This is a genomic window from Nocardia sp. NPDC019323, assembly GCF_044389845.1.
Taxonomy (GTDB): domain Bacteria; phylum Actinomycetota; class Actinomycetes; order Mycobacteriales; family Mycobacteriaceae; genus Nocardia; species Nocardia implantans.
The window spans coordinates 215,316-272,986 of record NZ_JBIRYN010000006.1 but is presented as its reverse complement, the minus strand read 5'-3'; the positions used below and the strand labels follow the sequence as shown (position 1 = coordinate 272,986).

Annotated in this window: 49 protein-coding genes (1 of these 49 only partly in view); 29 read left to right on the top strand and 20 right to left on the bottom strand. The window is 69.0% G+C overall.

What is annotated here, in order from left to right; genetic code table 11:
• Positions 1-318, bottom strand: the 5' portion of a protein-coding gene (locus ACH49X_RS23375) for a metal-sensitive transcriptional regulator (protein WP_195080419.1). It extends 6 nt beyond the left edge of the window; 318 of the gene's 324 nt are visible here — the first part of the coding sequence; it begins with the start codon at positions 316-318; its stop codon lies off the left edge, out of view.
• A gap of 189 nt (positions 319-507) precedes the next feature.
• Between ACH49X_RS23375 and ACH49X_RS23370 the strand changes: the two genes are divergently transcribed.
• Positions 508-1,317 (top strand): S-methyl-5'-thioadenosine phosphorylase, encoded by an 810-nt coding sequence (locus tag ACH49X_RS23370; RefSeq protein WP_195080420.1) that lies wholly within the window; start codon positions 508-510, stop codon positions 1,315-1,317.
• A gap of 169 nt (positions 1,318-1,486) precedes the next feature.
• On the opposite strand, the gene ACH49X_RS23365 is transcribed toward ACH49X_RS23370, so the two are convergent.
• Complete coding sequence (locus tag ACH49X_RS23365; RefSeq protein WP_195080421.1) at positions 1,487-2,329, bottom strand: NAD(P)H-binding protein; 843 nt, start codon at positions 2,327-2,329, stop codon at positions 1,487-1,489.
• A 571-nt stretch (positions 2,330-2,900) separates the two neighbouring features.
• Here ACH49X_RS23365 and ACH49X_RS23360 point away from each other — a divergent pair.
• Positions 2,901-3,461 (top strand): NAD(P)H-dependent oxidoreductase, encoded by a 561-nt coding sequence (locus tag ACH49X_RS23360; RefSeq protein WP_357208721.1) that lies wholly within the window; start codon positions 2,901-2,903, stop codon positions 3,459-3,461.
• 178 nt (positions 3,462-3,639) lie between these two features.
• Here the strand turns inward: ACH49X_RS23360 and eccE are convergent, their stop codons facing one another.
• The gene (eccE, locus tag ACH49X_RS23355; protein WP_357208722.1) at positions 3,640-5,283 is read right to left on the bottom strand and encodes a type VII secretion protein EccE; all 1,644 of its coding nucleotides are present in this window, start codon (positions 5,281-5,283) and stop codon (positions 3,640-3,642) included.
• Between the two features lie 112 nt (positions 5,284-5,395).
• Here eccE and eccB point away from each other — a divergent pair, with 112 nt between their 5' ends.
• A complete protein-coding gene (gene eccB, locus ACH49X_RS23350; RefSeq protein WP_195080424.1) occupies positions 5,396-6,889 on the top strand; it encodes a type VII secretion protein EccB in 1,494 nt (497 codons plus the stop codon).
• A 526-nt stretch (positions 6,890-7,415) separates the two neighbouring features.
• Here eccB and mycP read toward each other — a convergent pair.
• Together mycP and eccD are read right to left on the bottom strand one after the other, a co-directional pair.
• Positions 7,416-8,882, bottom strand: coding sequence for a type VII secretion-associated serine protease mycosin (gene mycP, locus ACH49X_RS23345; protein ID WP_195080425.1), 1,467 nt, complete (start codon positions 8,880-8,882; stop codon positions 7,416-7,418).
• Positions 8,883-8,892: 10 nt separating this feature from the next.
• Positions 8,893-10,359, bottom strand: coding sequence for a type VII secretion integral membrane protein EccD (gene eccD / locus ACH49X_RS23340; protein WP_357208723.1), 1,467 nt, complete (start codon positions 10,357-10,359; stop codon positions 8,893-8,895).
• 171 nt (positions 10,360-10,530) lie between these two features.
• Here eccD and eccCa point away from each other — a divergent pair, with 171 nt between their 5' ends.
• The gene (eccCa, locus tag ACH49X_RS23335) at positions 10,531-14,562 is read left to right on the top strand and encodes a type VII secretion protein EccCa (protein WP_195080427.1); all 4,032 of its coding nucleotides are present in this window, start codon (positions 10,531-10,533) and stop codon (positions 14,560-14,562) included.
• Positions 14,562-15,989: a type VII secretion-associated protein gene (locus ACH49X_RS23330; RefSeq protein ID WP_357106559.1), complete on the top strand. Its 1,428-nt coding sequence runs from the start codon at positions 14,562-14,564 to the stop codon at positions 15,987-15,989. The genes eccCa and ACH49X_RS23330 overlap by 1 nt, the downstream gene beginning before the upstream one ends.
• A 94-nt stretch (positions 15,990-16,083) precedes the next feature.
• On the opposite strand, the gene ACH49X_RS23325 is transcribed toward ACH49X_RS23330, so the two are convergent.
• The 6 genes from ACH49X_RS23325 to ACH49X_RS23300 form a co-directional block, all read right to left on the bottom strand.
• Entirely contained in the window at positions 16,084-16,386 is a 303-nt protein-coding gene (locus tag ACH49X_RS23325) for a WXG100 family type VII secretion target (RefSeq protein ID WP_039795677.1), read from the bottom strand.
• A 36-nt stretch (positions 16,387-16,422) separates the two neighbouring features.
• Positions 16,423-16,740 (bottom strand): WXG100 family type VII secretion target, encoded by a 318-nt coding sequence (locus tag ACH49X_RS23320; RefSeq protein ID WP_039795679.1) that lies wholly within the window; start codon positions 16,738-16,740, stop codon positions 16,423-16,425.
• A gap of 412 nt (positions 16,741-17,152) precedes the next feature.
• Entirely contained in the window at positions 17,153-18,688 is a 1,536-nt protein-coding gene (locus ACH49X_RS23315; RefSeq protein ID WP_195080429.1) for a serine/threonine-protein kinase, read from the bottom strand.
• Positions 18,689-18,771: 83 nt separating this feature from the next.
• On the bottom strand, positions 18,772-20,001 hold the full coding sequence (locus ACH49X_RS23310; RefSeq protein ID WP_195080430.1) for a hypothetical protein: 1,230 nt from the start codon (positions 19,999-20,001) through the stop codon (positions 18,772-18,774).
• The gene (locus ACH49X_RS23305) at positions 19,998-21,197 is read right to left on the bottom strand and encodes a hypothetical protein (protein ID WP_357106552.1); all 1,200 of its coding nucleotides are present in this window, start codon (positions 21,195-21,197) and stop codon (positions 19,998-20,000) included. Before ACH49X_RS23305 ends, ACH49X_RS23310 begins: the two co-directional genes overlap by 4 nt.
• Positions 21,198-21,310: 113 nt before the next feature.
• The gene (locus ACH49X_RS23300) at positions 21,311-22,516 is read right to left on the bottom strand and encodes a hypothetical protein (RefSeq protein WP_357106549.1); all 1,206 of its coding nucleotides are present in this window, start codon (positions 22,514-22,516) and stop codon (positions 21,311-21,313) included.
• Between the two features lie 142 nt (positions 22,517-22,658).
• On the opposite strand from ACH49X_RS23300, the gene ACH49X_RS23295 reads away from it, so the two are divergent.
• Positions 22,659-23,984, top strand: a complete 1,326-nt coding sequence (locus ACH49X_RS23295) for an FHA domain-containing protein (protein WP_357208725.1) — start codon at positions 22,659-22,661, stop codon at positions 23,982-23,984.
• Between the two features lie 7 nt (positions 23,985-23,991).
• Here the strand turns inward: ACH49X_RS23295 and ACH49X_RS23290 are convergent, their stop codons facing one another.
• Positions 23,992-25,437, bottom strand: a complete 1,446-nt coding sequence (locus ACH49X_RS23290) for a metallopeptidase (protein WP_195080434.1) — start codon at positions 25,435-25,437, stop codon at positions 23,992-23,994.
• Between the two features lie 107 nt (positions 25,438-25,544).
• On the opposite strand from ACH49X_RS23290, the gene ACH49X_RS23285 reads away from it, so the two are divergent.
• The 5 genes from ACH49X_RS23285 (at position 25,545) to glmM (ending at position 32,442) form a co-directional block, all read left to right on the top strand.
• Positions 25,545-28,037 carry an FHA domain-containing protein gene (locus tag ACH49X_RS23285; protein WP_195080435.1) on the top strand — a complete coding sequence of 831 codons (2,493 nt, stop codon included), beginning with the start codon at positions 25,545-25,547 and terminating at the stop codon, positions 28,035-28,037.
• A 100-nt stretch (positions 28,038-28,137) separates the two neighbouring features.
• The gene (locus ACH49X_RS23280; protein WP_195080436.1) at positions 28,138-29,757 is read left to right on the top strand and encodes a hypothetical protein; all 1,620 of its coding nucleotides are present in this window, start codon (positions 28,138-28,140) and stop codon (positions 29,755-29,757) included.
• 143 nt (positions 29,758-29,900) lie between these two features.
• Positions 29,901-30,344: a 50S ribosomal protein L13 gene (rplM, locus tag ACH49X_RS23275; RefSeq protein WP_067803768.1), complete on the top strand. Its 444-nt coding sequence runs from the start codon at positions 29,901-29,903 to the stop codon at positions 30,342-30,344.
• The gene (gene rpsI / locus ACH49X_RS23270; protein ID WP_195080437.1) at positions 30,341-30,850 is read left to right on the top strand and encodes a 30S ribosomal protein S9; all 510 of its coding nucleotides are present in this window, start codon (positions 30,341-30,343) and stop codon (positions 30,848-30,850) included. Before rplM ends, rpsI begins: the two co-directional genes overlap by 4 nt.
• A 215-nt stretch (positions 30,851-31,065) precedes the next feature.
• Positions 31,066-32,442: a phosphoglucosamine mutase gene (gene glmM, locus ACH49X_RS23265; RefSeq protein ID WP_195080438.1), complete on the top strand. Its 1,377-nt coding sequence runs from the start codon at positions 31,066-31,068 to the stop codon at positions 32,440-32,442.
• A gap of 35 nt (positions 32,443-32,477) precedes the next feature.
• On the opposite strand, the gene ACH49X_RS23260 is transcribed toward glmM, so the two are convergent.
• Positions 32,478-34,133, bottom strand: a complete 1,656-nt coding sequence (locus ACH49X_RS23260; protein ID WP_357208726.1) for an ABC-F family ATP-binding cassette domain-containing protein — start codon at positions 34,131-34,133, stop codon at positions 32,478-32,480.
• Between the two features lie 147 nt (positions 34,134-34,280).
• On the opposite strand from ACH49X_RS23260, the gene ACH49X_RS23255 reads away from it, so the two are divergent.
• The 5 genes from ACH49X_RS23255 (at position 34,281) to ACH49X_RS23235 (ending at position 37,523) form a co-directional block, all read left to right on the top strand.
• Positions 34,281-34,472 (top strand): PspC domain-containing protein, encoded by a 192-nt coding sequence (locus tag ACH49X_RS23255; protein ID WP_195080440.1) that lies wholly within the window; start codon positions 34,281-34,283, stop codon positions 34,470-34,472.
• 98 nt (positions 34,473-34,570) lie between these two features.
• Positions 34,571-34,879: a DUF6802 family protein gene (locus ACH49X_RS23250; protein WP_067803763.1), complete on the top strand. Its 309-nt coding sequence runs from the start codon at positions 34,571-34,573 to the stop codon at positions 34,877-34,879.
• 127 nt (positions 34,880-35,006) lie between these two features.
• Positions 35,007-35,318, top strand: a complete 312-nt coding sequence (locus ACH49X_RS23245; protein ID WP_357106534.1) for a hypothetical protein — start codon at positions 35,007-35,009, stop codon at positions 35,316-35,318.
• A 58-nt stretch (positions 35,319-35,376) separates the two neighbouring features.
• Positions 35,377-37,125, top strand: a complete 1,749-nt coding sequence (locus tag ACH49X_RS23240) for a hypothetical protein (RefSeq protein WP_357208727.1) — start codon at positions 35,377-35,379, stop codon at positions 37,123-37,125.
• Positions 37,126-37,172: 47 nt separating this feature from the next.
• A complete protein-coding gene (locus ACH49X_RS23235) occupies positions 37,173-37,523 on the top strand; it encodes a hypothetical protein (RefSeq protein WP_195080443.1) in 351 nt (116 codons plus the stop codon).
• 27 nt (positions 37,524-37,550) lie between these two features.
• Here ACH49X_RS23235 and ACH49X_RS23230 read toward each other — a convergent pair whose 3' ends face one another.
• Positions 37,551-38,408, bottom strand: coding sequence for a hypothetical protein (locus ACH49X_RS23230; RefSeq protein ID WP_195080444.1), 858 nt, complete (start codon positions 38,406-38,408; stop codon positions 37,551-37,553).
• A gap of 36 nt (positions 38,409-38,444) precedes the next feature.
• Here ACH49X_RS23230 and glmS point away from each other — a divergent pair, with 36 nt between their 5' ends.
• Positions 38,445-40,328, top strand: coding sequence for a glutamine--fructose-6-phosphate transaminase (isomerizing) (glmS, locus tag ACH49X_RS23225; protein WP_195080445.1), 1,884 nt, complete (start codon positions 38,445-38,447; stop codon positions 40,326-40,328).
• Between the two features lie 58 nt (positions 40,329-40,386).
• Here the strand turns inward: glmS and ACH49X_RS23220 are convergent, their stop codons facing one another.
• Positions 40,387-41,574 (bottom strand): MFS transporter, encoded by a 1,188-nt coding sequence (locus ACH49X_RS23220; protein WP_357208729.1) that lies wholly within the window; start codon positions 41,572-41,574, stop codon positions 40,387-40,389.
• A gap of 139 nt (positions 41,575-41,713) precedes the next feature.
• Here ACH49X_RS23220 and ACH49X_RS23215 point away from each other — a divergent pair, with 139 nt between their 5' ends.
• The gene (locus ACH49X_RS23215; protein WP_195080447.1) at positions 41,714-42,205 is read left to right on the top strand and encodes a MarR family winged helix-turn-helix transcriptional regulator; all 492 of its coding nucleotides are present in this window, start codon (positions 41,714-41,716) and stop codon (positions 42,203-42,205) included.
• A gap of 342 nt (positions 42,206-42,547) precedes the next feature.
• Here the strand turns inward: ACH49X_RS23215 and ACH49X_RS23210 are convergent, their stop codons facing one another.
• Complete coding sequence (locus tag ACH49X_RS23210; protein ID WP_357208730.1) at positions 42,548-42,973, bottom strand: cupredoxin family copper-binding protein; 426 nt, start codon at positions 42,971-42,973, stop codon at positions 42,548-42,550.
• A gap of 42 nt (positions 42,974-43,015) precedes the next feature.
• Here ACH49X_RS23210 and ACH49X_RS23205 point away from each other — a divergent pair, with 42 nt between their 5' ends.
• From ACH49X_RS23205 to tsaD, 7 genes are all read left to right on the top strand, one after another.
• Positions 43,016-44,461 carry an NAD(P)H-hydrate dehydratase gene (locus ACH49X_RS23205; protein ID WP_357106521.1) on the top strand — a complete coding sequence of 482 codons (1,446 nt, stop codon included), beginning with the start codon at positions 43,016-43,018 and terminating at the stop codon, positions 44,459-44,461.
• Between the two features lie 536 nt (positions 44,462-44,997).
• A complete protein-coding gene (alr, locus tag ACH49X_RS23200) occupies positions 44,998-46,203 on the top strand; it encodes an alanine racemase (RefSeq protein ID WP_195080450.1) in 1,206 nt (401 codons plus the stop codon).
• On the top strand, positions 46,200-47,288 hold the full coding sequence (locus ACH49X_RS23195; protein ID WP_195080451.1) for an alpha/beta fold hydrolase: 1,089 nt from the start codon (positions 46,200-46,202) through the stop codon (positions 47,286-47,288). The genes alr and ACH49X_RS23195 overlap by 4 nt, the downstream gene beginning before the upstream one ends.
• Positions 47,281-47,733, top strand: a complete 453-nt coding sequence (gene tsaE, locus ACH49X_RS23190; protein WP_195080452.1) for a tRNA (adenosine(37)-N6)-threonylcarbamoyltransferase complex ATPase subunit type 1 TsaE — start codon at positions 47,281-47,283, stop codon at positions 47,731-47,733. The genes ACH49X_RS23195 and tsaE overlap by 8 nt, the downstream gene beginning before the upstream one ends.
• A 55-nt stretch (positions 47,734-47,788) precedes the next feature.
• Entirely contained in the window at positions 47,789-48,505 is a 717-nt protein-coding gene (gene tsaB / locus ACH49X_RS23185) for a tRNA (adenosine(37)-N6)-threonylcarbamoyltransferase complex dimerization subunit type 1 TsaB (protein WP_195080453.1), read from the top strand.
• A 5-nt stretch (positions 48,506-48,510) separates the two neighbouring features.
• Positions 48,511-49,014 (top strand): ribosomal protein S18-alanine N-acetyltransferase, encoded by a 504-nt coding sequence (gene rimI, locus ACH49X_RS23180; protein ID WP_323124653.1) that lies wholly within the window; start codon positions 48,511-48,513, stop codon positions 49,012-49,014.
• A complete protein-coding gene (gene tsaD / locus ACH49X_RS23175; RefSeq protein WP_195080454.1) occupies positions 49,011-50,054 on the top strand; it encodes a tRNA (adenosine(37)-N6)-threonylcarbamoyltransferase complex transferase subunit TsaD in 1,044 nt (347 codons plus the stop codon). The genes rimI and tsaD overlap by 4 nt, the downstream gene beginning before the upstream one ends.
• 68 nt (positions 50,055-50,122) lie before the next feature.
• On the opposite strand, the gene ACH49X_RS23170 is transcribed toward tsaD, so the two are convergent.
• Positions 50,123-51,616 carry an Hsp70 family protein gene (locus ACH49X_RS23170; RefSeq protein WP_357208731.1) on the bottom strand — a complete coding sequence of 498 codons (1,494 nt, stop codon included), beginning with the start codon at positions 51,614-51,616 and terminating at the stop codon, positions 50,123-50,125.
• 583 nt (positions 51,617-52,199) lie between these two features.
• On the opposite strand from ACH49X_RS23170, the gene groES reads away from it, so the two are divergent.
• Both groES and groL read left to right on the top strand, forming a co-directional pair.
• A complete protein-coding gene (groES, locus tag ACH49X_RS23165; RefSeq protein ID WP_028479292.1) occupies positions 52,200-52,502 on the top strand; it encodes a co-chaperone GroES in 303 nt (100 codons plus the stop codon).
• Positions 52,503-52,655: 153 nt separating this feature from the next.
• Positions 52,656-54,266: a chaperonin GroEL gene (gene groL, locus ACH49X_RS23160; protein WP_195080456.1), complete on the top strand. Its 1,611-nt coding sequence runs from the start codon at positions 52,656-52,658 to the stop codon at positions 54,264-54,266.
• Between the two features lie 218 nt (positions 54,267-54,484).
• On the opposite strand, the gene ACH49X_RS23155 is transcribed toward groL, so the two are convergent.
• The 3 genes from ACH49X_RS23155 to ACH49X_RS23145 all read right to left on the bottom strand — a co-directional run bounded on the left by ACH49X_RS23155 (position 54,485) and on the right by ACH49X_RS23145 (position 56,026).
• Positions 54,485-54,736 carry a hypothetical protein gene (locus ACH49X_RS23155; protein WP_357106515.1) on the bottom strand — a complete coding sequence of 84 codons (252 nt, stop codon included), beginning with the start codon at positions 54,734-54,736 and terminating at the stop codon, positions 54,485-54,487.
• 1 nt (position 54,737) lies between these two features.
• Positions 54,738-55,313, bottom strand: coding sequence for a sigma-70 family RNA polymerase sigma factor (locus tag ACH49X_RS23150; protein ID WP_067803711.1), 576 nt, complete (start codon positions 55,311-55,313; stop codon positions 54,738-54,740).
• Positions 55,314-55,732: 419 nt separating this feature from the next.
• Positions 55,733-56,026 carry a WhiB family transcriptional regulator gene (locus ACH49X_RS23145; RefSeq protein ID WP_039796164.1) on the bottom strand — a complete coding sequence of 98 codons (294 nt, stop codon included), beginning with the start codon at positions 56,024-56,026 and terminating at the stop codon, positions 55,733-55,735.
• 140 nt (positions 56,027-56,166) lie between these two features.
• On the opposite strand from ACH49X_RS23145, the gene ACH49X_RS23140 reads away from it, so the two are divergent.
• Together ACH49X_RS23140 and ACH49X_RS23135 are read left to right on the top strand one after the other, a co-directional pair.
• Positions 56,167-56,505: a hypothetical protein gene (locus ACH49X_RS23140; protein WP_195080458.1), complete on the top strand. Its 339-nt coding sequence runs from the start codon at positions 56,167-56,169 to the stop codon at positions 56,503-56,505.
• A 150-nt stretch (positions 56,506-56,655) separates the two neighbouring features.
• Positions 56,656-57,540 carry a hypothetical protein gene (locus tag ACH49X_RS23135; RefSeq protein WP_357208733.1) on the top strand — a complete coding sequence of 295 codons (885 nt, stop codon included), beginning with the start codon at positions 56,656-56,658 and terminating at the stop codon, positions 57,538-57,540.
• Positions 57,541-57,671 lie beyond the last annotated feature (131 nt).

Sequence of the window (57,671 nt, the reverse complement as noted above, 5' to 3'; positions counted from 1 at the left end):
GCGGACCAGGCGGGCGATGGCGTCGGTGGCTTCCTTGATCTTGGCCTCGGCTTCGGGGCCGCCCGCGACCGCCGCGTCCACCACGCAGTGGCTGATGTGGTCCTCGAGCAGGCCCATCGCCACCGCTTGCAACGCTTTGGTCATGGCGGAGACCTGGGTGAGGATGTCGATGCAGTACTTCTCCTCCTCGACCATCCGCTGCAGACCGCGCGCCTGGCCCTCGATGCGCCGCAGCCGCTTGAGGTAGTCGTCCTTGGCGGTGATGTAGCCGTGCCCGGCGTGGTCGGCCGCCGTGTTGTCGTGGGGGGAAGCTGCCACCGATGTCTCCTCGCTGCCTGCCGGTCGCCGGAACCGGTTCAATACCCCCCTAGGGTACATCTCGCGCGGGGTCTTGTCAGATCGTGGGCGATCCGCCGCGACGGTCCGTAGTCGGCCATGCGTCGCCGGAAAGCAGGGTAACGCGGATCCCGGCGCGCGACGGCCATCGCGGGACGAGACAATTGGGGTATGAGTTCGCACCCCCGGCCCGCGCTCGCCGTCATCGGCGGCAGCGGCTTCTACGATTTCTTCGACAACGAGGCGACCATCGTCGAGGTCGAGACCCCCTATGGCGCACCGAGCGCGGGCATCGCCGTCGGAGAGGTGGAAGGGCGGCCGGTGGCGTTCCTGCCTCGCCACGGCAAGAACCACGAATTCGCGCCGCATACCTTGCCCTACCGGGCCAACCTCTGGGCGCTGCGCTCGCTGGGCGTGCGCCGGATCTTCGCGCCCTGCGCCGTCGGCAGCCTGCGCGCGGACTGGGGGCCCGGCACGGTCGCGGTGCCGGATCAGCTGGTCGACCGGACCTCCGGCCGTCCGCAAACCTACTTCGACGGCGGCGGCATCCACGTGTCCTTCGCCGACCCGTATTGCGAGGAACTGCGCGCCGCCGCCATCAAGGCCCAGTCCGACGAACTGCACATGATGCACGCAGGCACGATGGTCGTCGTCGAGGGCCCGCGCTTTTCCACCCGCGCCGAGAGCCGGTGGTTCGCCGCGCAAGGCTGGGAGCTGGTGAACATGACCGGTCACCCGGAGGCGGTGCTCGCTCGCGAACTCGAGATGTGCTACGCCGCCGTCGCGCTCGTCACGGATCTGGACGCAGGTCTGGAGGAGGGCGATGGAGTGCGAGCCGTCGACGTCTTCGCCGAGTTCAAACGCAACTTGACGCCCTTCAAAGAGCTCATCCGCCGCGCGGTGGCCGCGGTGGACGGCACCGACACCTGCGACCGGTGCCGAGTCCACGCGGGAGTGTCGCTGCCGTTCGAGCTGCCCTGAGTCCTATCCGAGGGCCGGCCACCGCAGCGGGAGCCCGCTGCGGTGAAGCCCGCCGAGCTCGCTGACGCCCGGCGTTCCCGCGCGGACCGCGGAAAGGGGGAACGACCGCGCCGGGCACGGCCGAGTAGGCGGCGACCGACTGATCCGAACTCGGATGGCCGGATGTCGCTCAGCTCGGCCGCGGCGCGAACGCGTCGGCGTGAGCCGTCGCCCACTGCTCGAAAGTCCGCGGAGGTCGGCCGGTCACCTGCTCGACGGTCGGATAGAGCGTCGCCTCGTCCAACGTGCCCTCGACGAAAAAGCTGAGAAACGCGTCCACGTACTCCCGCGGCATGGTGGCCGCCAACTCGGCCTCGGTCTCCTGGTCGTCGAGCTCATGCGCCACCAGCGGCCGGTTCAGCACCGCGGCGAGTACCGCGACCTGCTCCGCCGGTCGCAGTGCCTGCGGGCCGGTGAGTTCGAGCACTCGCCCTTCCAGCCCGTCCCGGGTGAGCGCGGCGGCCGCGACCGCCGCGATGTCGGCGGGGTCGATCGCGCCGACCCGGACACCGGGGAATTGCACACGGACGACGTCGCCCGCGGCGAGCTGCGGCAACCAGCGCAGCGCGTTCGACATGAACGACCGCGGCCGCAGGAAAGTCCAGCTCAGCTCGGATGCGCGCACTGCGTCCTCGGACAGCGTCATGTAGCGCGAGACGGCGTTGTCCATGTCGCGCAGCGCGGCGGAGCCGCCGGAGAGCAGCGCGACCCGGCGGACCCCAGCCTTGTTCGCGAGGTTCAGCAGCCCCGGCAAGTCGTTGTAGCCGGGGAGCAGGAACATGCCGTCCACGCCGTCGAGCGCGTCGGCCAGCGTCTCCGGGCGGTTCAGATCACCGGTGACGGGCTCGGCGCCGGGTGGGAGCACCGCCTTGGCCGGATCGCGCACCAGCGCCCGCACCTGCTCGCCCGATCCGCTGAGGGTCCGTACCAGTTCCGCGCCGACGTTGCCGGTGGCGCCGGTTACCAAGATCATTTCTTCTCCGTGTTCGATTTGCCGCGACTGCGTCGCGGCGTGTTCGCGGCCCCTTTGTGGCTCGCGTGTGCGCGACCGCCGCTTGCTCCTTCGTCGCCTACGCGGCGGCCGCGCACACGCGAGCCGGGCCGCGAACGGCGGATGCTCGGTCTCGCTTCGCTCGAAAGACGTGGTTGCGGTGCGCTGGGCGCGTTGGTAGCGGAACTCAGCACCAGGCGCGCAGTGGAGGTGGACGGTGTGCGGCTTGCCACGGCGGTCGCTTGCCCCTTCGTCGCTTACGCGGCGGTCGCCCGGACGCGAGCCCGGCCGCGAACGGCGGATGCTGTTGCGTGTAGGCCATGCCTTCCGTCTTCAGTGCTTGCCGTCCATTGTTGTTTCGGCAGGCCTGGATTCGAGATTGTGACGTCGGATCGGATCGCGGTGACGCGAACGGGTTGTCTTGTAGGGCTCAGAGTATCCGGGGCTCTCAGGTCGGGCACTCCTCAACGGCGGGAAGTCGTCGCTGAGTTTCCCGATGCTGCGGAGCGTGCCGGTACGCGGTTGCCGTCAGGTCCCGAGTTAGGCTCGCGCGGTGGAAACCCCGTTGCGGCTCGAGGTCATCGTGGCCAGTGTGCGTCCGGAGCGGTTCGCGCCGGTGGTCGCGGAATGGTTCCTGCGTACCGTGCGTGCCCGGACCGAATTCGACACGGGTGTCATAGATCTCGCGCACACGCCGTTGCCGGTCGAACTCACCGAGAACGACGAGACCGCCGCCTATCGCGCGCGATTGCGGGACGCCGACGCGTTCGTCGTCGTCACCTCGGAGTACAACCACGGCTATCCGGCGTCGCTGAAGACGGCTTTCGACACCGCGAAGCACGAATGGCGCGCCAAACCCATCGCCTTCGTCTCCTATGGCGGTCTTTCCGGTGGTTTGCGTGCGGTGGAGCAGTTGCGCCAAGTGGTCGCCGAGATCCATATGGTGTCGGTTCGTGAAACGGTCAGCTTCCATCAGGCGAAGAAGCGCTTCGACGAGACGGGCGAGACCCGCGACGGCGCCGCCATCGACGCGGCGGAACGCATGCTGCGTCAATTGGCCTGGTGGGCACGTACTTTGCGAACCGCGAGGACGACCGATCCATATCCCGGCTAGCTCCGCTTGGGCGCCGGACGGGTGGGTGGGCGGTGTCGACGGCCTCGCCGGGATCGGCCTCGGTGTCAGGACGACCTGCGCGCTTCTGATGCTCAGCACCACGTGGCCACCGATTGCGCAGGCTTCGCTCTCGGGGCCAGCGAGCCGATGTCGAAATCGACGTGACTCAGCGGCTGCGCTACTGCGGTTGCATCGCCCGTCGGCCGCGCGGCTGGCCGATGTAGGTGGCCTCACTGGGAATAGATACCAGCGTGAGGTCGACCTGCGCCGTGCCGGTGCGCAGCACCACGTGGTTGCCGATCGCGCCTGGCTGGTGGATGGCCAGGTCGGGACGGCTGGCGGGCCAGCCCATCGGATCACCCGTGACGTAGATGGTGGTGACGCCGGCGTGCGGGGCCGGTGCGAGCACCCCGTCCACGACCGTCGCGGTGAAACCCGCGTCGGACTGGTGGGTTTCGACCGCGATGGTCAAGCGCTCCGGATTGCCGATGGTGGTGACGAGGTTCTCCCAGGCCCGTGCCCGGTCGGTACGGATGAGGATCCGTTCGCCGACCGCGAGCGCCCGGAAGACCAGTTGCTGCGCCAGATACAGCTCGCCGGCGACGTACACCGTGGATATGCCCGCGCCGACGATGCGGACCGCAACGCCGTTGCCTTCGTCGTCCGAGCCGATCAGCTGGCCGCAGCCGGAGGAAGGTAGGTGCAGATCGTCGACGACATCGATCAGGTGCTCGATCATCGGGACGGTGTCGTCCACGCCGGGAACGGCCAGCGGCAGATGGGCCAGCAGCCCGTCGCGGTGGCGTCCGTTCATCGAGATCATGCCAGGCAGCTCGGACCGCTCCGGCAATTCGCGTGCGGTCAGCCGCCAAGCCGCGCCGATGCTCACCGTGTCGGCGGAACTACCGGGGCGCAGCCGCACCGCCACCGTGGTTCCGCGCGACGGCGCCACCCAGAGCTGGGCGAGCAGGTCGGATTCGAGTCGCTTGGGATCGATCGCGCTGCCGATGTTCACGCTGTTGCCGATTTCGGCGTAACGCCAGCTGTGTTCGAGCGTGCGCGGATCGTAGCCGCCGGTGATCTGCAGGACCGCCTTGCGGATCTCCGGCGCGGTGAGGATGCGGGCGTTGCAATCGGCGTCCTCGAGCGTGCGCATGATGCGCTGGGTGGCGATGGTGACCGCGCGCGACGCTCCTTCCGCGCCACCGCCGCGCCGCGCCGCCGCCTCCGGGCAGGCCACCGCGTCGAAGCTGATCGCCAGCCACACCGTGCGGTGCGCGGTGGCGGGCAGCGGGCCGAGCAACGATTCGTAGATCTTGCCCGCGGGAGTGCCGGAACGGCTGCGATGCCCGTGGCTGATGATGTCGATGCCGCTGAGCAGGATGTCGTGCTGGTTCAGGCCTTTCGCCAGCTCGGCCAGCGGGAGCAGATGCGAGGCGTGCACCGTGGTGCGGGCGATCCTGGTCAGCCCGCCGGGCGGGGGCAGCACCTCGACCACCGTCACCACGCGGCTGCCGTCCCAGTAGAGGCCGAGCGAACGTCCGTCGGCGCCGCGGAAGTCGACGGTGTCGCCGAGTTCGTAGTCACGATGCGTGAGGTAGCGCCACCAGGTGGCGGCCCAGTCCAGCAAAGTGCGTCCGGCGACGGGGATCAGTGGAATCAGCGCGACGACCACCGCCACGCCGAGCGCGAGAAGTCCCGGGAGGCCGGCCAACAGCGCGACGACTCCGACGGTCAGCCCGATGAGCTGGGCGATCAGCAGGTTCTGCATCGAGATGCGCCCGAGCAGCGGTCGTGGTCCCGCGCCTGCCGGTTCCGCCATCGTCGTCCCCCAAGTACCCGATATCGGCCGGTTCGCCGCGGCCGAGCTGAACAAGAGTCCCCGGGAACTGTACTGTGTTCGGCGAACGTGAGCACTGTTCGGGGGAGGAATAATGCCTTCAAAACCCACCACTCGCTGGCAGGTCAGCGGCTACCGCTTTCTGGTCCGGCGGATGGAGCACGCCCTGGTGCGCCGGGATGTGCGAATGCTGCACGACCCCATGCGTTCCCAGTCCCGCGCATACGCGGCCGGTCTGATCCTGGCGTGTGTGGCACTGGCCGGTTGCGGTGTGCTCGCGTTGCTGCGGCCGCAGGGCAAGATCGGCGACGACAACAAGATCCTGATCGGCAAGGACTCCGGCGCCGTCTACGTGGTGATCGACGACGTGGTGCACCCGGCCCTCAACCTCGCCTCCGCCCGCCTTGCCGCGGGTGAGGCCGCCAAGCCCGCCACCGTGAAGGAATCCGAGCTCGGAAAGAAGCCCCGCGGCCAATTGATCGGCATCCCAGGCGCTCCCGCCTCGCTGCCCCTCGACAAGGAGGGCAAGGGGCGCGCTTGGACGGTGTGTGATTCGTTGAAGACCGACGGCACCGATGACCGCAGCACCTCCGTTCTCGTCGGCGATCTGGAACTCGGCGACAAGGCGGCGGCGATGGGCAAGGACAAGGCGCTGCTGGTGAAGGGTAAGGAAGCGACCTACCTCATCTGGAACAAGACGCGCGCTCGCGTGGATATGAACGAACCGGCGGTCACCGGACCGTTGGGAATCCGTGGCATGACGCCGCGCCCGATCAGTGAAGGCTTGCTGAACGCGATCCCGGAGGTGGACGCGATCGTGCCGCCGAAGATCGATGATCCGGGTGGGCAGCCGTCCGGCTACTCGATCAACGGCCTGCGGATCGGCACCGTCGTGCAGATGACCGGCAAGTCGAACCAGAACTTCGTCATCCTGCACGACGGCTTGCAGCCCATCAGTGCATTCACAGCCGAAGTCATCCGCAGTTCCCAACGCAACCCGGATCACGGCACCGCCATCGGAGACTACGAGGCAAACAATGCGCCGCCTTCGAAAGCGCTGAAGGTCGACTCCTACCCCGATGTCGCACCGACCGTGATCGAGCCCAAGGCGCGACCGGTGAGCTGCTTGTCCTGGAAGCCCATCCCGGGAGTCGCGGGCAATGCCGACGTTGCCCTGCGTGCGGAACTCACTGTCATCGATGGCAGCGACCTGCCGATGTCCAGCAGCGCCAAGCTGGTTCCGCTCGCCCAAGCCGATGGCAAGGGAGACAAGGTGGACTCCGTGTACTTCAAACCGGGCTCCGGCGCGTTTGTCCAGAGCACCGGCATCGAACCGGACAGCCGCCGTAAGGACAGTATGTTCTACATCGCCGACACCGGTGTCCGCTTCGGCATCAAGGACGTCGAGGCCGCGAAAGCACTCGGCATGGACAAGGAATCGGACGTGACGCCGGAACCCGCCCCCTGGCCGATCGTCGGTCTGCTCGCAAGCGGCCCCACCCTGAGCCGCGAGGCCGCCATGATCGCCCACGACGGCGTCGCTCCGGATTCCGCCCCCGCAAAGCAGCCGGTGGCCTCGGCGAAATGATCGACTGGCGGATGCCGACACCTCCACCAGGCGTGTGACACAGGTTTCCTATCGAATTTCGTTCGACGGGAACCGGAGTCGCTCATGTGCCGTCCAATCCCTCCGACGGACAAGAATCGCCATTCGTGTTCGTCGCCGTAGCCGCGCAGCAGCTGCTGGACGGCGGATCTGGGAAGGGTTTCGCATGAATAGAAGAGTTTCGGCACTGGCGTCATTCGCTGCATCAGTTGCCATTGTCGGAGGAGTCTGCGCGCTCAATGCAGGGCAGGCGTACGCGGACCCGATTGCCAAGTACAGCAGCCCAGACGCATGTGAGAAGGAAGCGGCGAAGCGAAACGCCGAATACCGGCGTAGTAACGAGGGTTCGACTGCACCCGGGGTTACTTTCTACTGCGAGCCGTGGGAATGGGTGGAGACCAAATCCTAAGGCTTGTTCTGGAGGCCCAACTCTTATCCGCGATCACGCCCTGTGACTCGAACGGTTGTAGGCCCGTCCTATGACGGGCCTACAACCGTGTCTGGCGGGTCACTCGTCTTCGCGGACGCCGAATCGGCGGCGGATCGGAAACGAGGCGAGCATGCCCAGCACCAGTAGTACCGCGACGCTGCCGCTGCCGATCAGCGCTACATTTCGTGCGCGATGGTCGGGCGGTGGAGTCGGCGAAGGAACCCGCAATTGCACACTCGAAGCTGCTGCTGGGCGCTTTGGCGGGAGAGTTTTCGGTACTTCGGCGGTTAAGGCGGCGACCGGATCGACAGCGCCGTAACCGATGTATGGATTCCAGCCCTCCGCAGGGGCATGGGCGGTCGCCTCGATGCGCTTGATGACCTCCAGCGCACTCAGCTCCGGGAAACGGGCTCGCACCAGGGCGGCCACCCCGGAAACCAACGGGGTCGCAAAACTGGTGCCCTGAATCGGACCGAGCTTCCCTGATTGCTGGACGCTGCCGAGTTGAACCGCGGTTCCTTTGCTGTTCGGATCATTGAACAGTGGATCGAGGGAGGTGATGTTCTCGCCGGGCGCCGCCACACCAAGCCATGGTCCGGGCACTGTGAACGTCGACGGCTGCCCGTTCCCGTTGATGGAACCGACGGCGAGCACGTAGTCGTCATAGCGGGCGGGCGACACGTTCAGGTCGACTTTGCCCCACGGATCCGCGGTGGGGTCGAGCGGATCGATGATCGCGTTGTTGCCCTTGCAGCTGTCAGCGCTTTCGCTGCTGTTACCTGCTGCCGCTACCACGACCACGTCCTTCTCGATCGCGGCGTACCGGACCGCGGCGCCGAGCTCGGTGTCTTCAAAAGGCTCGGAGATCGGCTTGCACGCGACTTCGGAGATATTGATGACGGTTGCTCCCATGTCCGCCGCGCGACGGATCGCCGATGCCATGGTTCGAGTGGTGCCGTATCCCTGGGGCAGCGCATCCGGTCCTTTGTCCCGATTCGCTCCCTCCTGCTGGTACAGCCTGCTGGTCTGGCGGATCGTGAGAATTCGGGCCGCCGGTGCGACCCCGGAGAAGCCTTGGCCGTCGACCTCCGTCGCCGCAATCAGCCCCGCGACCAACGTTCCATGCGCATCGCAGTCCTCGGTTCCGTCACTATTGCTCACATAGTCGCCGCCCGCGATCAACCCCGGCAGGCGCGGATGGCGGGCGACGCCGGTGTCGATGACCGCCACGAGTTGACCTGCGCCCTTCGAGAATCCCCAGGCATGCTGCAGGTCGAGGGAGCGTTGCGGCTCGGGAATCGAGGGCCCGTTGCCTCCCGAGCCGGTACTGACGCACGGGGTATTTGATGCCCGCTCGGTCTTGTCCGGTGGAGCGGCCGGCTCGCCCGCTGGCGGTGGCGTATTCGGGCTCACGGTGGGTTTCTCCGCTTGCGCAGGCGGGATTGCGGCCGTTGCGCCGACGGAGACGCCGAGCGCCAACACGCAGACTGCCGTGCCCAACCGAACCGCTCGGAAGCCACTGGCGATCAGCTGTTCGGAACTCATCGCTGTGAACTCACAGCCCGCGGACGATGGAGTAGAGGTCCGCCACCCAGAAGACCAGGGGCAGTACCGCGGCGACGAACGTGTACTCGAGCAGTTCGACGCCGCGCCGCATGGGTGGGGTGGCCGACTGGTTGGGGACGATGATGCCGAGGATCAGCGCCGCGACCAGGACCGCCATGGCCGCGCCGAAGACGGCCAGCGGCTGGTGCATCGCGAAACCGGCGCCGACCAGCATGATCAGCACGATGCCCGCGCCGCCTGCGATGAGCACGACGGCCTGTTCGGCGCCCGCGTAGGTGCGACTGCGGAACATCAGCACCACCGCGCAGACCAAGGCGAGCGCGATGCCGGGCCAGTACGGGTCGTCGGACGTCGGGTCGGTGGCGCCGAGCGCGCCGATGACGGTGACCAGCGTGGTCGCCGCGACCAGGCCCGCCAGGTACATGCGGGCCCGCTCCGACTTCACCCGCAGCACCTCCATGGTCGGCAGTGCGCGGTGATCGTCGGGATCGTCCTCGGTCGGATCGATGGGGGTGCCGGGCGAAGGCACCGGCGGCAGCGGCAGTTTCGCCAGCAGCATGGACACGCGCGGGGCCAGGGAAAGGCCGCCGAGGCCGAGCGCCGCCGCGCCCGCGCCGATCGCCCGCTCCGGCTGGTCGGTGAGCAGGCCGACCAGCGCCGCGGGCACGGCGTAGGTGGCGAGCGCGGCGCCGCCGATGAACAACGCGAGGCCGACGCCGGTGACCCGCCACGCCAGAATCGCGGTCGCTCCGGCCAGGACCGATCCGAGCAGGATGTGCGCCCAGCCGTAATCGTCGGGCACATAGAGCATGCCCGCGCTGAACGCGGCGGGCAGTGCGCAGCCGCCGAGCACGAGCGCGGTGCCGTTGTCGCCGTACATCCTGCTCAGCACCATCGCGGTGACGACGAGAAGGATCGCGACCACCAGCGCGATCGAGCCGCCGACCCCGATCGGCAGCGAGCCGGGGGACAGCAGCAGCCCGAGACAACCGACGATCATGGTGAGCGCCGCGAGCACCGAGCCGGTGATCCGCGCGACCCGAGGGGTCCAGCTGCGGTAATGGTCGGTGTCGGCGATCGCGACGTTGTACATGATGTCGTCGAACAGCGGGGTCGGCGCGGTGTGCGATGCGCTCTCCAGCATCAGCAGTTCGCCGTCGCGGACGCCGTGCTCGCCGAGGCTGAGCGAATTGGAGAACGGCGGATGGCCGATCCGGGCGAGCACCCATTCCGCGGGTTCGTAACGCTCGCCCTCGTTGTCGAAGTCGTTGGTGCGGCTGTGCTGGGCGACCATGTCGACCACGCTCGGAATCACCAGGGCGACCGGCACGTCGACCGGTATGGCCATGTCGACCTGCGTGTGCTTGGCCAGAATCGTCACCCGGGCGAGGTCGGGAGCGCGGACGATGCCGCGCGAGGATTCTTCGTCGATGTGGTCGAGCCGCGCGTGCGTCAAACTTCCCCCAACTCCGTCTTCTACCTGGTGATTCCACGGCACGGCGGGGCCTGGGGCGAGCTTGCGAACCCTCGGTCCGGGCAGCAGAATGCTGGTCGAACTGTACGACATGTCGGTTGTGACCTCTACACTGAGGCCGAATCACAGCTGGCCGAAGGGGGAATCTCGTCGATGAGCACTGTCCGCTTCCAGCGCCGTGCGCGCCGCGAGATGCCCCGTACGCCCGGCGGCGAGGTCACGCTGCAGCCGCCGCCCGAAATCCCCCGGGTCACACCGGGAAATCTGGTGCTCAAACTCATGCCGGTCGTGATGGTGATCGGCATGGTCGGCATGATGGCCCTGATGTTCACCCAGGGTGGCGGCATCGCCTCCAACCCGATGAGCATGATGTTCCCGATCATGATGCTGTTCTCGATGGTCGGCATGTTCGCGGGCCAGGGCGGGGGCAAAGGACAGAAGGCCGCGGAGGCCAACGAGGACCGCAAGGACTACCTGCGTTACCTCGACCAGGTGCGCAAGGACGTCAACGAGACCGCCGCCCAGCAACGAGCTTCCGTCGAATGGAGCCACCCGGAGCCCGAACTGGTCTGGATGCTCGCGGGCACCAGCCGCATGTGGGAGCGCCGCGCGGGGGACAAGGACTTCTGCCACGCCCGCATCGGTCTGGGCGGCCAGCGCCTCGCCACCAGGCTGGTGGCCCCGGAGACCGGTCCGGTCGAGGAGCTCGAACCGATCGCCGCGGTCTCCCTGCGCCGTTTCGTGCGCGCCCACTCCACCGTGCCGGATCTGCCGACCGCCATCGCGGTCAAGGGCTTCGCCACCATCGCGCTGGACGGCGACCGCGCCCAGGCGCGCGACATGACGCGCGCGATGCTGGTGCAGCTGTGCATGTTCCAGGCGCCGGACCAAGTGCTCGTCGCGGTCGTCTGCGGTCCGGACACCGCGCCGGAGTGGGAGTGGACCAAGTGGCTCCCGCACACCCAGCATCCCGACGCACAGGACGGCATCGGCACCCAGCGCATGTTCTACGGCTCGATCCGGGAGGCGATGGCCGGACTGCATCCGCTGCTCGGCAACCGGGTCAGGTACTCCCGCAACCAGCCCGCCAACGCGAACATGGTGCACATCGTCATCGTGGTCGACGGCGGTCTGCTCGAGGCCGAGGACGATCAGCTGCGCGAATCCGGCTACGAGGGCGTCACCATCATCGACCTGTGCGGCTACGCGCCGCGCCTCGCGGTGTCCCGTGGCATCAAGATGATCGTCGAGAACGGCGAGTGCGTCGGCCGCGGCGCCACCGGCAATCAGGAGCGGTTCGCGCTGATCGACCGGATCAGCCCCGAGCAGGCGCAGCAGGTGGCGCGCAGACTCGCCCCCTACCGTGCCGCCACGCAGCGCAGCAGCGACGCGGAGAACGACGACGCCGAGGTGATCTCGAGCTGGGCGCAGCTGATGGGTCTCGGGGATATCGGCACCTTCAACCCGGAGCACGCGTGGCGGCCGCGCTACGGACGGGAACGCCTTCGCGTCCCGTTCGGTGTCGGCGCCGACGGCCTCCCGGTGGAACTGGATATCAAGGAGGCCGCCGAGAACGGCATGGGCCCGCACGGTCTGTGCATCGGCGCCACCGGATCCGGTAAATCGGAGTTCCTGCGCACCCTGGTGCTCAGCCTGCTGGCCACGCACTCGCCCGACCAGTTGAACCTGGTGCTGGTCGACTTCAAGGGCGGCGCGACGTTCCTCGGCCTGGAAGGTGTTCCGCACGTCGCGGCCGTCATCACGAACCTGGAGGAAGAGGCCGACCTCGTCGACCGCATGAAGGACGCCCTGGCCGGTGAGATGAACCGCCGGCAGGAAGTGCTGCGGGCGGCGGGCAACTTCGCCAACGTCTTGGAGTACGAGAAGGCCAGGGCCGCAGGCGCCGATCTGGATCCGCTGCCGGCCTTGTTCGTGGTGCTCGACGAGTTCTCCGAACTGCTCACCCAGCACCCCGATTTCGCCGAGCTGTTCGTCATGATCGGCCGCCTCGGCCGCTCGCTGCACGTGCATCTGCTGCTCGCCTCGCAGCGGTTGGAGGAAGGCAAGCTCAAGGGCCTGGAATCGCACCTGTCCTACCGCATCGGCCTGAAGACGTTCTCCGCCAACGAATCCCGTCAGGTGCTCGGTGTGCCCGACGCCTACAACCTGCCGAACCACCCGGGTGGCGGCTATCTGAAGGCCGATTCCGGAGAGATCCAGCGCTTCCAGGCTTCCTATGTCTCCGGCCCGTATGTCGGCGGTGGCTCGCAGCGTGACATGACCGTGGCAACGCAGTCGGGGGAAATCGACGTCAGGGCGCGGCCGTTCACCGCGACCCATGTCGACTTCCGGCCCGCGGACCGCGTCCCGCTGCCGCCCGAACCGAGCCTGGAACCGGAACAGGACGAGGACGGCGAGCAACTGTCCAACCTGAACATGCTGGTCTCCCGGATCCGCGGCCACGGCCGCCCGGCGCACGAGATCTGGTTGCCGCCGCTGGACGAGGCGCCCACGCTCGACCAGCTCGTCCCACGCTCCGTCCTCACCGGCGAGTACTCCGCGGTGTCCACGCTGCGCGCCCCGATCGGCATCGTCGACCGCCCGTACGACCAGCGTCGCGACCCGATGGTCATCGACCTGTCCGGCGCACGCGGCAATGTCGCCATCGTCGGTGGCCCGCAGTCCGGGAAGTCGACGGCGCTGCGCACGCTCATCATGGCGATGTCGTTGACGCACACCGCCGAACAGGTGCAGTTCTACTGCCTCGACTTCGGTGGCGGCACCCTGGCGAGCCTGCAGGGGCTGCCGCACGTCGGCTCGGTGGCAAGCCGGTTGGACGAGGACCAGGTCCGGCGCACCATCGCGGAGATGACCACCATCGTCCGGCAGCGCGAGGCGCGCTTCCGCCAGCTCGGCATCGAATCGATGGCCGACTTCCGCAGGCTGCGCGCGATGGACCCGGCCAGCAGCCCCGGCGCCGCGGGCGCGCACGAGGATCCGTTCGGTGACGTCTTCCTGGTGATCGACGGTTTCAGCTCGATCCGTCAGGACTTCGAGATGCTCGAGCAGACCATCATGAATCTCGCCGTCCAGGGTCTGTCCTACGGCGTGCACGTGGTCATCGCGCTCAACCGCTGGGCGGAGGCGCGGCCCGCGCTCAAGGACCAGATCGGCACCAGGATCGAGTTGCGCCTGGGTGATCCGATGGACTCCGATTTGGGCCGCAAGTTCGCTTCCCTGGTTCCGCAAGGGCGGCCGGGCCGCGGTATGACCCCGGAGTGCCTGCACATGCTGACCGGCTTGCCCCGCATCGACGGCAGCTCCGACCCGACCGACCTCACGCACGCCGTCGCGGACGCGGTCGCGACCATCGCCCGGCTCACGCCGGGGCGTCATGCGCCGCAGGTTCGCATGCTGCCCGAGCAGCTTCCGCGCGAGCAACTGCTGTATCTGGCGGGCGATTGGCCGTCGCAGGTGGATCCGAACGCGAAGTGCCTGCGTATCCCGTTCGGCATCAACGAGTCCGAGCTCGCGCCGGTCTACATCGACTTCGTCGAGAGCCCGCACTTCATCATCATCGGTGACACGGAATCGGGAAAGACGACGCTGCTGCGTTCGCTGATCGAGGGCATCGCCGCGTCGAACACTCCCGATCAGGCTCGCTTCATCATCGGCGATTACCGGCGCAGCATGCTCGGCCTGGTTCCGGAGGGATACCTCGCGGGCTATGGCTCCACGGCGCCGCAGTTCACGCAGAACATGAACGACCTGGCCGCCTATGTCGGCAAGCGCACGCCGGGCCCGGACGTCACTCCGCAGCAGTTGCGGGATCGGTCGTGGTGGAGCGGGCCGGAGCTGTACGTCATCGTCGACGATTACGACTTGGTCGCCACCTCCGCGGGCAATCCGGTCCAAGCGCTGCTTGAGCACCTGCCCCACGCACGCGACCTCGGCTTCCACGTGATCATCGCCCGGCGTTCGGGCGGTGCGAGCAGGGCGATGTTCGAGGCGACGCTGGCGCGGATGCGCGATCTGGGCTCGGCCGGCCTCATCCTGAGCTGCAGCAAGGACGAGGGCGTCCTGATGGGCACCAAGCGACCGAGCCCGATGCCGCCGGGCCGAGGGACCTACGTCACTCGGAATGCCGAGGGCCTGGTCCAGACGGCGTGGATGCCGTCGCCCTGATGTCCGAGGTCGAGCTCGTCGTCACCGAGGCGCGCATCTGGGCGCGTGGCGCCGACACGCACTGGGACGCGCCGCCGTCGGTGGTTCTGGGCAGCAATGGCTTCGATCTCGTCGTGGGGCAGTCGCTGGCTCCGCCCACCCAGGTCGGGTCGGCGGTTCAGTTCGTGCCCGCCGACGCCATAGCCCTGCCACCTCGCACACCCTCGGTGGTGGACGCGATGAGCGCGGTTTTCGCGAGTGTGCTCGAGCAGCTTCGTGTCGCGACCCCATGCGGCCGGATGACGTTGATCTGTCCGACCGAATGGGGCGCTGGCCGTCGCGGCGTGCTCGATCAGGCGGCACGCCGCGTCGCCTCGGACGTCGCTTTCGAGGACATCGCGGTCCGTTCGGTCGCCTCGGACGAGGGCACCAGCCACAGCAGGCGGACGCTGGTACTGGAATTCGGCACGCTGGCCACTACTGCGTCGGCGGTCATCCGAAGTCATCGCGGCGTGCACATCGAGTCCTGTGAGCACGAGCCGACGCTCGCGTTGGCCGAAATAGCGGACCAATCAACGGGTTTCGCCGAACTGTGCGGCCTGCTCACTCGAGTGCTCGATACCGGACCCATCGACCTCGTGCAGGTGGTGGGTGTCAGCGACCCCGGGAAAGTCGACTTGATCCGTGGGGCGGTGCGGCAGGCCATCGGCGCCGATGCCGAACTGCGCCCGGTCGCCGGTTCCGATCTGGTCCGAGGGCGCGGGGCCGAGCCACGCGAAACACCCGCCGCACCGACCGAGTGGATGCGACCGCTTCGCGAGCGTGCCGCGGCACGGCCGCCTCGGCACAGCACGGCGCGGATCGCGCTCATGGCGCTCACGGCCGTGGTGGTCGTCGCCCTGACGATCGTCGGCGCGATCGTCTTGTCCGGTCGCGGAGGTGACGAGATCGCCGCAGCGCCGAGTCCGGAAGTGGCGTCACCGACCGCCGCGCCGCCGCCCGGCGCCCCACCGGCCGAGTCGGCGCCGGAGGCGTTCGGACGGCTCCGCTTCCGGGTCCCTCCGGGCTGGCGCATCACCCAGTCGCCGGATACGGGACGTGCTCGGGTCGATCTGGTACCCGAAACCGCTGCGCGGCAGCGGATCACGCTGATGCAGGCGCCGCTGACAGCGTCGTCCGGTTACGCACAGGTCGCGGCGAAATTGGAAGCACAGATCGCGCAGCGCCCACCGGGGGTGCTGACCGACCTGCGGCAGGATGTCATGTTCGGCGGCCGCTCCGGACTCGCCTATCTGGAACATCCAGGAGACGGATCAACGGTCCACTGGCATGTCTTGCTCGAGTACGGGATTCAGATCAGCATCGGTTGCCAGTACGCGGGAGACGACTGGGGACGATTGGAAGCCCCGTGCTCGCATTTCGGAGATACGGTCCGCGTCGTCCCGTAACCGGCGCGAGCACCTGAACGAACGCACCGCGGCGCAGAACGATTCGAGCCCCCGGTACCGAGTACCGGGGGCTCGAATCAGCCGAGACGGGATCTCAGAAGAGGCCCGCCAAGGCGGTGTCGGTGCCCTGCAGGTCGGAGTTGCCGCTGCTGACCAGCTTGCCCGCGCTTTCCAGCGTGGTGTTGAGCTGGGTGACCTGCGTGTTCCACTGGGCCTGCAGCGAGGCGAACGCGTCGTTCGCGTCACCCTTCCAGTAGTTGGTCACGAAGTCGGTGACCTGCTTGTGGAAATCTTCGAGCATGGTCATGACGCTGCGCGCCTCGGCCACGATGGCCTGGGCGCCCGCCTCGACCTCGCCGAAGTTCGAAGCAATCCGACCGGGGTCGTTCGCTACCATGGGGAGCTCCTTGTTGTCTGTGGTTCGGCTGTCGGATCAGGGAAGGTCCAGGCTGGAGGCCTGCGCGGCCACCTGCTGGGCGAACTGCTGGTCCTGATCGGCGAACTTCCGGCCGGCGTGGGCGAGCTTGTCCGACGTCTGATCCAGCTGATCGTTCAGCTTCCGCGCCTGGGCGAAGTAGCTGTCCATGAACGTGTCGAACGCCTGACGGGCAGCACCGCTCCAGGTGGCGGTGGTCTGATCCGACTTGCTGTTCAGTGCGGTGATGGCGGTCTGCAGATCCTGGTGCCGCTGCCGGCAGTTGTCTACAAACTTCGAGATCGCCTCTTCGCTCGCTTCGAGCTGTCCTGCCATTTCGGCTCCTTTCGGGTTCCCGTCTCGGCCAACGGCGGAAGCCTCAGTTGGCCTGTACATCTGGTTGGACGCGGTGCGGGTCTGATCGGTTCCATCCGACTCGAGAAAAGTTCGGCATCGCCCCACGGGATCAGCGCCCAGCGCCCCTCAGCCCGGCTCGTCCGTAGATTTCGGCGGCCGCGCACGGGCCTGCTCGGAAGACCACGATGCGATCCGGGTCTGCATGACTTGTAACGCCAGCGCTCGGCTCCCCTCCTTCCCCCTGCTCGCTGCTGTAATGATCGGCGAGTGGGCTGGCTGCGGTACACCTTACCGAACGCCTAAGTCCGCCGCTACCAGCAGATTGCCGAAGGCCAGTGGTCTCGGAACTCGAAAAGCCCACGAACCCTTACGTTCAGCGGATGCGACCGAATCACTTCACGCGATTGCGCAGCACCGGCACCAAGCGGTCGAGCAGAGTCTGCTGGGACGACTCGCTCCAGTCGCGGACCGCGGCGACGGCCGCGGGATCGTCCAGTGGAATGACCGTGGCCCGGGTACCCGCGACCTGGTACGGAAGGCCGAGCAGGCCACCGCCGCCCGCTTTTTCGTCGCTGCGCACGGCCAGCACGTAGCCATCCGCCGCCACTTCGAGCCGGGTGGATCCGGTCAGCTCGCGAGGCGATGTCTCCTCGCCCTGCCGCCGGTAGTTGAGGTTGTAGACGAACCCGAGATCCTCCAGGAACTCGGTCTGCGGTGTGCCGCCGAGAAAGATCGAGATCTGCGAGCCACGCGGCACGTCGACCATCGTGATCGTCTTGCCCCGGAACGCCGGATTGTCCGCACGCGCCCGGTCCAGCGGCGACAGGACGGCCGTGCTGCTCGGCGTGGCGACGGCGGGCCCGGATGCGGGCTCATCGCGGTTGAGTGCCCAAATGCCGACCCCCGCGGCGAGCACGACGGTCACCACGCCCGCGGCGGCGGCGAGCAGCCGGTTCTTGCGCGTGGGCCGTGCGGCGGCGCTCGCCGGCCCGGAGACGGCCACGCGGGGATCGGTCCCCGGCCGCGGATTCAAGACCTGGATCGGATAGGTGGGGGAAGTGTTGGTGGCGACGGGGTTGTAGCCGGGCACGAGGGCGCTCGCCGCCGCATCGGTGAACTCCCGGCAGCTGTTGAATCTTTCGGCGGGATTCTTCGCCATCGCGCGGGCGAAGACATGATCGATGGCCTGGGGGAGGCCGGGATTGACCGCGGTGGCCAGCGGCGGGGGTTCGTGGAGATGCCCCATCATCACCAGCGCGGGCTGCGTTCCCGGGTAAGGATTGCGCGCGGTGAGCAACTTGAAGAACGAGCACGCGAGGCTGTAGACGTCGGCGCGATGGTCGAGCGGGCCGCCGGTGAGCTGCTCGGGCGGTGCGTAGGCGATGGTCGCGACGAAGCTGCCGGTCTGCGTGAGTTCGGTGGTGTCGTCATTGGCCTTGGCCACGCCGAAATCCGTCAGCAGCACGCGTTCTTCTTCACCGTCGACAGGTGTGGACAGCAGGAAATTCGCCGGTTTGACGTCGCGGTGCAGCAGACCCTTGCGGTGCGCGTAATCGAGGCCTTTGCCGACTTCGGTGGTGATGCGCAGTGCGCGAAGCGGATTCATCGCATGCGGGTCGCGGGCGAGTTCGGCGGAGGCATCGGTACCGTCCACGTATTGCATGGCGATCCACAACTGGCCTTGTTCTTCACCGCGGTTGTAGACCGAGACGATGTTCGGATGATCCAGTCCGGCGGCCAGATTGGCTTCGCGCTCGAAGCGGGTGCGGAACTCGTAGTCGCGACTGAGTTCGCCGCCGAGCACTTTCAGCGCGTCGGTTCTGGGCAGACTGGGATGTTTGGCCAGGTAGACCGTGCCCATGCCGCCCGCGCCGAGTACACGGATGATGCGGTACCCGCCGACGATGGTCCCCGGGCTCATCGCCATATGCACGATCTCCTGACTCCACGCGGGCCGCTGGCGTTCGCCACGCAGCATACTCGACCGGATTCGCGACGAAACCGGTGCATTTATCGGCTGTTCGCGAAAACGGAATACTGTGCGGCAGCGCGCTGCTGAGCGTCCAGCAGTTGATTCGCCCCGACGAATCCGACGTATTCCTTGTATGCGACGACGCAGGTGAATCGCCGATCATCGAATAGCGTGGCCCGGTTCTCCACGCACACCGAATCGGGCAGGTGCTGCGGTGGATCGGCCGGGCCCGCGATCACCGTGGGGGTGATGCGTTCGGCGACAATCCGCCGCGCCGCCGCCGGATTCGGCGTGCGAATCACCACTGTGTCCCCGGAGACGGCGAATCTGTCGGCGCCCATCGCCGTGAAGCGTTGTTTCGCGTAATCGCGGTCTTCGGCGTATTGCATGATGCCGCGCAGACCGAGCAGCGCGTGTGAATCGTCGTAGCTGGGGGAGTGGACCCCGGCCGGATTCAGGGTGCGGCTCAGCAGATGATCGGGGTCCCAAGGCAGACGCAGCATCTCTTCCTCGGTCAGCGCGGGCAACTGATCGAGCAGCGGCAACTGAACGTCGTACGCCTTCTCCGCGAGCGCGACGAGGGCGTTGCGATCGGGAGCGTTGGCCGAGACGAGGAACGCCACCACGTAGGAGCCGTGCGCGAGGATCGTGCGCAGGAACGGGGAGCCTGGACGCCAGTGCGCTCGCGCCTGCGGCTGCCGCGGCAGGGTGACCGGCTCGTTCTGCTCGCGGTAGGCGCCGAGATCGGCGTCGTAGAACTCCGTCGCGGCCTGGCGGGCGCGTTCGGGGTCGGGGAACTGCATGACGATCGTGCCGACGGTCGTGGAATTGGGCCGGGGCTTGGTCGGCCATCCGGAGGCGATCAAGCTGACATTCTGATCCGAGCCGTTGGTGTGGAACCCGAACATCATCCGGTTGCGTTCCGCGATCGGCCGCATGTCCTCTTGGCGCCCGAGTTCACCGGGCAGCGTCCCTTTGCTGATGCTCGACGGCGTCCAGCTGTACTTCATCCTGGGATCGATGTCGTAGGCCGACGCGACGTGATCGGCCAGCCGCATGGCGGCGACCTTGTCCATGTCGATGAACAGCGGCTGGTAGTCGTCGTCGTGCGCGTTCGGCGGCTCGGTGGGGTAGTTGCCGGTGTCCAGACCGCGAATATCGATCTCACCCGGCCGCGCGGTCCCCGCGAGCGTCGAGCCACAGCCGGTGACGATGGTGGCGGTCATCGCGCAGGCGAGCGCGACGGCGGCGGTGCGGAATCTCGTCATGCGGCATTCACCAGCAATGCGTACTGGGCGGAGATGCGCTGCTGCGCGTCGAGCAGTTGATGCGACCACGCGAACGCCGCGTAGCGGTCGTAGGACACCGAGCAGTAGAAACGGACGACCACCGTCTTGGTTCCGATGTATTCCTTGCAGCGCGCGGCGGGCAGGCCCTTCGGCGCCTCGGCCCCGCGGAACTTCTTCGTCAGCCCACCGCGCTGCTCCCGCAGCTGTGCCGCCGCGGCGGCGTCGCGGGCGCGGAACAGATCGGTGCCGTCGGTGGCGTACCGGTCCACTCCGGCCGCTTCGATGATCTTGCGATCCTCGGCCGAATCGGTGGTGAAGTGCAGCGCGCCGTGTCCGGTGTAGGCGCCGGGCGGATCGATCCACGAGTCTTCCCTCGGTCTCGGCAGCGCCCGGCTCAACATGCCGTCCATATCGATCGACACTGTCATCAGCTGGTCGACCGGGGTCGGAGTGAAGCGGCCGATGGCGGGGACGACTGTGTCGAGGCTCTTCTCGACCAGACCGAGCAGCGCGGGCAGGTCAACCTTCTCCAGGAAGATCTTCACGTAGTCGAAGATCCAGGTGTAGACGACGAACTTGCCGGTGGCGAACCACGACCCGATCGACTGCTCCTGCGGCTGCCAATGCGCGTGCGCTGCCGGGTACTTGGGGATCTGCACCGGCGTGTTCCGGTTGTTGGCCTCGAAGTCGACGCGTTCCAAGGCGGCCGCGGCAGCCGCGGCCTTCTGCTCATCCGGGAAGATCAGGACGGCGTTGACCAGGTCGGTGCCGCGATTGTCCGGCTCGGTGCCCGCGCTGCTGAGGAATCCGGCGACGAACTCCGGGGCGGCCTCGGCGAATCGGGAGACGTTCATGATCCGTCCCAGCGAACTCTTCGGCTCGATGAACACCTTGGAGATCGAAGGATTCGCGGAGACGAACGCCGGGTCGATGTCCGACGGCATGGGCACGAAGTTCGCCAGCCGCTCCGCCTCGATCATGCGCGCCTGCTCGGGATTCTTCGCTGTCGCGTAAACGCGCGGCGTCGTCGCGTAATTGCCCACGTCCAGCTGCGCCAGATCGACCGGCTGTGCGGGCTTCTGTGTCGTGGCCTCCGGATCGCCGCACGCCCCTGCACACAGGGCGACGGCGCCGGCCAGTACCAGGGCACAAGCGATTCGGATCGGTCTCGACATCACGCCGTGCTGCACTCTTTCCCTCCCCTGACTGCGGTAGTTGCGCCGGATCCTACTTCGGCCCACCCGCGGCCACGGATCGCGAAAGCGCGGGGCGACTACCGCCGCCGATCTCAGAAACTGTTCGCCAGCAGTGCGTACTCCGCGGCGACCTTCTGCCGCACGTCCGGTTCCTTATCACTGGTGACGACTCCGACATACCGTTTGTACGCGACGTAGCACCGGTACTTGTACTCCCGATCCGGGTCGCCCTTGCTGTTGAGCTGCAGGCATTTCGCGCCGGGGACGTCCTTGGGAGCGCCGAGCGGGTCGTAGTGCGCGCCTTCACTGTCCAACAGGCCGGTGGCCAATTTCTGGGCGGCGGCCCCGTCGCGGGTGCGGGCGACGTAGCTGTCGTCGAGCAGACCGATGTGGTCCACGCCCGCTTCCTCGATCAGGCGCAGGTGCACCGACTCGTCATCGGCGCGGTGCACCGTGTGATAGCCGCCGTAGACGGCGAAGGTCGCCGGGTCGGGCTCTCGGTTCTTGCGGTCGGCGACCGCGACGCGGGCGAGCAGGCCGTCCGGATCCGCCTTCAGGGTGTCGAGCTTGTTCACCGGGGTCGGGGTGAACTTGTCCAGCTGCGCCACCTCGGCGGCCAAGGTCTTGTCGACCCACTTCACCAGGTCGTCGGCATCCGCCGTCGGACGCTGGATGAACAAGGAGATGACGAATTCCTTGTACGCCATGAAGGTGCCGACGTTGGGAACACCGGGTCGCCAGTGGATATAGGAGTCGGGGTACTTCGTCGACGACAGCTTGCGGTTGTCCGGCGAGACGGCGATGTCGACGTCCTCGAGTTCCCGGGCGGCGAGTTTCGCGGTGGCCTCGTCTGGGAAGCGGAACAGCGCGTTCGTGACCGCGGTGGCTTGCGGGGAAGGATTGGTCTGGCCGGCCGGATCGGGACGGTCCGCGCCGCTGGCGGCATATCCCACGATCAGCTTGCGGTTGTCGAGGACCGGCCTGGACACCTTGGCCACGAAGTCGAGCGCCTGCTCGGCGTCCTTGACGACGGTGCTGCCGCGGCCGAACTTCAACACGGAATCGATGCGCACGGTCGGGACCACGGCCTCGGACATCCGCATGCCTTCCAGCAGCGCGCCTTTGCCCGCCGAATCCTGGTCGTACTCGTGCTTGTCCACGGGATAGGTGCCGACTTCCAGCTTGCGCACGTCGATCTCACCCGCGGTCGGTGTGCCCTGCACGCCTGCGCAACCGGCCAGCATCCCCGCCAATGCCAGACAAGACGCGGTGAGCGCGATGCGTTGCGTCCGAACCATCTCAGGCCCCTCGTTCCTCCCGTTGCTGACACCGAAGTTACCCGACAGAGGGCGGGGAGGGGGACCGATGGTCGTCCTATTGCAATACCCTTGTCCGTGTGGCGACGACCTTGCACTGCAATCCCGGTGGAGGCCGATACCGGTGAAGGATCGGCAGGTCGAGGTCGTCGTCGGTAGCCACGCCGTGGCCAGGGTCGCGGGCGCGGTGATCATCGTGGCGCACCGCAAGCCGGGCAGGCCGGCTCAGGATTCGCCCGCCGCGGTCGCGCTGGAATCACTGGCCGAACTGGTGCGCGACGCGACCGATCGGGAGCCGGGCGGGCCCGGCGCCCTGGTGGCGCGGCAGGCGACGCGCTGGCTGATGAAGCAGGCCGAGCGGATCAGCCCGGGAGAGCCGATCGATTTCGGCATTCTGTCCACCGCCGAGCACGGGGGTGTGGCGATCTTCCTGCACGGGGCGATCACCGCCGTGCTGGCCGGTGACGGCGGGCTCGAGCGCTATCGCGGCAGCGACGCGGCCTTCACGGTGGATCGGGTCGCGGCGGTTCCGGCGCGGGCGGCGGCGCTGTTCGTCGACGACGCGAAGGGCCGTATCCCGGATCTGCCGCCTGAGCCAGGCATCGGCAGGCTGGTCGAAGGCATCGCGCAAGCGGGGGGCGCGATCGTCTGGACGCAAGGCGCGCGCACCGAGTTGCCCGGGTACGGCCGGGCGTCCGGATCCTTGGGCGCGCAGCACGACCCGGAGACCTCCGCGCTGCCGGCGGCGCGTGTCGAACACGCGGCGTCCGCGGAATCGGAACAGCGCCAGCAGCCGCACCCGCCGCGATACCCGACGGCGCCGTCTACCGCGATGCTCGACGCCCAGACGGAGCAGACGCCGATCGATCCGCACCACGCGCCGACGCAACTGGGCGGCACCAATCCCGCGCCGCGGCCCGATCCGGAGCTCCAGCGTCGGCTGGAGGCGACCGCGAAGGCCACCGCGCTGACCGTCAAGGTGATGGGGTTCAAATGCGCCCGGGCGCATCCCAGCGATCCGCGGGCGGCGTTCTGCACCGTCTGCGGGATGCCGGTCGACCAGACCCAGGCGCTGATCGAAGTGGTCCGCCCGCCGCTGGGCATGCTGATCCTCGACGACGGCATGACCTACATGCTCGCCGCGGACGCGGTGATCGGACGCGACCCCGAGCGTTCACCGGCCGCGGAGAGCGGACTCGTCCCGCTGCGGGTGGAGGACGCCTCCGGCGGCATGTCCAGGGCCCACGCCGAAATCCGCTTGGTGAACTGGGACGTGACGGTGGTGGACTGCGGTTCGACCAACGGCACCCGCACCAGGCTGCCCGGCTACCGCGACTGGGTGCGCCTGGCGCCGCGCCAGTCCATGGCGCTCGTCCCCGGCACCGAGATCATGCTCGGCAACCGCGTGCTGCGGTTCGAACTGGCCGCGCCGCCGCCGTTCGGCCGCTGAGCACGCGCTAGGAATAGCGCGCGGCGCACACGCTCTCGCCGTTGAGGACTCCCGCGCGGAATGCCTCCACTCGGGAGAAACCACTCGGCACGGTCTTCCCCTGGGCGTCGCTGGCGGCCAGGCCGTCGGTGAGCAGGCCGGAGACCGCCTCGTCGAGATCTCCTGCGGCGAGCTTGATATCGCCCTGACTGACCGGTCGTCCCGATTCGGCGAGTTTGCCGGTGACCACCCCGGACAGGCAGGCCGCGCGCAGTCCGGTTTTCGCGCCGACCAGGCTCTGCCCGCGGCTCTGCTGGACGGCCAAGGTGTATCGGGAGATGAACACGATGTAGCCGTTGTAATCGCCGGTCACCTTGAGCGGCAGCGGGTCGTCCGCGCCGTAGTCCGACGTACCCCGCTCGGCCAGTCGGGGGATGTCCGTGGCGATCGTGTTCGCGGCGGGGCAGTACGACACCGGTTCGGTCACCACGCCGTCGGGGCAAGCGATCTTCGCCCGGGTGTAGTCGTAGGTCGGCTCGTGGTCGATCGGCAGAATCGCTTCGAGTGCTTTGGTCAATTCGACCAAGGTCTGTTTGGTGATGGGGTACTCGCCGCGCCCGTTGTCGTCACTGAAACTCTGCGGCAGATTCGCGCGGCGCTGGTCGATCTCGTCCTGGTCGATGCCCTTGCACGCCTTGGGACCGTCGGTGAAACCGATCTGCACGGCGGTGACCCGTTCGAAAGCGGAGCCGTGCACGCTTTCCGGGTCGTCGGGGTCGGAGTCGCGGATGGCGACGGTGGCGGCGAGCACGCTGTTGAGGCCGTCGGAGGTGTTGATCGTGAAATGCCGGGCCTTGCCCTCGGCCACGTGCCGCATGAAAGCGCCCGCGAAGCAATCCGCCTGCTGCTCCTTGACGATCACCGGGTCCTTCGGCCCGACGATCTTGGCCATGGTCTGCACCGCGTGCCCGTACTCGTGCGCGAGCACCATCACCACGGACATCTTCCCGAAGGTCTCCTCCATGGTGGGAAGCAGCACCGACCGATCCCAGCCGATGGAATTGTCCAGGCGGCAGTAGGCGGCGTTGACCAAGCGGTAGGTGGTCTCCTTGCAGAACTCGACCGACTCCTGCCGCCCTGCCTTCGCGCTCCAGGACAGCAGCTTCTCGACCGGCTTGAACTCGCCTTGGAAGTATTTGCCGAACTCACCGCGCCAGTAGGTCTGGATATCGTCGACGGCGTTGAGCGCCAGGGTGTCCACGGCGCCGCCGTCGCCGTTGGTCGCGGTCAGCGTGCTGTCCTCGACGCCGGTGCGCGGGCCGCTCGGGCCGCTCGTGGTGGGCAACCCGGCCACCTTGAACGGATCGTCGTAGACGGAGACGGCCCGGCCGTCGACCACTCGGATACATCCGCCGACCAGCACCAGAACACTGAGCAGCGTCGCAACCAGCGCGGTCGCTCGGACTCTCGGCAAGGCTCCCCCTGGTCGGCCGCTACAACGTTCACATCGGTCGCCGGATCGGGGCATTTGGCGCATCGGGGGCACCGCCGATGTCCGGGTGATGGAATAGTATCCGCTGCATGTCTTCACCGGGGGCGCAGACCATCACCGTGCGCCATGATGGAAACGAACGAGTATTCGATTCGAGCCAGCAGGTCACGATGGGCCGCGCGCCGGAGGTGACGCTTTTCGTCGACAGCCCGCTCGTCTCGCGTGTGCACGCCACGCTGGCCTGGCAGGGCAGCGCCTGGGTGTTGACCGACAACAAGAGCACCAACGGCGTTTTCGTGGACGCGCGCAGGCTGACCCAGCCGGTGTCGATCGACCGCCCCACACAGGTCCGGCTGGGCGACGCGATCAGCGGCCCGCTGTTGCACCTGTTGCCGGCGAACCCGCAACCACCGCAGCGGCCTTCCGCGCGCCCGCCGCAACCGGTTCCCGCGCCGCCGCCGGGCCCGCCGCCGCACGCGGTCCGGCGGCCCGCGCAGCCGTTCCAGCGTCCGCACTATCCGCCTCCGCAGGACGCGCCCGCGCCCGCGGTGAACGTCAACATGACGACCAGGGCGGACACCTCGAACATGCCTCCGGTCCGGGCCAGGGCGAGCACGGCGCCCATCGCCCGCGCCGACCGGATCCCGCAGACCGGCCTGAGCATCGGCCGCACCACCGACAATCAGATCGTCGTCAACGATCCGCTGGCCTCCCGCAAGCACGCCCGCCTGATCGCCTCCGCCGATGGCCTCACCATCGAGGACCTCGGCTCGGCGAACGGCACGTTCGTCAACGGGCACCGCCAGCAGCGGGCGGTGCTGCGCGAGCGGGACATCATCACCGTCGGCAACGTCGACTTCGTCGTCCAGCAGGGCACGCTGGTGCACCGGCAGAAGCCGGTCGCCGAGCAGGGTTTGGCCGTGCACGGTGTCGGCTTCACCGTCGAGGGCAACAAGCAACTGCTCGTCGACGTGAACATGTCGGCCAGCCGCGGCACGCTCACCGCGCTGATCGGTCCCTCCGGTGCGGGCAAGTCGACGCTGTCGCGCCTGATCGCGGGCACCACACAGCCTTCGGGCGGCGTGGTCACCTTCGAAGGCCGCAATCTGCACGCCGAGTACGAGGCGCTGCGTTCCCGGATCGGCATGGTGCCGCAGGACGACGTGCTGCACCGGCAGCTCACGGTGCGCCAGGCGCTGGGTTTCGCGGCCGAACTGCGGCTGCCGAGGGACAACAGCAAGCAGGACAGGCAGAAGGTGATCGACGGGGTGCTGCAGGAGCTTTCGCTCACCGAGCACGCCGACACCAGGGTCGACCGTCTCTCCGGCGGTCAGCGCAAGCGCGCCTCGGTGGCGCTGGAACTGCTGACCGGCCCGTCGCTGCTCATCCTGGACGAACCCACGTCGGGCCTGGACCCGGCACTGGACCGTCAGGTCATGGTGATGCTGCGCGAGCTGGCCGACGCCGGCCGCGTGGTGATCGTGGTGACCCACTCGGTGGCGCACCTGGACATGTGCGATCAGGTGCTGCTGCTCGCTCCCGGCGGCAAGACCGCCTACTGCGGCAATCCGGCCGGTGTCGGCGCGGCGCTCGGCACCAGCGACTGGGCGGAGATCTTCGCCAATGTCGCGGCCAATCCGGATCAGGCGTTCGCCGCCTATCGCTCCCGGCAGGCGTTCGCCCCGCCGCCCCCGCCGCCCCCGCAGCCGTACGGGCCCGCGGGCAGTCCGCCGCAGTCCAGTCGCGGCAAGCAGTTCTCGACTCTGGCGCGCAGGCAGGTCCGGCTGATCCTGGCCGACCGCGGTTACCTGACGTTCCTGGTGCTGTTGCCGTTCATCCTCGGCGGCCTGTCGCTGGTGGTGCCGGGGAAGAACGGATTCCAGCGCGGCGCGTTGAAGGCGCTGCCGGATGGCACGTTCGTGCCGGAGGGCGGTAGTGAGACACAGCAGTTGCTGGTGGTGCTGATTCTGGGCGCCTGCTTCATGGGTTCCACGCTCACGGTGCGCGACCTGGTCGGCGAACGGACGATCTTCCACCGCGAACGCGCCGTCGGCCTGCTGCCGTCGGCATACCTGATGGCGAAGATCGCGGTGTTCAGCTTCACCGCGCTGCTGCAATCGGCCGTGCTGGTCGGGATCGTCCTCGCGGGCAAGAAGCGTCCCGGTGAGGGGGCGGTGCTGGCGTCCGGCAGCGCGGAGCTGTACATCGATATCGCCCTCACCGCGATCTGCTGTGTGGTCGTCGGGCTGCTGCTCTCGTCGCTGGCCAAGTCGAACGAGCAGGTGATGCCGCTGCTGGTGGTGGCCATCATGTGCCAGCTGGTGATGGCGGGCGGCCTGATCCCGGTCACCGGGCGGGTGGTGCTCGAGCAGGTGTCCTGGCTGTTCCCGGCGCGCTGGGGCTACGCGATGGGCGCTTCGACGGTGAACATCCGGGAGCTGTTCCTGAACGCGCAGGCCGACACGCTCTGGCAGCACAAGCCGGAGATCTGGGCGTTGGACGTCGGCGTGCTGTCGCTGATCACGCTGGTGCTCGCGCTCATCACCTGGCGCCGGTTGCGACTGAAGAAGTCGACCGCGTGAGGCGATCCGGACGGTCCGTCCCCGCCCCGGTCCGCGCAAGCGACGCCGGGCGGTGTGACACGGCGACGACGAGCATCTCGGCCGCGAACCGGGCACACTTATGCCTGTGACGGTGCGAGTAGGGGCAGTGCATCTCGGCTGGGATGTGGTGTCCGTTGCGGCCGGTGGCGGTGGCGTTCCCATCCGCCCCGTGCAGGTGGAGGGCATGTGGACGCCGCCGGCCTATCTGCTGGCGGATTCGTCGGGCCGGTTGCACACGGCAGGCGTGGAACGCAACAGACCCGATCTCGGGATGGCGATCGCCGACGTGCGCGACATCCTCGGGCATCCGCAGATCGTGGTCGCCGGCGCGACCTGGCCCGCGGAACTGGTCTTCCGCGCGCGTCTGTACAACCCGCTCGCCGAGATCGGCAAGCACTTGCGCGGCAAACCGGATCTGGTGGCGTTGCCCTATCCGGACAGCTGGCCGGACGAGAAGATCGATATCTACGCCTCGATGGTGGAACAGCTCGATGTCGTCGTGGAACCGCTGCCGGAGAGCGTCGCGCTGTCCGGCTACGTCCGCGCCCTCGGGCTGGTGCACCCGCCCGACCGGGCCAGGCCGAACGGCATCGGCGCGACGGGCGTGTACTCCGACGGCCGCGGCATGCTGGTGGTCGCTGTGCACGGCGACGACGAGCAGCCCACCGAGTCGGTCGACGTTCCGGTGGACGCGCAGGCCATGCGCGACGCCAGGTCGGCCGACGACGTCGTGATCGAGGTGATGGCGGCGGCCCGCTCGATCGGCGCGGACACCTCGACGGTTCTGCTGTCGGGCAACGTGCGCTTCAACGACGCGTTGCGCCTGGCCTTCCAGAACCATCTGGGGCACCGCCTGCACGTGGCGGACCATCCGATGCACGCCCTGGTGCTCGGCGCGGCACATCTGCTGGTGAGCGACCCGGAGGCGGGCGAGCCGGAGCCTTCGGGCAGGCACGCCGAACCAACGCCCGCCCGACCGCAGGCCGAGTATCCCCCGCAGCAGGCGGAGGCGGGTCGGCGCACGGCCCGGCCGGTGCCGGGCGTCCAATACGGCCCCGGATACCCGACCCAGCCCGACGAGCCGACGACCAGGATCGGGCGCGACGACGTGCCGCGCGGTCTGCCGCCGAACCTCGCCGAGCTGGGCAGCCGCTTCACCCGGCCGCCGAGCGCGCCCGACGAGCAGCAGGACGGCGGTCGCCCGCCCGGTGATCCCGTCGGCCCGCGTCCGCCCTACCCGGGCGCGCCGGAGCAGTCCCGGTACGCCGGTCAGCAGCACCAGGGGCCGTGGCAGGAGCCGGGCGCCGAGTCCGACGACGCGGACGGGCACCGCAAGGGCAAGCTGTGGAACAAGATGAAGGGCAACCTGTTCGGAGCCAACACCGTCGCCGGGGCGGTGGCGCTGGCCGTGGTCGCGCTTCCGTCCGGGAATCACCGGGTGGAGTTGACCGCGCGGCCGGTCGCCCTCGACGCGGCATCGGTCGTGTCCGCGGAAGAAGTCGACGGCGCGCCGGTCGGGTGTCCGACCTCGCCCTACGCGATCACCCAGCCGAAACCAGGTGTCACCGCCACCCGGGGAACCCAGCGGGAAGCGAAGGAAAGGACGGCGGAGTGCGGGCGGCCCGACGTCGACACCCTGCGCTACCTGGTCCCCGGCCCGCCCGGCGCCATGGACCTCGGCCCGCCGATCGAGATCTGACGGATTTCTCCCCGCCATACCCCACTGGTATGGTGGCTCGTTGGCGTGCGGAATGTCCGCCGAGCCCCGGGTCTCCACCGGCCGCCGGGAACAGCTCGACCGCACGCCTGGCTGGCAACACCGACGACAGACAGGGAAGCACTGTGCCTACGTACAGCCCCAAGGCGGGTGACGTGACCCGTAAGTGGTACGTCATCGACGCCACTGACGTAGTGCTCGGCCGTCTCGCCGTCCAGGCAGCGAATCTGCTGCGTGGCAAGACGAAGCCGACCTACGCCCCGAACGTCGATGGTGGCGATTTCGTCATCATCATCAACGCCGACAAGGTTGCCATCAGCGGCAACAAGCGGCAGGACAAGCTGATCCACCACCACTCCGGGCATCCGGGCGGCCTCAAGTCGCGGACCGTCGGTCAGGTGTTGGAGAGCCGTCCCGATCGGCTCGTGGAGAAGGCCGTCAAGGGCATGATCCCGAAGAACAAGCTCGGTAACGCGATCGCGGGCAAGCTGAAGGTGTACGCGGGCCCGACGCACCCGCACGCCGCCCAGCAGCCCATCCCGTTCGAGATCAAGCAGGTGGCCCAGTGACCGCTCCCGAGGAATTCAACGAGGAATACGTCGAGGAATTCGACGCTGCCGAGGCTGTCGAGGACGGTGCGGGCTACGAGGACTCCGAGGCCTCGGCGTCCTACGCTCCGATCGTGATCGACCGCCCGGTGCAGACCGTCGGCCGCCGCAAGGAGGCCGTCGTGCGCGTGCGCCTGCTGCCCGGCTCCGGCAACTTCGTGCTCAACGGCCGCACCATCGAGGACTACTTCCCGAACAAGGTGCACCAGCAGCTGGTCAAGTCGCCGCTGGTGACCGTCGAGCGCACCGAGTCCTTCGACGTGCACGCCCGCCTGGTCGGCGGCGGCCCGTCCGGCCAGGCAGGCGCCCTGCGGCTGGCCATCGCCCGTGCGCTGATCGAGGTCACCCCGGAGGATCGTCCCGCCCTGAAGCGGGCCGGCTTCCTGACTCGTGACCCGCGCGCCACCGAGCGCAAGAAGTACGGTCTGAAGAAGGCGCGCAAGGCGCCGCAGTACTCGAAGCGCTGATTTCGGCATCGTCGGCTCTGCGCCTCCGGCACTCTCGCGGTGCCGGAGGCGGTACGGTCGACGCGGCAGCCGTACGAGAGCAGGCTCCCAGCGAACAGCTGGTCGCCTGCTCTCGCGCTGTATGAAGACGCGGCGTTCGCGGGGCCTTCGTGGTGCACGGGCCGGTGCCTCCCGGGCCGACGCCCACGCCACAGATCACCAATGAGGGGCGAGGTATGGGACGGTTGTTCGGCACCGACGGAGTCCGCGGGCTTGCGAACGAGTCATTGAGTCCAGAGCTGGCGTTGCGCGTTTCCGGCGCGGCCGCGCAGATCCTGAGCCGGGGCAAGAAGCGCGCGCTCGCGGTGGTCGGGCGCGACCCGCGGGCCAGCGGCGAGATGCTCGAGGCCGCGGTGACCGCGGGGTTGACCGCGGCGGGCGTGGACGTGCTGTCGGTGGGGGTGCTGCCGACCCCGGCCGTCGCCTACCTCACCGGCTTGTACGACGCCTGTCTCGGCGTGATGATCTCCGCCTCGCACAACCCGATGCCCGACAACGGGATCAAGATCTTCGCCGCCGGTGGGCACAAACTGGACGACGCGATCGAGGACCGGATCGAGGCCCTCATGGCCGCCGAGAAGCCGTTCCGTCCGACCGGCGCGGGCATCGGGCGGGTGCGCAACGCGGCCGGCGCGCGTGACCACGGGCTGAGCATCCCCGACCGGTACAGCCTCGCGGGCACTCATGAGCGCTATGTGGAACACCTGGTCGAGGCCACCGGACAGGACCTGTCGGGGCTGACCGTCGTGGTCGACTGCGCGCACGGAGCCGCCGCCGAGGTGGGGCCTGCCGCCTACCGCGAAGCGGGGGCGACGGTGATCGCCATCAACGCCGAGCCCGACGGGCTGAACATCAACGACGGCTGCGGCTCGACCCATCTCGACCAGGTGCGGGCCGCGGTGGTGGAACACGGCGCCGATCTGGGTCTGGCGCACGACGGCGACGCCGATCGCTGCCTGGCCGTGGACGCGCACGGCAATGTGGTCGACGGCGACGCGATCCTCGCGATCCTGGCCCTCGCCATGCACGAGGCGGGCGAGCTGGCCGACGACACCCTGGTCGTCACCGTGATGAGCAACCTCGGCCTGCACATCGCCATGCGGGCGGCGGGCATCACCGTGCGCACCACCGCCGTCGGCGACCGTTACGTGCTCGAGGAGTTGCGGCGCGGCGGCTTCACGCTCGGCGGCGAGCAGTCGGGGCATGTGGTGTTCCCCCGATACGGCACCACCGGCGACGGCATTCTCACCGGCCTGCGCCTGATGGCGCGGATGGCGCGGACCGGGCGCGGCCTGGCCGATCTGGCGAGCGTGCTGCAGACCGTGCCGCAGATCCTGGTGAACGTGCCGGTCAACGACAAATCCGTGGTGGCGCGCGCACCCGAGATCCGCGAAGCGGTGCTGGAAGCGGAACGGATACTCGGTGACTCCGGGCGCGTGCTGCTGCGGCCCAGCGGCACCGAGGAGCTGGTGCGGGTGATGGTGGAAGCCACCGACCCGACCCAGGCGCGTCAGCTGGCGGACGATCTCGCCAAGCGCGTCGCGGGGGTGTGAGCGGCGCGCTGGTTGTGGCCGAGCGTGGCTTCGAGTCAGTGGGTTTCGGTGAGTACGCCCGCGTTCATATGCCAGCGGCGGGTCGCGCGGACCGTGTCGAGCATGCGGCGGTCGTGGGTGACGAGCACGAGTGTGCCGGTGAAGGATTCGACGGCCTGCTCCAGTTGTTCGATGGCGGGGAGGTCCAAGTGATTGGTCGGCTCGTCCAGCACGAGCAGGTTCACGCCGCGGGCTTGGAGCAGGGCCAGGGCGGCGCGGGTGCGTTCGCCGGGGGAGAGCGTGTCGCACGGCCGCAGTACGTGCGTGCCGCGCAGGCCGAATTTCGCCAGTAGGGTGCGTACTTCCGCCTCCGGCCACTGCGGCAGTTCCGCGCCGAAAGTGGCGGCGAGAGCGGCGGTTCCGCGGAACAGCCCGCGCGCTTGATCCACCTCGCCGATCTCGACGCCGGAGCCCAGGCTCGCGGTGCCGGTGTCGGGTCGTAGCTTGCCCAGCAACAGGGCGAGCAGAGTCGACTTCCCTGAGCCGTTCGCGCCGGTGAGCACGATGCGGTCGGCCCAGTCGACCTGGGTGGTGATCGGGCCGAGCGTGAAGTCGCCGCGGGTGATCGTCGCCCCCGACAGCGTCGTCACCACCGAGCCGCTGCGCGGGGCCGCGGCGATGCTCATGCGCAGCTCCCATTCCTTGCGGGGTTCCTCGACCACCTCGAGCCGTTCGATGCGGCGCTGGGTCTGCCTGGCTTTGGCGGCCTGCTTCTCGGTGGCCTCGGCCCGCATCTTGCGGCCCGCCTTGTCGGAGTCCATCTTCCTGGGATCCCGCGCCTTGCGGCGGGCGGTGCGGACGCCGTGCTCGAGCCAGTTGCGCTGCATCTGCGCGCGGGCCTCCAGGCTCGTTCTGGTGTCGGCGTACTCCTCGTACGCCTCGCGCGCGTGCTGCCGGGCGATCTCGCGCTCCATCAGGTAGGACTCGTAGCCGCCGTCGTACAACCCGACCTGCTGCTGCGCGAGATCCAGCTCCACGACGCGATTCACCGTGCGCGCCAGGAATTCCCGGTCATGGCTGATCACCATCAGCGGGACTCGCACCCCCGCGACGAACTGTTCGAGCCGGGCCAGGCCGTCCAAATCCAAGTCGTTGGTCGGCTCGTCCAGCAGCAGGATGTCGAAGCGGGACAACAGCACCGAAGCCAATCCGGCGCGCGCGGCCTGACCGCCCGACAAGCCGGTCATCGGAGTGTCCAGGCCGTTCGGCAGGCTGTCGGCGAGGCCGAGGTCCGCGGCGACCTCGTGCGCCCGCTGGTCCAGATCGGCTCCGCCGAGGGCGAGCCAGCGTTCCAGCGCGGGGGAATACTCGTCCGGCCCGCCTTCGGCCAGACGCTCGGCCGCGGCGTCCATCGCCGCCTGCGCCTCGGTCACTCCGGTTCGCCGGCCGAGGAATGCCAAGACGGTCTCGCCTTCGACCCGCTGTGTCTCCTGCGCCAGATAACCGACCGTCGCGTCCGGGGGGCTGAGCGTGATGCTGCCCGTCGGCGCCTTCCGTTCGGCGAGCAGGCGCAGCAGCGTCGACTTGCCCGCGCCGTTCACGCCGACCAGGCCGATCACGTCGCCCGGAGCGAGGGTCAGATCGAGGTCGGCGAACAGTGTGCGCTCGCCGTGACCGGCCGACAGGCCGCGGGCATGCAGAGTGGTGCTCACCAGCACGAGTCTGCCGTGCTCGGGGTCGCACCCTGAGGCCGACCCCGGGAGAAATCAGGGTCGGTATCGGCCGCCGGGCCGATGGCGGAACCCGCGGTGGCGGGCACAGTGGAGGACGTAGCGATCACCGCACGAGAGGGAAGACCAATGACCGCCCCCACCCGCCGTTTCACCCGCTCCACCCACGACAAGTGGATCGCAGGCGTCTGCGGTGGCATCGCCGAGTACCTCGGCTGGAACGCCAACGTCGTCCGGCTGCTGTTCGTGGTGTCGTGCCTGCTGCCGGGTCCGCAGTTCATCATCTACTTGGCGCTGTGGCTGTTGATGCCGAAGAAGTGAAGCCGCGGGGCTGCGTCGAGCCCGCGTGGGTGACAGGATGGAACGATGCCGCGCGAGCGGCATCGCACCACCGGTACGAGTCCTGCTGAGGAGGGGTCATGATCACCTCGAGCGAATTCCCGGGCCTGGATATACCCGGCATCGACGCGTCGTCGTCACTCGACGGCCTGGGTGCGATCGAACTGCACCACCCGACGCAGGACATCGACGGCGACGGCTCGCTCGACACCATCACCACGACGGGTGACGAGGCGATGCAGGTCTGGACCGACTACGACCACGACGGCTTCGCCGACCACGTCACCGTGGTGGAGAAGGACGGCGACTACGCCGCATGGGAATTCCACCGTCACCCCGACGGCACCTCCGAGTGGGTCCGCACCGACCGAGGCCGAATCGGCGGTTGACCGATTCCGCTGGAGCGGAATTCGGGGGGAACCGAGTGTCGGTGTGTTGCGTCGAAGGAAGTACGGCGGCATTCGGCGCGAAGAGATTCGCGTCGGCGCAACGACACTACGAGGACGGAGGGGAGTCGTGGGCGGATCGGAAATGGTCGGAGTCCGCACGGGGGAGCTCGGCGCGCTCGGCAGCGACTATCGCAGATCGGCGGACGCCGTTCGCGACCAAGCGAAGCGGGTTGCCGAGCACCTGTTCGGCAGCGGCGGCGACGCGGGCCGGAACTACGCGCCGCAGGGCATCGCGGTGCAGCAGGGGCTGGAACGGATCGGTGCGTGGTTGCGGGATTGGAGTGACGCCACCACCGCGACCGCGGACGCGCTCGGGGCCGCCGTGGTGGCCTACGCCGAGACCGACCAGCAGCGCGCCTCCGAGACGGACAAGACATGAGACCGCCGAATGACATGCGCTCGCACCGGCGACGCCACACATTCGAGGGGTCGGGATCATGACGGTTTCGTGGCAGGGCAAAGCGATCGACACCCTCTTGGACGAGGGCAGCGTGGGATTGCAGTACTGGATTCAGTTCATGCCGCTGTACGAGGCGGCGTTCGGCGGAAATGGCGGGCGCGGTGACGTCGGCAAGCTGCTGGCGATGTACGACGAGCAGCGCGGCACGCGGTTGGAGAAGCTGGAGCAGGCGGGGGAGACCCTGAAAGTCGCACTCGCCGAGGTGGATCGGCAATGGGACGCGCAGCGGGGCTACACCCGTCGGCTGCCCGAGTTGTGGCAGGGCACGGCGGCGGCCGCCGCGCTCGACATGCTCGGCAAGCAGTCGGTCCTGGCCGACGAGGACCGGCAGCACGCGAGGGCCGCCATGACCGTGATCGCCGATATGGCCGGCTCGTTGCGGTCGGCGGTGGCCGCGAAGGCGTTCGCCACCCGCGAGTTGCTCGAGGGTCCGGTGGGCGGCAGCAAGTCGATCAGCATCGACGGCAAGACTCCGGCCGATGTGAAGGTCATCGTCGACGTGTACAACGCGCGGGAATGGATCGACGCGGAGCAGGTCCGCGCACTCGGGCGCATATTCCCCGCGCTCGCCGTGCCGGAGGACAAGATCAACAAAAGCGTGCTCGGCTTCATCAACTCCGACAGCGAGAATCTGCTCACCGGCGCGTACGGCGATCGGGTGCGCAGCGTCACCGACGAGTGGCTGACCAAGACGTTCAAGCCGGACTTCGACCGCAAGCTGGCGTCCTACACCGATGTCTGCGCCGAGGTCGATCGACTGTTCAAAGACCAGTACAAGAACCTCACCGACGCGTTGGCGCAGGTGTCCGAGCAGGCCTACCCGCGCCCGGAAGGCCCGTCGCAACCACAGCAGGCAACACCGGTGGACCAGAACAAGCCGCAGGTGACGAACGCACCAGGTCCCCCGGGCACGCCCGCCGCCACCGTCCCGGCGAGCACCACACCGAGCACCGTCCCCGCGTCCACGACACCGGACACGCCGACCACGCCGAGTACTCCGAGTACGCCCAGCGCTCCGACCACCGCCGCGCCGAAGATGCCCGGCCTGGACGGACTCGCCGCGCTCAGCCAGGTGGCGAGGGAATTCGCCCCGCTCGCAACGGGTCTCGGTCAAGCCGTGGAGCAGGGCGTGTCCGCGCTGAGCGGGATCATCAAGAGCGGCGTCGACGACGCCATCGAAAAGCTCGTGCAGGGCATCGAGACGCAGCAAGCCGAAGCCGACGACCGGAACGGCGAGGGGCCGAGCGAAACGCCACGGTCCCAGGCGGAATTCGATATCGGCGGCAAGCACGTGAAGTTCGAGATGGGGCCGGACGGCCGGTTGACACTCATTCTCTCCGATGCCACGGGCGTGGAACAGGAGTTCACCGTCGAGCTGAACGAGCACGGCTTACCGGTCATCTCGGCGATCGAGCCGCAAGCCGATAACGCACAGCCCCCGGCGCTCGAGGCAGCTCCCCCGCAGTCGCCGAACGAGAAGCCTCCGGCGCCGGAGCCCAAGGAGGAAAACGAAACGCCTACGCCCGGTCCGCCGCCCGAGGACGGTACCTCCGGGCTGCCGAGCGGAACCCTGCCGGGCACCCGGCGCGAAGAGGACGGCGAGCACTATCCGAAACCGATACCGGAGCAGGGAGAGCCGGAGCCGGACGTTCCGCTGGACAGCGGCGCGGAACTCGCCGAAGCCGGGCCGCTGGACCCGGGGTTCGCGGAGGCGGGTCCACTGTGACACCGGCCGGGACGAGGTCACACACCGGATGAGCGAGGAGGCGCAGCATGGTCGACTTCGCCGAGGAAGCGAGGCAACTCGCCGCCGAGAATCAGCGCCGCATGTCGCTGTTGCTCGACGAGATCCAGGCGATCAACGAGCAGACCGCGGCGACCGGTCGGGAATTCACCGACCGGCTGACCGCCGACATGGACGAGTTCTGGTCGACGCACGCCGCCGACCCGGACCAGGCCTCCGCCGAGGCGCACGAGCACCAGCGGCGGCAGGACGAACTCCGAGAGCAGCGCGCGGCCATCGCGCGGTCGATGGCCGCGCGCCGGGCCAATCAAACGGTGCGGCCGGTGGACGAGGAGGACGAGGAGGCCAAGTTCTACCAGCGCAAGAGCTGGCTGATCTGACCGGCGCTCCCCGGCTCGGCCGGTCGGCTACCTCCGCAGCAGCGCGGCGAGCTGGCCGACCTTCAGCTTCGGCGGCTCCGTCTCCTGCGGCGCCGTAGGGTCGACGACGGCGGTGTGCGGGATGACCTCTTCGGGATCGGCGAAGGCGCGATAGTTCTTGTCCTCCGCCAGCGTGGCGAGCAGGTAGCCCGCCAGCAGGGCGCGGGTGGTGCGGGCGGTCTTCGATTCGTGCTTGCCCGCCCCCACCGCGGCGAGGACGCGCCTGCCCTCGATGATGCCGTTGTGTGAGGCCTTGTCGATCGCGCGCAGGATCGCGGGGCCGCCCCACGCGGTGGCCAGCGGGATGGCGTTGGAGCTGACCGACGTGATGTCGGTCGCTCCGGCCAGGATCAACGCGGGAACATCCAGCTCGGGCGCCACGGCTTCGGCAGCGGGCGCGGTCGGCGCGGGGAACAGCGCCGCGACGGTGGCCACGTCGCGGCGACCGGCGGCGATGACCGCGGCGCCCGCGCCCATGCCGTGCCCGGCCAGGGCCAGCCGCTCCGGATGCACGCTGATCTCGCCGTCGCCGAGCCGCACGCCGGTGCAGATGTCGAGCGTGGTGAGCAAATCGGCGGCCAGCCCCAGATGTGACGGAATCGGTCCGCGCTCGGTGTCGGGCGCGGCGGCGACGATGCCCCACGAAGCGAGGTGTTCCAGCAGCGTGCGGTAGTGGTTCGCCCCGGTCAACCAGCCATGTCCGAACGCGACGGCAGGTAGGTTCCGCCCCGCCTCTGGCGTGAACACCACCCCCGGCTGACCGGCGATGGCCAGGTTGCCACGCAACACGCGGTGCGGGCCCCGGCTGGTCAGGGTGCTCAATAGCGATTTCACAGACGCCGACACGACGTGAACGTTATCCGATAAGTAGTGTGGTGAGCCATGTGCGGAATCGTGGGGTACGTCGGGTACCGAGACGCGCTCGGCGTCGTCGTTGACGCGTTGCGCCGCATGGAATATCGCGGATACGACTCCGCGGGTGTGGCGATCCTGGACGGCGCGGGCGCGCTGGCGGTGGAGCGCAAGGCGGGCCGTCTGGCCAACCTGGAGGCCGAACTCGCCGAAACCGGGATCGATCGCTTCGTGGGCACCACGGGCATCGGGCACACCCGCTGGGCAACGCACGGCGCGCCGACCGACCGCAACGCGCACCCGCACCGGGACCACAGCGGCAAGGTCGCCGTGGTGCACAACGGCATCATCGAGAACTTCGCCCCGCTGCGTCGCGAACTGGAGGACGCAGGGGTCGAGCTGAGCAGCGACACCGACACCGAGGTCGCGGTGCACCTGGTGGCCCGCGCGTACGCCGACGGCCCCACCGCCGGTGACTTCGCGGCCAGCGCGCTGTCGGTGCTGCGCCGTCTGGAGGGCGCGTTCACGCTGGTCTTCACGCACGCCGACCATCCGGACACGATCGTGGCGGCGCGCCGCTCCACCCCGCTGGTGGTCGGTGTCGGCAAGGGCGAGATGTTCATCGCCTCGGACGTCACGGCGTTCATCGAGCACACCCGCGAGGCGGTCGAGCTCGGACAGGACCAAGCCGTCGTGATCACCCTGGACAGCTACCGGGTCACCGACTTCGCGGGCGCGGACGCGAGTTCGCGCACCCGCCCGTTCACGATCGACTGGGACCTGGCCGCCGCCGAGAAGGGCGGCCACGACTACTTCATGCTGAAGGAGATCGAGGAGCAGCCCGCCGCGGTCGCCGACACCCTGATGGGGCATTTCAGCACCGACCAGGACGGCGCGGGCCGGATCGTGCTGGACGAGCAGCGCCTCGCCGACCAGGAGCTGCGCGATTTCGACAAGGTGTTCGTCGTGGCGTGCGGCAGCGCCTACCACTCCGGTCTGCTGGCGAAATACGCCATCGAGCACTGGACGCGGCTGCCGGTAGAGGTGGAGCTGGCCAGCGAGTTCCGCTACCGCGATCCGGTGCTGGACCGTTCCACGCTGGTGGTGGCGATCTCGCAGTCCGGCGAGACCGCCGACACGCTGGAGGCGGTGCGGCACGCGAAGGAGCAGAAGGCGCGCGTCCTGGCGATCTGCAACACCAATGGCGCGCAGATTCCCCGCGAATCCGACGCGGTTCTCTACACCAGGGCCGGGCCGGAGATCGGCGTCGCCTCCACCAAGGCGTTCCTGGCCCAGGTGACCGCGAACTACCTGGTCGGGCTGGCCTTGGCGCAGGCGCGCGGCACCAAGTACCCGGACGAGGTCGCCCGCGAGTTCGCCGAGCTGGAGGCGATGCCCGAGCTGGTGGAACGCGTACTGGAGACCGCGCCGCAGGTGCGGGCCATCGCGCGGGAGCTGGCGCAGGTCCCGACCGTGCTGTTCCTCGGACGCCACGTCGGCTACCCGGTGGCGCTGGAGGGCGCGCTCAAGCTCAAAGAGCTGGCGTACATGCACGCCGAGGGGTTCGCGGCGGGTGAACTCAAGCACGGCCCGATCGCGCTGATCGAGGACGGCCTGCCGGTGATCGTGGTGATGCCGTCGCCGAAGGGGCGCGCGGTGCTGCATTCGAAGCTGCTGAGCAACATCAGGGAGATCCAAGCCCGGGGCGCGCGCACCATCGTGATCGCGGAGGAGGGCGACGACACGGTGCGTCCGTTCGCCGACGACCTCATCGAGATCCCGAGCGCGCCGACGCTGTTCCAGCCGCTGCTGTCGACGGTGCCGTTGCAGATCTTCGCCGCCGAGGTGGCGCAGGCGCGCGGCTACGACGTCGACAAACCGCGGAACCTGGCCAAGTCCGTCACCGTGGAATAGTTGAGCGGCCGCGCACTCGGTGAGTGCGCGGCCGCCGCTTCGCCGGGATACCGGCTCGCTATGCCCGGACGGCGGCCAAAGGCTCCTCCGGGACGGTGAGCGTCGTGCGGCGCTCGAGCCGTCCGGACACGATCGCCAGCAGCAGCGCGACCAGCACCAATCCGACGCCGACCCAGTTGGGTGCGGTATAGCCGTAGCCCGCGGCGATCACCACGCCGCCCAGCCAGGCCGACACCGCGTTGCCGAGATTGAACGCGCCGATGTTCACCGCCGACGCCAAGGTGGGCGCACCGGCGGCCTGGTCGAGGACGCGTTTCTGCAGCGGCGGCACCGTCGCGAAGCCGAGCGCGCCGATCAGCACCACCGTGACGGCGGCGGCGATCTTGTCGTGCGCGGTGACGGTGAACAGCGCCAGAACGAGCGCGAGCCCGCCGAGGGTGAGATACAGCATCGGCATCAGGTGGCGGTCGGCGAACTTGCCGCCGATCAGATTGCCCGCGAAGAAGCCGAGACCGAACAGCACGAGCAGCCAGGTGACCGAACTCTCCGCGTAGCCGGTGACCTCGGTCATCATCGGGGCCAGATAGGTGATCGCGGCGAACACCCCGCCGAAGCCGAGCACCGTCATCGCCATCGCCAGCAGCACCTGGGGATTGCGGAACACCGCCAGCTCGCTGCGCAGCCGCGCGTTCGCCGCGGCGGGCTGTTCGGGAACCAGCGCCGCGACGCCGGACAGGCCGATCAACCCGACCAGCGCGACGAACAGGAAGGTCAGCCGCCAGCCGAAGTGCTGGCCGAGCAGCGTCCCCAGCGGCACGCCCACCACGGTGGCGACGGTGAGACCGGTGAACATGATCGCGATCGCCCCGGCGCGCCGGTCGGCGCTGACCAGGGTGCCCGCGACGACCGCTCCGATGCCGAAGAACGCGCCGTGCGCCAGCGAGGCGACGATCCGTCCGGTGAGCATCAGGGCGAAGGTCGGCGCCGTGGCGGACAGGATGTTGCCGAGCACGAGCAGCGCCAGCATGCCCAGCAGCATGCGTTTGCGCGACACCCTGGTGCCGAGACCGGTCATCAGCGGCGCGCCCGCCACGACACCGAGCGCGTAGCCGGTGACCAGCAGGCCCGCTGTGGGAATGGACACCGAGTAGGTGCCCGCGATGTCGGGCAGCAGGCCGACGACGACGAACTCCGTCGTCCCGATCGCGAATGCCCCGAGGGTGAGGGCGAGAAGTGCGAGGGGCATGGGGGAAGCCTCCACATGATGTTGCTTCAAACCATTACAGGCGGCAACAATAATTGCATACGCACTTTAATCGCAAGCGCTGGCTATTGTGATTCCTGGCTATCCTGGAGGCACAACCCCCGACGTCGAAGGATCGCCGATGACCGCGGATGCCGCCCTGACCGGCCTCGCCGATGGTTGGTACGCACTCTCGCTGCTGCACGACCGGATCGAGGCGCATATCGAGCGGGCCCTGCAAACCGGCCATGACCTCAGCGTTCGCGAATACTCCCTGCTGGTCGTCCTGAGCAGGCAGCACGACGGGCCTGGCGGGCACCTGCGGATGAACCAGGTGGCCGAGGCCGTGGTGCTGAGCCAGAGCGCGACCACCCGGCTGGTCTCCCGGCTGGAGGATCGCGGTCTGCTACAGCGCTACCTCTGCCCCGACGACCGTCGCGGCATCTACACCGACGTCACGCCGGCGGGGCTGGACCTGCTCGAACAGGCCCGGCCCACGCACGACGCCGCCCTCGCCGGGGCGCTCGGGCAAGCGGCCGCCGATCCCGACCTCGCTCCGCTCGTGGCCGCGGTCGAGGCATTGAACACCAGTTCGGGTAATGGCGCTCGCCCCCGTGACTACCACCCCGTCTGATCGAGACGGCTCAGCACCGGGGTTCGGAACGAGAGTTCGGAGCTGATGGAAACCGGCGTCTCGCTGTACCCTTCGGCCGCCGCGCGGATGCCTGCCGATTCCGTGATCGGTTGCCGACTTACCGGCGGGTTCGGGCCGCCGTACGCCGAGGGAACTGGTGCGGACGGGACTCGGCTGCTCGCGACGCGCAGCGCAAGTCTTCCGAAGGGGCCGCATCGAGGACCGAGGCTGTCGTGCCGAGGCGCTACCGGGACGCGCAGGCGCGGTTGTGCATGCCGGGATGCTGGAAGTGCTCGAGCAGCTCGGCATCGCGGACGAGCTGGTCGCCGCAATCGGCCGTGATCACTCCACAGTGACCGTGCCGCGCATCTCCGGGTGCAGGGAGCAGAGGTAGCGGTAGGTGCCCGGCGTGGTGAACGTGTAGCTCCACTCGCCCTTGTCGAAGATCGGGCTGTTGATGCCCATGGCCTTGTCACCGATGCCCTGCACGGTGTGCGGAACCTTGTCGTCGAATGTCCAGGTGACCGTGTCGCCGACCTTGATGGTGACCTCGGCGGGCGAGAATTTCATGTCGTGCACCGCGACGGTGGTGGCGGCGGGCTTGCGCTCACCGGTCTGCTGCACGGTGGTGGTCGGCCGGGCCGGTTTCCTGGTCGTGGTGGCGGCCGAACCGGATTCGTCGCCGCCGCAACCGGACAGCAACAGCGTGCAGGCCAGGGCGGCTCCCGTGACGACGCGGACGATCCCGATGCGGCGGACGCTTGGCATGATGGCCAAGCGTAGTAGGCCACACCTAAGGAGGCAGCGGCGATGTCCACGCAGCGGGGCTATTTCACCGTCGACCAGGTGCGCGCGGCGGAAGCCGAGCTGTTCACCCGGGTGCCCGACGGCGTGCCCATGCGCCGGGCGGCGCACGGTTTGGCCACGGTGGTGGCGGGCGAACTCAGGGAGCGCACCGGCGGTGTCGCGGGGCGGGCGGTGACCCTGCTGGTCGGTTCCGGGGACAACGGCGGGGACGCGCTCTGGGCCGGAGCGCAGTTGCGCCGCCGCGGTGTCGCGGTCACCGCGGTGCTGCTGAGCCCGGAGCGGGCGCACGCTCGCGGACTCGCGGCGCTGCGCGCTGCGGGCGGTCGGGTCGCCGACGACGTCGGCCGCCCCGACCTGGTGATCGACGGCATCGTCGGCATCTCCGGTCGCGGCGCCCTTCGGCCGCGCGCCGCGGAAATCGTTGCGGCGCTGCGGGCTCCGATCGTCGCGGCCGACCTGCCCAGCGGCGTCGACCCGGACACCGGCGCGATCGAAGGCCCGGCCGTACGCGCGGACGTCACGGTCGCGTTCGGCGCGTACAAACCCGTGCACGCCCTCGCCGCGCCGCAGTGTGGCCGAATCGAATTGGTGCCCATCGGCTTACGTCTTCCGGAAGCGGGTCTCACCGCGCTGGAGCCCGCGGCGATCGGCGCGGCGTGGCCGGTGCCCGGCCCGTTCGACGACAAGTACACCCAGGGCGTCACGGGCATATGCGCGGGGAGCGCGACGTATCCCGGCGCCGCGGTGCTGTGCGCGGGCGCGGCTGTGGCCGCGACATCGGGCATGGTGCGGTATGCCGGAACCGCTGCCGCCGAGGTTCTGCACCACTTTCCCGAAGTGATCGCCACCCGAGAGGTCGCCGCCACCGGCCGCGTCCAGTCCTGGGTCTTCGGACCCGGCGCGGGCACCGACTCCGCCGCCGGGGAACGCCTGCGCCGGATCCTGTCCACCGACCTCCCGGTGGTGATCGACGCCGACGGACTGACCTTGCTGGCCGCGGAGCCGGACCTGGTGCGCGGTCGCGCGGCCCCCACCGTCCTGACTCCGCACGCGGGCGAGTTCGCCCGCCTGGCCGGCCACGAGGTCGGCCGGGACCGGGTGGCCGCGGTCCGCGACCTCGCCGCTTCCTGGCAGGTCACCGTGCTGCTCAAGGGCCGCGCCACGCTCGTCGCCGCCCCCGGCCGCCCCGTGCTGGTCAACGAGGCGGGCGGCTCGTGGGCCGCGACCGCGGGCGCGGGCGACGTGCTCTCCGGCATCATCGGGACGCTGCTCGCGGCGGGGCGGGAGCCCGCGTGGTCGGCCGCGGCCGCCGCGCGCGTGCACGCACTGGCCGCCAACCTCGCCGCCCACGACGGCGCACCCGCGGGTACGCCGATCTCGGCGAGTGTCCTGGCCGCGCACGTCCGCCCCGCGATCGGCGTCCTCCGTGGCCTCGCCCACTCCTTCTGACTCGGGCACACGCTCGGGCGACTCGTTTCGCCACGGCGGGACGGCGAGTTCGAGTCCGCGAACCCGCGAACGCAATGTCGGCCGTTGGCGGATGTGTTTGGCGCGCCGGTCTCCTGGATCTCGGCGACCGGGGCGGCCACGTCCCAGTAGGCCATAGTTCGGCGATGCGTCTGCGAGGCGGTTCTCTCGTTCCTCGATCGCCGGGTGCGTCACGGGCTCGCGTACCCGGGCGATCAGCCACATGTCTTCGAGGCGCCGCATTGCCGACCCGGGCGACGCTGGTGGTGCAGTACACCTGATCGGTCAGGCGCCGCCTTCTTCTGCGTGCCGAGCGACCGCTATGTCTCCGGGCCGACGGCTTCCAGCGGGTGAGGAGGCAGGCGCTGTGTGCCGGACGCCATGGGGTGTCGGCGCGATCGGTGCTGGTCGTGGCGCCCGCCACACGGGGCCGGGCGCCATGAGAACCGAGTGGAACCGGAACCGAGCCCGCCAATAGACTCGACCGGAACCATCGCACCGACTGATTTCGAGAGCACATGGGTAACTCGCCGGGTACGCCCAGAATCCAGGCGGCACCGAACGAATCTCACGCGCCCGACCGGCACGGCCCGAACCCGCGGAGAGGCGGCACAGCGCAAGTGGAAACGGTCATCGACCTGGACGCCATCGCCCACAACATGCGGATCCTGCGGGAACACGCGGGCGACGCCGCGGTGATGGCGGTGGTGAAGGCCGACGGCTACAACCACGGCGCGGTCGAGGTCGGCCGGGCCGCCTTGGCGGCGGGCGCGGCGGAACTGGGCGTCACGACGGTGGGGGAGGCCGTGCAGTTGCGTGCGGCCGGGATCACCGCGCCCATCCTGTGCTGGCTGCACAGCACGGACACCGATTTCGCGGCCGCGGTGGCCGCCGATGTCGAGATCGGGATCTCTTCGGTGGCTCAGCTGCGCGCGGTCGAGGCCGCGGCGCGCGACCTCGGCCGTCCGGCGACGGTCACCGTGAAGGTGGACACCGGCCTCAACCGCAACGGTGTGCCGCCGCTGGCCTACCCCGAAGTCCTGACCACGCTGCGCACTCTGGTCGACGAGGGCCTGGTGCGGTTCCGCGCGATCTTCTCCCACCTCGCGCACGCCGACGAACCCGAGCACCCCAACAACGACGCGCAGCGTGCCCGGTTTCTGGAGGCCATCGCCACGGCCAAGGAACACGGCTTGGAGCCGGAGCTGGTGCACATCGCCAATTCCGCCGCCACCCTGACCCGTCCCGACCTCGCCTTCGACTTGGTGCGGCCCGGTATCGCCATGTACGGCCTTTCCCCGATACCTGGCGACGATTTCGGTCTTCGGCCCGCGATGACGTTCCAAGCCCGTGTGGCCCTGGTCAAACGGGTCGCGGCGGGCGAAGGCGTTTCCTATGGGCACCAGTGGATCGCGCCGCACGACACCACCGTCGCGCTGATCCCCGCCGGTTACGCCGACGGCGTGTTCCGCCCCATGAGCGGCCGATTCGACGTCTGGCTCGGCGGGGCGCCACGCCGGAACGTGGGACGGGTGTGCATGGACCAGTTCGTCGTCGATCTCGGCGACAACGCGGCCGGCGTGCAGGAAGGCGACACCGCGATTCTCTTCGGCGCGCGACCGCACGCCCAGCAGTGGGCCGACCTGCTCGACACCATCCATTACGAAGTGGTGTGCGCGCCGCGCGGCCGGGTCACCCGGCGCTATGTCGGCGGCGACCGATGAGCCGCTTGCGCGTGACCCCGCTGCGCGGCGGGCTGGCCACGGCGGGCGTCGTCGGCGCGCTGGCCGGCGCCCATGCCCTGCGCCGCGCCGGTGCGCGCGTGCTGTGGCCAGCCAGAGGCGACGACTATCGCGACGAGAATTTCGCCCTGATCGATGCCGACCGCCCAGGGACGGTGCTCGCCGACGACGGTGTGCCCCTGGCCACCCGGACCTGCGGACCGGACGACGCGCCGGTGACGGTGATCTTCGTGCACGGCTTCTGCAACAGCATGTCGTCGTTCCACTTTCAGCGACGTGACCTGGAAAAGCGCTATGGCGCACGGCTTCGCATGGTGCTGTTCGACCTGCGTGGGCACGGCCTTTCCGGCGTGCCGAGCGCCGCGAGCTGCACCGTCGCCCAGCTCGGCCGCGATCTCGCCGCCGTGCTGAACGCCACCGCTCCGGAAGGGCCGGTGGTGCTCGTCGGGCATTCGCTGGGCGGGATGGCGATCCTGGCCGCGGCCGCGCGATTCCCGGATCTGTTCGCGAGCAGAGTGATCGGGATCGCACTGCTGTCGACCGCCGCCGCCGGGGTCACCGCGGCCGGTATCGGGCAGTTGTTGCGCAATCCCGCGATCGACGGGTTCCGGCTCGCCGTCTACACCGCGCCCGCGCTGGTGCAGGCCGGCCGCGTCACCGCGCGGCACGTGATCACGCCGTTGCTGCATGTCAGTTCGTTCCACGGGCCGGTGAGCCCGACCCTGTCGCGCTTCACGACGCTGATGATCGACCGGACGCCGGTGGAGACCATCGTGAAGTTCCTCCAGGCCATCGAATTGCACGATGAATCGGCGGCATTGCCCGTGCTGGCGGGCACACCGGTGCTGGTGCTCGGCGGCAGCCACGATCTGGTGATCCCGTTCCGTAATTCGCGTGCGCTGGCCGCCGCCCTGCCCCACAGCGAACTCATCCGGCTGGAAGGCGCGGCGCACATGCCACATCTGCAGTACCCCGACATCGTCAACGCCGCGCTGGACCGCTTGCTGGTGCGCGCGGGCGCGATCGACCCGGCTCAGGGAGAGACCTCAGAGGTGGCCCGTGGCTGATCCGGGGTATCGCGTGCTGCCTACCGTCGCGGACACCGAGGCGCTCGGCCGGGAACTGGCCACGGATCTGCGCGCGGGAGATCTCGTGGTGCTGGACGGTCCGCTCGGTGCGGGAAAGACCGCGCTCACCCGCGGCATCGCCGATGGACTCGGCGTGCAGGGGCGGGTCAGCTCGCCGACGTTCATCATCGCCCGCCAGCACCGCGCGGGGCAGCGCGCGGACGGCCCGCCGGTGCCCATGGTGCACGTGGACGCCTACCGGCTCGCCGGCGACCTCGACGAGCTGGACGCGCTGGACCTGGACACCGATCTGCATCAGGCGGTGGTCGTGGTGGAGTGGGGTCGCGGCGTGGTGGAGCACCTCGCGGAGCGGCACCTGCGCGTGGTGCTGTCGCGCGCGCCGGACTCGGATGTGCGCACCGCCAGCTGGGAATGGGTGAATTAGCTATCAGGTAGCTCTGCGTGGGCGCCCGCTACCACCCGGTATCGTTGGCCCAATCATGCTTGTACTAGCCGTCGACACCGCGACACCCGCCGTCACCGCGGGACTGGTGGACTTGGAGCAGGGCGCCGGCGCGGCGGATTCCATCCGGGTACGCACCGTCGCCTCCCGGGTGCGGGTCGACCCCCGCGCCCACGCCGAGGTACTCACCCCGCAGATCCTCGAATGCCTCACCACGGCAGGCCGATCCAGGACCGAGATCGACGCGATCGTGGTCGGTGTCGGCCCTGGTCCGTTCACCGGCCTGCGCGTCGGCATGGCCACCGCGGCCGCCTTCGGCGACGCGCTCGGCATCCCGGTGTACGGCGTGTGCAGCCTCGACGCGATCGCCGCCGACGCCGCGGTCGATCCAGCGGTGCGGCCCCCTGTCGAGCTGCCGCCCGATGCCGAGCTGCTCGTGGTGACCGACGCCCGGCGGCGCGAGGTGTATTGGGCGCGGTACCGGGCGGGCGCGCGCGTGGCCGGACCCGAGGTGTGCAAGCCGTCGGACTTGGACGCGGGCGAGGCCACGGCGATCGCCGGATCCGCTTCGCACGTCGACTACTTCGATCTTCCCGTGCTCCCCGCCGAGACGCCGTCGCCCGCCGGGTTGGTCCGCGTCGCCGCCGCCGAGCTGCTGTCCGGCAGCGTGCCGCTGCCGCTGGTCCCGCTGTACTTGCGCAGGCCGGACGCGGTGGAGAACGCCTACCGCAAGCTCGACCGGACGGGGGCGTGAGGCCGGTGGCTTTCCGAATCGCGCCGATGGTGGCCGCCGATATCGCGCGCTGTGTGGAACTGGAGCAGTTGCTGTTCCCGGAAGACGACCCGTGGGCCGCCGTGGCGTTCCAGTCCGAGCTGGCCGGGCAGCACAACCGCTACATCACCGCCCGCGACGACGACGGGCGAATGGTCGGCTACGCGGGCATCGCCCTGCTGGGTGACGCCGACCATCCCGAGGCCGAGGTGCACACCATCGGCGTCGACCCCGGCCGTCACCGCGCGGGCGTCGGCACGCTCCTGCTGGAGGCGCTGCTGGCCGAGGCGGACCGGCGCGGAGGCCCGGTGTTCTTGGAGGTCCGCACCGACAACGCGCCCGCGATCGCGCTGTACGCCAAGCACGGCTTCCACATCATCGGATTGCGCAAGAACTACTACCACCCCAGTGGCGCGGACGCGTACACGATGCGCCGCCCCGCGCTGACCAGCCAGGACCGCTGGCGCACACCGGACGAGGTGCTGTCGTGATCATCATGGGCATCGAAAGCTCCTGCGACGAGACCGGAGTCGGCATCGTCCGCAGGCATCCCGACGGCACCTGCGAACTCCTCGCCGACGAGGTCGCCTCCAGCGTCGACCAGCACGCTCGCTTCGGCGGCGTCGTCCCCGAGATCGCCTCGCGCGCCCATCTCGAGGCGATCGTGCCCGCCATGCGCCGCGCGCTGTCGGCCGCGGGTATCGCGAAACCCGACGCTCTGGCGGTGACCATCGGCCCCGGCCTGGCCGGTGCGCTGCTGGTCGGCGTCGCCGCCGCGAAAGCCTATGCGGCGGCGTGGGATGTGCCCTTCTACGCGCTCAACCATCTCGGCGGGCATGTGGCGGTGGACACTCTGGAGCACGGGCCGATGCCGCCGTGCGTCGCGCTGCTGGTGTCGGGCGGGCACACGCACCTGCTGCACGTCACGGATCTGGCCGAGCCGATCGTCGAGCTGGGCAGCACCGTCGACGACGCGGCGGGCGAGGCGTTCGACAAGGTGGCGCGCCTGCTCGGACTGGGCTTTCCCGGCGGTCCCGCGCTGGACGCCGCCGCGGCGACCGGCGATCCGCGCGCCATCGCCTTCCCCCGCGGCATGACCGGGCCGCGGGACCCGCGCTACGACTTCTCCTTCTCGGGCCTGAAGACGGCAGTGGCCCGTTACGTGGAGGCGGCGCAGCGCGACGGCGTCGCGGCGGAGGATCTGCCCATCCCGGATATCGCGGCGTCTTTCCAGGAGTCGGTCGCGGATGTGCTCACCATGAAGGCGGTGCGCGCGGCAAAGGACGTCGGCGTCGGCACGCTGGTGCTCGGCGGCGGCGCGACGGCCAACTCACGGATCCGCTCGCTGGCCGAGGAACGTTGCGCCGCGGCCGGTTTGACCCTGCGGGTGCCCAAGCCGAGGCTGTGCACGGACAACGGGGTGATGATCGCCGCGCTCGGCGCCCATGTCATCGCGGGCGGGGCGGCTGCTTCGCCGCTGACGGTCGCCACCGATCCGGGTCTGCCGGTGTCGGTCAGCATGGTTCACTGACCGGCTCGGAGGAAGCGAGAGGCGGCGTCGCACGGGTTTCCGGGGCGAAGGGCTGTCGTGCGACCGGATCAGTTCGGTGCGAACAGTCCTGGGTGCGACGCCGACCCGGAATTGTCCCGGAGCGGAAGCGGCAGGCTCGTGCGTGCCGGCGCCTGGGTGGGCGCCGGACTCGTGCCGGGCGCCGTGGCGCTGGGCACAGCGGGCAAACTGTTCGGCGCCGCGTTCGGGTTCCCGAACAGGGGACCGAGCAGTTCGGGGAACGGAATCGGCGGAAGGTTCGGATCCGGGCGCAGCGTGGGCTGCGTGGGCGGGATCGCCGGCGTCGACCACGGCCCGCCGGTCGTGCTCTGCGGTCCGCGTTCCGTGGTCGTGGGGGCGATTCCGGTGCCGTCCGGCGTGGTGACCGCCGTGGTCGTCTGCGGCACGGATGCCGGATTCGGCAGTTGGGAAGCGCTGCTCGTGGTCCCGGCGGGGGAGACCTCGTCATCCGAGGTCGGCGCGAACGTCTTGACGCCGTACCCCACGATCAGCCCGACGACCACGATGGCACCGGCCAGCGTGCCGAACACCTTGGTGACCGTCCCCGCGGGCGCGTCGCCGCCGAGCCCGCTCACCGGGAAGACCGAAGGCTGCATCGAATCGGCGACCAGCGCCGCGCCTTTCGCGGTCACCGCCTCCGGGTCGGGGACGGTGAACACCGGAACGTCGACCGCGGCGGTGAGGGTGTCGAGCACCGCGGGAATGTTGGCGCCGCCGCCGATGACCGCGACCGCCTGTGGTTGCTCGGGCGCACGGGCGAACGACATCGTGACGAACCTGGCCAGGTCGCGCAGCAGGTCGGCGATCAACTCCTCGAAGTCGGCCCTGGTCAGCTTCAGCGGACGACCCGCGACGTGGTCGATGGTGACCGCGGGCGCGATGGACAGGTGCTCCTTCGCCGCGCGGCCCCGGTTGGTGAGCGTGCCGCGGTTCGGGCGGGTGCCGCGCCGGGCGAAGTGCAGGTCCACCAGATGGTGGTAGATGAGGTCGTCGATCGCCGTGCCGCTGACGGCGGCGGTGCGATCCGAGCGCAGCAGGGAGCCTTCGGCGCGGTCGGCGACGGTGACGCTGAGCCCGCTGGCGCCGAGGTCGACGATGGCGACCGTGTCGTAGCGGTCGAGCAGGCCGGTGTGCCGCAGGTAGGTCAGCGCGGCGGTGCCCTCCTGGACCAGCCGCAGGTCACGCTGCTTGCCGGTGGCCGAGCGGATGATCTGGGCCTGCTCCTTGGTGCGGTAGGCGACCGCGACGCTGGTGGGCGGGTGCCCGGTCATCGGCTCGAAGTGGCGTGGCGCGCCGGCGAAACGACCGCCGGCCGGACGGATGATCTCGCGCGGCGGCTGCGTGGTCGGCAGCTGGGTGGTCATCAGCTCGATCGAGGACGCCACCAGGTCACCGAGATCGGAGTGGGCGGCGTCGGCGGAGACGACGCGGTAGTCGAAGCTCTGCGTGCCGTTCGGCGCGGTGGAGACCAACGCCGAGCACACGACCTCTGCCCCGGCCGAGATGCCGAGGGATGTTCGCATGTTCACCTCCCTTCGAGCGGATGGTCATGGTGTCGCCGACCATCTCGAATGGACTGCCGGACCGCCGTATGGATGACGCGCGACCCGGACCGGGAAACGAACCGGCCCCTCGTCCGGGTGGGTCGCGGGGACCGGCCATGGATCACGTGTGTCTTGCTCTCTGGTGAAGCTGGTGGTGCAACGATCGTGCTGCGGCGCTGCGAGTTCGGCGACGCTGTGGCACTCGTGTGCCGCCTGGCCGCCGCCCGAGGAGCGACGAACCGGCGGCCGGACCGCAGCCGTCGTCAATAGTGTCACAATCCGTTATCCGAACGTTACTGTTTTCCCGAACTTATCGCCAAGCCCGTGGTGTCGTCGGCGCGCCGCGCAAAGTTGGCACCGCCCAGCCTTGAGCGCTGGCACTCTCATGTATAGAGTGCTAGTCGGCACTGTGTGTAGTGCTTGTGCCAGCAGCTTGACCACTGGGCAGGGGTCCCGGCACCCGCGACGACGGGGCTATGCGCAGGGTCAGCATCGTGACCAACCGACGAGTTCGGAGCGACAGTTCCGGACGACCGAATCCCCTGAAAGTGGAGGGCTCAACGTGGCGAGCGTGAACATCAAGCCGCTCGAGGACAAGATCCTCGTCCAGGCCAACGAGGCCGAGACGACGACGGCCTCCGGCCTGGTCATCCCCGACACGGCGAAGGAGAAGCCGCAAGAGGGCACCGTTGTCGCCGTCGGTCCCGGCCGGTGGGACGACGAGGGCGAGAAGCGCATCCCGCTGGATGTCCAGGAGGGTGACACCGTCATCTACAGCAAGTACGGCGGCACCGAGATCAAGTACCAGGGCGAGGAGTACCTCATCCTGTCGGCGCGCGACGTGCTGGCCGTCGTCACCAAGTAGCCGATCAGGCACGCATGCGTTCCGCCCCGGTGTCTTTCGCGACCCGGGGCGGAGTGCGTTCGGCGCCGACACCCCGGCACTGAAACACGCGGTGCGAGCGACGGGCCCGGAGGCGGTCCGGAGCGCCGCAATCCACTACAGGAGCGAATTCCCATGGCAAAGCAGATCGAGTTCGACGAGAAGGCTCGCCGGGCTCTGGAACGCGGCGTCGACAAGCTCGCCGACGCCGTGAAGGTCACCCTGGGCCCGCGCGGACGGCACGTCGTACTCGCGAAGTCCTTCGGCGGCCCGACCGTCACCAACGACGGCGTCACCATCGCGCGCGACATCGAGCTGGAGGACCCGTTCGAGAACCTCGGCGCGCAGCTGGTCAAGAGCGTCGCCACCAAGACCAACGACGTCGCAGGCGACGGCACCACCACCGCCACCGTGCTGGCCCAGGCGCTGGTCCGCGCCGGGCTGAAGAACGTTGCCGCCGGGGCGAACCCGATCGCGGTCGGCTCCGGCATCGCCAAGGCCGCCGACGCGGTCTCCGAGGCGCTGCTCGCGCTGGCCACGCCGGTCTCCGGCGAACAGGCCATCGCGCAGGTCGCGACCGTGTCCTCGCGGGACGAGGAGATCGGCGAGATGGTCGGCAAGGCGCTGACCACCGTCGGCAAGGACGGCGTCGTCACCGTCGAGGAGTCGTCGACGCTGCAGACCGAACTCGTCGTCACCGAGGGCGTGCAGTTCGACAAGGGCTACCTGTCGCCCTACTTCGTCACCGACCCCGACAGCCAGCAGGCCGTCCTCGAGGACGTGTTCGTCCTGCTGCACCGCGAGAAGATCAGCTCGCTGCCGGACTTCCTGCCGCTGCTGGAGAAGATCGCCGAGAGCGGCAAGCCCGTGCTGATCATCGCCGAGGACGTCGAGGGCGAGGCGCTGTCGACCCTGGTGGTCAACGCCATCCGCAAGACGATCAAGGCCGTCGCGGTCAAGGCGCCGTTCTTCGGTGACCGTCGCAAGGCGTTCCTCGACGACCTGGCCGTGGTCACCGGTGGCACCGTGGTGAACCCCGATCTGGGCATCACCCTGCGCGAGGCCGGCTTGGACGTGCTCGGCAAGGCGCGTCGCGTCGTGGTCACCAAGGACGACACCACGATCATCGACGGTGCCGGTTCCGGCGCGGACGTCGAGGCGCGGGTCGCGCAGCTGCGTCGCGAGATCGAGGCCACCGATTCCGACTGGGATCGCGAGAAGCTGGAGGAGCGGCTGGCCAAGCTGGCCGGCGGCGTCGCGGTGATCAAGGTCGGCGCGGCCACCGAGACCGCGCTCAAGGAGCGCAAGTACCGCGTCGAGGACGCGGTGAGCGCCGCCAAGGCCGCCGTGGAAGAGGGCATCGTGCCCGGTGGCGGCACCGCGCTGGTGCAGGCGAGCGGCAAGCTGGCCGAGCTGCGCGATTCGCTGTCCGGTGACGAGGCCGTCGGCGTCGAGGTGGTCCGCACCGCGCTGCAGGCGCCGCTGTACTGGATCGCCACCAACGCGGGCCTGGACGGCGCCGTGGTGGTCAGCAAGGTGGCCGAGGGCAAGGAGGGCTTCAACGCCGCCACGCTCAGCTACGGCGACCTGCTCACCGACGGCGTCGTCGACCCGGTGAAGGTCACCCGTTCGGCCGTCGTGAACGCGGCGTCGGTCGCGCGCATGGTGCTCACCACCGAGAGCGCCGTGGTCGACAAGCCCGCCGAGGAGCAGAACGACCACGGTCACCACGGTCACGCGCACTGACCCTTTCTCGGGACAACGCACGAGCACGGCCCCCGAGCCACGCGGTTCGGGGGCCGTGCCACATCCGGCCGCGCGACGACGCGCCTAGCGGGGAAACCGAGGATGTTCCGAAGCTCGACGCGCTGTCTGCCGCGGGGCCGGAAACGAGGCCGTAGGAGGATTCCGACCGCTGGGGGTAGGTACGCGCGGAGCGGGAAGAGCCTGACCCGATGCCGGATTCAGCTGGCGACCGGCGGCTGCTCAGCGGCGATGGCCGCGAGTAGGCGAGCACGCAGCGACGGCGGGGGAGTCACCGCCGTGGCTGTGGCGAGAACGGCGAGCGCTTCTTTCGTGTCTCTGACTTCCTGGATGAACTCCGCGCGTAGCACGGGGTCTTCGCTGTCGAGCAGTTCCTGAATTTCCTGATGGTCTTCGTCGTCGATCGATCCGAGCGCGACGGTGTGCGCGAGATCGATCCGGCGTTCGTTCATCTCACGTCACCCCCAAACTTTTCTTCAGTCGTGTCAAACCGTCCCGAATCCGGGACTTAACCGTGGGTAACCCTACGTCGAGATAGGTGGCTACCTCCGCATAGGTGCGCCCGCCGTAATAGGCGAGCGAGATGGCTTCCCGCTGGGTTTCGGTGAGTGTGGCGAGACCAGCCAGGACGGCCTGTTGTTCGAGTCTGCGCTCGACCTCTTCGGTGACCTCGTCGAATTCGTTGCCGAGCACCCGGATCCCGTACGCGACCTCGCGCTGGGTGTGGGCTTGCTCGGCGCGGACCCGGTCGACGGCACGCCGGTGGGCGAGCGTCATCAACCAGGTGACCGCGGAACCTTTCGCCGGGTCGAAACTCGATGCCATCCGCCAGATCTGCAGATAGACCTCCTGCGTGGTCTCCTCCGCGTATCCCGGATCGTGCAGAACGCGCAACACCAGACCGAAGACGCGCGCACACGTCCGGTCGTACAGTTCGGCGAATGCTTCCTGGTCGGCTCGGCCGCATCGTTGTAGCAGCGCGGCGAGTTCCATACTTTCGGCTGCGCGTGCCGTAACCGCAGAATCCACCGTAGGTGGGAAGGCTTCTCTTCGGAACGAGTCGCCCTCTGCGGCCGACGGCCGCGTTGTCACAACGCTCCATTCTGTGTCATCGGTCACTACCGTAGCGCGCCGCTATGACCTCCCTTCCGGTGGGGTGCCCGCAAGTTCGTCATGGCCCGGCGTCGGCTGCGAAACACGCCGACACATCGAGCATCTCGGGAGGAACGCCGTGACACGCCGTGCCCTGCCGAAGACGTCGGGTGCACGGTTTCCGGCCTTCGCCCGGCGGCCGGCCGATCGATGGTGACGATCGCAACCCACGCGCCGCCCTCGGCGCGGAACCGATCACCGTGTCGCGTGAGCGGCTCGGCCCGAAGCATGTTGCAGTGGCCCGTTGTTTGCTAGGGATTCGACGCCCGGTGGCGCGCGGATGGGAGAAGTTTGATTCAGACGGCCATGCGGCGGCGGTTGCGCCGCGCGTGCATCTCGCGCTCGGTCTCCGACATGCCGCCCCAGATGCCGTAGGGCTCGCTGACTTTCAGCGCGTGGGCGCGGCACTGCATGAGCACCGGGCAGGTGCGGCAGATCTCCTTGGCGCGCATCTCGCGCGCGGTGCGTGCTCGGCCACGTTCGCCATCGGGATGGAAGAACACCGCGGAATCCTGCCCGCGGCACGATCCTCGCATCTGCCAATCCCAGACATCGGCGTTGGGTCCCGGGAGGTGGGTCGGCATGGGCATGGTGAACTCCTCGTGGTGCGAGCTCGTCAGCGTTGTCGAGCAGTTGTTCTGCAACAGTTGTGGGCCACGACGCCGTGTCGGCGGGGGTACCCCTTGGGCTCGCCCCTTCGTGGTCGCTGCAATTTCGCGCGGCGCCGTCCGTGGCGATGAGCTACGTTAGGTCCAGCCGCGAATTTCCGTCAATAGTTCGACGCAGCACTTTTCCAAATCTCGCGCTGCCAAATTTAACCTCCGAACTGTTTACTTTTCGCGCTGTTTCCGGCGATACTGTTCGGTTGGCCGGAAGCCCGTGGCTGCCGCATGTGCCGTCGCTGATGGCGTTTCCGCTGGTAGAGGCGATTTCGTGGTTGTCGCGCCGCTGCGGCGCCGATCTCGCGGCCATGACGTCGGTCACCGTGGTGGCCGACGGTGTTCGCGGCGTGCGGAACCGAAGATGGCGGCAACGGGGCGCGCAGGTTAATTACGCGAAACACGCATGAATTCCCGGCACGGCCGCTCGGCGATTGCCGGGGCGAGATTTACCTAATGGCAACATCGGCTCGGCCACGCAAATCCCGCGTCCCGCCCGCCTGCCGCCGGGGCGCCTTTCCGCCTCGGGGAGCGCGTGCCGCACAGGATAGAGTGCGCCCGTGTTCGCGCCCGCTCCGCTCGGAGATCCTCACGTCGCGGCCCTGGCGGAGGCCGCGTTCGGCGCCGCTCCGGGTCGTGCCGCCGGAGACCTGCCGCCCGCCTCCGACGCGCTCGGCCGGTGGTATCGCGCGGTGGTCCTCGGCGGCCAGGGTCGTTACGCCGCGGCGCGCGCCGAATTGCGAAGGGTATGCAACCACAGCACCGACCCCGTCCTCCTCTCACTGGCGGGAAGCGCCGAGGGGTCTTTTCTTCGCCAGCTCGGTTGGCACGAGCGCGCCGCGGCGTTCGACGGGCGGGCCGCCGCGCTGATCCTCACCGCGGGCGCAGGCGCGGAGCCGCACACCGCCGAGAGTCCCGTCGACGCGGCCGTCGGCTACCTTCCCGGTCGCGGCGACGCGATCTGTGACGCCCTCACCGGGCTGGCCGCCGACGCGCTCGGAACCGGACGGCTCGCGCTGGCGGCTCGCTTGCTGCGCCGCAGCGCGTCGGCGGCGCTGGAGCATCGCGCCGGTTGGCGTCCCGAGATCCGCCTGCGCTGGGTTTCCGCGGAAACGGCGCTGGCGACAGGGGATTTCGAGGCGGCGGCGGCACACGCGGGGGCCGCGCTGGAGCTGGCCGAGCGCTCACCGTCGGTGCGCCACCGGATCAAGTCCCGCCTGCTGGTCGCCGCGGCCGATCTGGCGGGCGATGCGCGCGGCCGATCCGGCGTATCGGCGGATGAGGTCGCCGAGCAGTGCCGCGAGCACGGTCTGCTGCCGTTGCGCTGGGCTTGTGCCATGCTCCGCGCCGGATCCGGCGCGCGGGACGCGGCGGCGGAGGCGGCCGAATGCGCAGCGATCATCGCCCGCTCCGGCGGCGTGTTGCGTCCCATGCCCGGTTGGTAGGTGATCACGGAGTACACCGTGTTGACCAGTTCCGGCCAACGGGTCGCTATTGTTAGATCCGTTCCGCCCCTTCGGTGGAAGCACTGGTCGTCACCGGACCGTGCCACTTTGTAACGCCAGGAATATCTCTG

Coding starts and splice junctions, on each gene's coding strand:
- mycP (WP_195080425.1), bottom strand. CDS start 8,882: ATGAGTTCCGAACAGCTGATCGCCAGTGGCTTCCGAGCGGTTCGGTTG.
- ACH49X_RS23145 (WP_039796164.1), bottom strand. CDS start 56,026: ATGCCCATGCCGACCCACCTCCCGGGACCCAACGCCGATGTCTGGGAT.
- ACH49X_RS23330 (WP_357106559.1), top strand. CDS start 14,562: ATGTCCGAGGTCGAGCTCGTCGTCACCGAGGCGCGCATCTGGGCGCGT.
- eccCa (WP_195080427.1), top strand. CDS start 10,531: ATGAGCACTGTCCGCTTCCAGCGCCGTGCGCGCCGCGAGATGCCCCGT.
- ACH49X_RS23370 (WP_195080420.1), top strand. CDS start 508: ATGAGTTCGCACCCCCGGCCCGCGCTCGCCGTCATCGGCGGCAGCGGC.
- ACH49X_RS23250 (WP_067803763.1), top strand. CDS start 34,571: ATGATCACCTCGAGCGAATTCCCGGGCCTGGATATACCCGGCATCGAC.
- ACH49X_RS23310 (WP_195080430.1), bottom strand. CDS start 20,001: ATGACGAGATTCCGCACCGCCGCCGTCGCGCTCGCCTGCGCGATGACC.
- ACH49X_RS23255 (WP_195080440.1), top strand. CDS start 34,281: ATGACCGCCCCCACCCGCCGTTTCACCCGCTCCACCCACGACAAGTGG.
- ACH49X_RS23205 (WP_357106521.1), top strand. CDS start 43,016: ATGTCCACGCAGCGGGGCTATTTCACCGTCGACCAGGTGCGCGCGGCG.
- eccB (WP_195080424.1), top strand. CDS start 5,396: ATGCCTTCAAAACCCACCACTCGCTGGCAGGTCAGCGGCTACCGCTTT.
- ACH49X_RS23315 (WP_195080429.1), bottom strand. CDS start 18,688: ATGGCGATGAGCCCGGGGACCATCGTCGGCGGGTACCGCATCATCCGT.
- ACH49X_RS23320 (WP_039795679.1), bottom strand. CDS start 16,740: ATGGCAGGACAGCTCGAAGCGAGCGAAGAGGCGATCTCGAAGTTTGTA.
- ACH49X_RS23325 (WP_039795677.1), bottom strand. CDS start 16,386: ATGGTAGCGAACGACCCCGGTCGGATTGCTTCGAACTTCGGCGAGGTC.
- ACH49X_RS23305 (WP_357106552.1), bottom strand. CDS start 21,197: ATGTCGAGACCGATCCGAATCGCTTGTGCCCTGGTACTGGCCGGCGCC.
- ACH49X_RS23155 (WP_357106515.1), bottom strand. CDS start 54,736: ATGAACGAACGCCGGATCGATCTCGCGCACACCGTCGCGCTCGGATCG.
- ACH49X_RS23280 (WP_195080436.1), top strand. CDS start 28,138: ATGCCTGTGACGGTGCGAGTAGGGGCAGTGCATCTCGGCTGGGATGTG.
- alr (WP_195080450.1), top strand. CDS start 44,998: ATGGGTAACTCGCCGGGTACGCCCAGAATCCAGGCGGCACCGAACGAA.
- glmM (WP_195080438.1), top strand. CDS start 31,066: ATGGGACGGTTGTTCGGCACCGACGGAGTCCGCGGGCTTGCGAACGAG.
- ACH49X_RS23285 (WP_195080435.1), top strand. CDS start 25,545: ATGTCTTCACCGGGGGCGCAGACCATCACCGTGCGCCATGATGGAAAC.
- ACH49X_RS23240 (WP_357208727.1), top strand. CDS start 35,377: ATGACGGTTTCGTGGCAGGGCAAAGCGATCGACACCCTCTTGGACGAG.
- ACH49X_RS23300 (WP_357106549.1), bottom strand. CDS start 22,516: ATGGTTCGGACGCAACGCATCGCGCTCACCGCGTCTTGTCTGGCATTG.
- eccE (WP_357208722.1), bottom strand. CDS start 5,283: ATGGCGGAACCGGCAGGCGCGGGACCACGACCGCTGCTCGGGCGCATC.
- ACH49X_RS23170 (WP_357208731.1), bottom strand. CDS start 51,616: ATGCGAACATCCCTCGGCATCTCGGCCGGGGCAGAGGTCGTGTGCTCG.
- ACH49X_RS23235 (WP_195080443.1), top strand. CDS start 37,173: ATGGTCGACTTCGCCGAGGAAGCGAGGCAACTCGCCGCCGAGAATCAG.
- ACH49X_RS23220 (WP_357208729.1), bottom strand. CDS start 41,574: ATGCCCCTCGCACTTCTCGCCCTCACCCTCGGGGCATTCGCGATCGGG.
- tsaB (WP_195080453.1), top strand. CDS start 47,789: ATGCTTGTACTAGCCGTCGACACCGCGACACCCGCCGTCACCGCGGGA.
- glmS (WP_195080445.1), top strand. CDS start 38,445: ATGTGCGGAATCGTGGGGTACGTCGGGTACCGAGACGCGCTCGGCGTC.
- groL (WP_195080456.1), top strand. CDS start 52,656: ATGGCAAAGCAGATCGAGTTCGACGAGAAGGCTCGCCGGGCTCTGGAA.
- ACH49X_RS23215 (WP_195080447.1), top strand. CDS start 41,714: ATGACCGCGGATGCCGCCCTGACCGGCCTCGCCGATGGTTGGTACGCA.
- ACH49X_RS23365 (WP_195080421.1), bottom strand. CDS start 2,329: ATGATCTTGGTAACCGGCGCCACCGGCAACGTCGGCGCGGAACTGGTA.
- ACH49X_RS23210 (WP_357208730.1), bottom strand. CDS start 42,973: ATGCCAAGCGTCCGCCGCATCGGGATCGTCCGCGTCGTCACGGGAGCC.
- ACH49X_RS23195 (WP_195080451.1), top strand. CDS start 46,200: ATGAGCCGCTTGCGCGTGACCCCGCTGCGCGGCGGGCTGGCCACGGCG.